Raw genomic sequence first — 57,097 nt, 5'->3', positions numbered from 1 at the left:
CTGAGCACTGCGGCCGAACGGCTCAGCACCATGCGCAGGGCACCGTCATTACCACTGGCGCTGGTTCGCGCCGGCAAACTCTCCCGGACATTACTGGTGGCAGTGGCGCGGGACAGCGGACGAATAGTGCAGGGGAATGGCAGGCCGCTACGACAGGAATTACGGGACGATCTTGAGCGGCTAGCCGGGCAAAGTAACGCTATTGCTCTTAGTCGCCGTGGCCATCAAATCGTAGGGCCACAGCTATTCAACTATCGAGGCCGGCAATTCGCTTTGTATTCGGTCACGGCGCAGCCGCCACCTGCGCCGGGCCGTATGCTGACAGGGTTAATTGCCATCGCAGTGGTGATGACGGTGCTGCTGTCGTATCTGTTTGCCCGTCATCTGGTCAGGCCCGTGCTGCAGGTGCAACGGGCGGCCCGGGACCTGGCGGAAGGTCACTGGGACGTCAGGGTGTCGGGTGCCGACAGCCGTCAGGACGAAATAGGGCAACTGGCCAGAGACTTCAACCTCATGGCGGCGCAGTTACAAAAAATGTGGGCCGGGCAGCAGCGGTTGCTGGCCGACATCTCTCATGAGCTGCGTTCACCCCTTGCCCGGTTGCAGATGGCGCTGGGACTAGCCTGGCAACAACAGGAAGACAGCGAAACGCTGCAACGGGTGGAGCGGGAAAGCAACCGTATGGAAGCGCTCATCGGCCAGCTACTGGCGCTGTCCCGGGCAGAAAGCAATCGCGGTGAACGCGAGTCTGTCGCCATCAGTGCATTACTGGAAAACGTCATCGCCGATGCTGGCTATGAAGCTCAAAACCTTAACAAGTCGCTGGACGTGGCGCCCTTGCCCGACCAACCGGTCACAGTAGACCGGGAGATGGTATGCCGGGCAGTAGAAAATATTCTGCGTAATGCCCTGCACTACAGTGCCCATGAGGTGAAGGTGAAAATCGAAACCAGTCCGGATAGCTGGGCGGTAATAGTGGCAGATGATGGCCCGGGGCTGCCGGCCAGCGAACGTGAGCAAATATTTGCACCGTTTTACCGCACCTCCACGGCCCGTGACCGGCAGTCGGGCGGTGTCGGGCTGGGACTGGCAATTGCAAAGGCGGCAGTTCAAATGCATGATGGGCACATAGTGGCAGACCCGTCTAGCACAGGGGGGCTGCAAGTTACCTTAACATTTCCCCGCAGCGGATAGGCAGTATGGACTGGACACTCACACCGGAAACAGCCCTGGCAGACCGAAATGCCACCACCATTAATCCATTCTGGAAGAGTCAGGTCACCACCGGCGAGTTTACCGGTCTGGGAGGCGTCACGGTACACTATGCCTGGTGTTGCCCGGCGAACGCCCACACCACTGTGGTCATCAGCTCAGGTCGGATAGAGTCATTACTCAAATATAAAGAGCTTATTTACGACCTGTGGCACAACGGGTTCGCGGTGTTTATTCCTGATCACCGTGGCCAGGGGCTGTCCGGCCGAATGACGTCCGATCCGCAACACGGCTTTGTGCATAAGTTTGATGATTACGTAGACGATCTGCTGCAATTTATTGATGACATTGTCATGCCCCACGCACCCGCGCCGCTCACCCTGTTGTGTCATTCTATGGGCGGTGCGATTGGTACGCTGACAATGCTACGTGAACCCGAGCGGTTTGAGCGGGCCGTGCTGGCCTCACCGATGTTCGGTGTGCGCCCCGCACTGCCGGACTGGGTCGCCAAAGGTTTGATTAACGCGGGCCTGACACTTAACCGGTTGCGGCGCAAGGATGCTGGCTACTTTTTCGGTCAGACCCCTTACGTCGCGTATCCCTATGCGCTCAATAAGCTCACTCACAGTGAAGTGCGTTACCGGCTCTTTCGTGAGCTATACGATGAAGATAAACGCATTCAGCTTGGTGGCGTCACCACCGAATGGCTCAGCGCGGCACAGCAGGCGATGGACACCATCGAAGCGCAGGCGGAAAAAATGACGACCCCCACCCTGTTATTCAGCGCCGACGATGACAAGATAATCGATAATGACCGCCAGCGCAGTGTGGCGAAGCGTATGCCCAACCTGCATCTGGAGGTGGTTGCCGAGGCTTATCATGAGCTGTTTACCGAGGCCGATGAATACCGTACACCGGTGCTGAATAAGACCTTGTCATTCTTACAGGGTGGGTCAATACTTAAGTAACGCGGCGCGGCCAGGGATAGTTAATGGCTTGCCGCCACCATTCGGCTAACTGGCTGAATGGCGGCCACAATTTTCAGTTACGCCTGGTGCCCCCGCCCATACGCATGTCATGCAGGTATGCGATATGCATTGATGAAAGGGAGTTCACGCGCTCCGGCAGGAGACCAAAAACCAGGAAGTGCTATGAAAATGACGAATTTGGACACATCACGCAACACCACCGAGCCCGCAATGCAACGTGCCGCCGCGCCGTCGCAAGCCAATCGCACCGGACAACAGGTGCCACAGCAGAAAGCCAAAACCCGGCCGACGACCCATTTCGCCTCGCCGACCGGCGCTGCCCGCTAGGATTAACTGACGCCATTTACAGACACTGCCATCCACCGATGGCAGTGCTTGCCCTCGCTGCAGCGAGCCACTATGCTTGGCGCCACGCAATTTCTAGTGGAACCCTGCATGCTGGACATCATTTTATATCAGCCCGAAATCCCGCCGAATACCGGCAACATTATTCGCCTGTGCGCCAATACAGGTTTTGCTCTGCACTTAATAGAACCGTTAGGGTTTGAGTGGGACGACAAGCGGGTACGCCGCGCCGGACTGGACTATCATGAGTTCGCCCACGTCAAACGGCATGCGTCACTGGATGCCTATCTGGACAGCGAACAGCCGACCCGGTTATTTGCCTGCACCACAAAGGGGAAAGCGTTCCATTCAGACGTGCAATATCAAAAGGGTGATGCCTTATTGTTTGGTCCCGAAACCCGCGGGTTACCCGATGAAGTAATAGACGCGCTGCCGCCAGGTCAGCGGGTGCGTATTCCGATGTTGCCAGATAGCCGAAGTATGAACCTCTCGAATGCCGTGTCGGTGTTTGTGTATGAAAGCTGGCGCCAGCTTGGTTACGACGGCGCCCGTTAACCCCGGATAAAAGTGGCATAAATAGTCGTAATCGTGGCATTCTGCCATTCTGGTACGTGTATATACTGACTGCTAAATATGCAACGTATGGACAGAATGATGAAAACGACAACACAATACTGGTTACGCAGACTCACCGTATGCACGATGCTGATGATGACTACCGGGGTGGCTGCAAAGCCGCCAATTACTGTGGCCATTTTATTATTTGATGATGTACAGATCATCGACTTTGCCGCCCCTTATGAAGTATTCGGGCACGCCGGCTATGACATATTCACGGTATCGCCGGATGGTCAGCCTGTAGTGACAGCAATGGGGCTCCACGTTAGCCCTGACTACGGGTTTGCCGATATGCCCGCGGCTGAGGCCGTACTTATTCCCGGCGGCGATGTCAGAAAGGTAAAGCAGCAGTCCGCCGTGAAGCAGTGGCTGGCGCGAATGCAAACAGGGGCCGAGCATATTGTGTCGGTGTGCACTGGCGCCCATATACTGGCAGAAGCAGGCTTGTTGAATGGCCAGCGCGCGACCACGTTTAAGGGCGCGCTGGACAACTTTGCCACCGATTATCCCAACGTCACCCTGGCTCCCCATGAGCGCTTTGTGGATAACGGCCAGATTATCACCTCTGCGGGCCTGTCTTCGGGGATCGATGCCGCGCTGCATCTGGTGCAAAAGGTCAGCGGACTGGCCACTGCCCGCACAGTCGCGTTGCATATCGAATATGACTGGGATCCAGACGGGGGTTTTGTGCGAGCGCTGATGGCCGACAGGTACTATCCGGATAACCAGTATGACTGGCCGCAGCCCATTGCATTTGATCGCGAATACTCTTATGGCGACAAAACCACATGGACAAAAGCTTTCCACGTGAAGAGTCCAGCCGCCGCCACCGCACTCCTGGCCAGTTACCGTAAAGCCATGGCAGTGCATGAAGACTGGCAGGCGGTGACAACCGAGGCCGAGGACCAGTTACGCTGGCATAGTGTCAGGGACGGTAATACTGTGCGCCACGATGTTACAGTGACCCGGGCTGGGCAGGCCGGTCAGTACCGGCTGACACTAGACATTGCGGTGGTATCTGCCACATCAGGAGACGCCTCGTCATGATTCGTCGCACCGTGGGGTTTCTGCTTTTTGAGGGCGTGAACAGTCAGGATGTAGCGGGCCCGCTGGAAGCTTTTCATAGTGTAAGCAGTGTGGCGACCTCGCCGTATGATTTTGCCTTCATTGGCGAGTCGCGGGAGCCGGTTTGCAGTGAGTCTGGTTTACCGCTGGTGGCAACGCACACGCTGCAGGACATTCCCCCACTCGATATGCTGGTGGTGCCGGGTGGCGCCGGCGCGCGATCAGCGCATAATCTTCAGGTGCTGTGTCCCTGGCTACAACACGTGGCACCAGTAACCAAAAGGGTTGTCAGCGTGTGTACCGGCGCGTTTTTGCTGGCTCACGCCGGCTTACTGAAGGGACTGACGGTGACCACACACTGGCAGTATGCCGACCAGTTGGCGCAGGAATTTCCTGATTTGCAGGTACAGGCACAGCGTTTATTTGTTGATCACGGCCACATTGCCACCTCGGCGGGGATCACAGCCGGTATTGATCTGACGCTGGCGCTGATTGAACAGGAGTTAGGGGCCGATACTGCCGCGGCAGTGGCCCGTCACCTGGTGGTGCACTTCCGCCGGGCCGGCGATCAGGCACAGTTTTCAGCGCCGCTGGCGTTTCAGCAGCGTGCAGACCAGCGCTTTGCTTCTCTGACAGGTTATGTACTTGAAAACCTTGGGCGGTCACTGGGGGTAGCTGATTTGGCCGACTACTGCGGCATGAGTGAGCGCAGCTTTTATCGTCAGTTCACTCGGAGCATGGGGCAGACTCCGGCGCGCTACGTGGCGGAACTACGGCTGGATTATGCCCGTCAGTTGCTGGTTTCCCGGCAATGGTCGCTGGACCGCATTGCACAAGCGTGCGGCTATGACAGCCCGGACGTATTCCGGCGTGCTTTTATGCGTTCCTTTTCGGTTTCGCCAGCAGAATACCGACACCGTTTTGCAGGACAGGATATAACTCGCGGGCACAACGTGCCCGCAGTTAATTAATTAGCGGTCTCGCTTTTCAGGTCACGGCCCAGCAATGCCAGCGCCGCTTCTTTCGGGGACTTGCCGTTATAAAGTACTTCGTAGATTTGCTCGCAAATAGGCATTTCTACCTGCATACGTGCTGCCAGAATGTGTACTTCATCGGTATTCCGATAGCCTTCCACCACCTGACCGATTTCTTCAATAGCAGTATCCACCCCTTTGCCCTGACCAAGCGCCAGACCAAAACGGCGGTTACGAGACTGATTGTCCGTACAGGTGAGTACCAGGTCGCCGAGCCCGGCCATGCCCATAAAGGTTTCTGGCTGAGCGCCCAGGGCCACACCCAGACGGCGCATCTCAGCCAGACCCCGGGTGATCAGGGCTGTTCGCGCATTGGCACCAAAGCCGAGACCGTCTGCCAGACCCGCGCCAATAGCAATGACATTTTTCACCGCACCGCCTAGCTGCACGCCGATAATGTCGGGGTTGGTATACACCCGAAAAGAGCGGGCACAGTGGAGTTTCGCCGCAAACTCATTGTTCAGCGCATCGTCTGCCGAGGACAGCGAAATGGCGGTGGGTAGTCCGGCGACCATTTCTTTGGCAAAAGTCGGGCCTGATAACACGGCGAGCGGGTAATCGTCACCCAGAACATCCACCGCCACTTCGCGGAGCAGCCGCCCGGTGCCGGGTTCCAGCCCTTTGGTGGCCCAGATCAATCGCTGCCCTGGCTGTAGAAACGGTTTAATCGTTTCCAGCGTCAGCCGAAACGCATGGCTGGGCACTACGACCAGAATGTCACGACTGGCTGCCACGGCAGTATCAAGATTAGCCTCTATGCGCAACGCTTCGGGAAGCGTTGCGCCTGGCAAGTAGCGACGGTTCTCACGGTGTTCAGCCAGGTCGGCCATGTGCGCCCGATCGCGCCCCCACAACAAGGTGGGTGTATTATTTCTGGCCAGACAAAAAGCAAGGGCGGTGCCATACGACCCCGCCCCCAATACTGAAACCGATGACGGATCCATAGCCACGGGTGCTATGCGTCCATTTTCGGCGCTTCGCCGCCGTCTTGTGCCTGTTGTGCACGTTTTTGCATATAGGCTGCAAAAATAGCGTCGAAGTTTACCGGTGCCAGGTTCAGTGGTGGGAAGGTGCCACGGTTGACCAGGTTAGAAATCGCTTCACGGGCATACGGGAACAGCATGTTCGGGCAGAACGAGCCCAGTGTGTGTGCTTTGTTCTGGTCTGGCATATCGCCAATTGCGAAGATGCCGGCTTGCTGTACTTCGCACAGGAACGCAGTTTCTTCGCCAAGAGTGGCGGTAACGGTGACTGACAGCACTACCTCATAGGCGTTTTCGTCCAGCTTGTTGGTCGCTGTGTCTAAGTCCAGTTTAATTTCTGGCTTCCACTCTTTAGTGAAAATTTTGGGGGCATTTGGCGACTCAAAAGAAATGTCTTTGGTGTAAATGCGTTGAATATTAAATTGAGGAGCCTGGGCTTGCTGGTCCGCAGCGGCGCCATTATTTGTTTGATTTTCGTCAGCCATGTTACTTCCTAATCTGTTGTTGTGTAGCGTTAAAGGCGCCGGAAGGGCGGCTTAATTCGCCAGCATTGCATCAAGTTCTTGTTGTTGCTCCAGCGCAAGCAAATCATCACAACCGCCAACATGTTGGTCGGCAATAAAAATCTGCGGGACAGTCCACCCGCCATTCGCTCGCTGAATCATTTCATCGCGCAGTTCAGGTTGTACGTCTATGGCGTATTCCTGAAATTCGACGCCTTTTTTGGTCAACAGCGCCTTGGCGTGATGACAATAAGGGCAGTGCCCTTTGGTATAAATTTCGACTTTGCTCATCGGGACACCCCTTACTTCGAAACCGGCAGGCTCGCACTTTGCCAGGCGTTCATGCCGCCCTTCAGCACGTAAACATCTTCAAAACCTGCTTTTTTCATAGACGACGCCACGGAACGTGACGAATTGCCCATTGCACAGACAACAATAATGGGTTTGTCCTTATTTTTTTCAAGCTTGCTGAAATTTTTCTCTCGGATCTCTTCCGGCTTGATTTGGCGGGCACTCAATATATGACCGGCTTTAAACTCTTTTACCGCGCGGATATCCAGTACCATCGCATCCTGTTTATTGATAAGCAGGGTGGCTTCGTGTGTGTTGACTTCTTTTACCGGCGATGTCCATGCAGACACATAGCTGAATATCAGCATTGCAACCAATGCTACCCAGATACCGGCCAGCAGCATGTTATTGCCTGCAAACTCTATAAGCTGATCCATTTACCTCTAACCTTTGCCTTTCAGACCACAAAAAAGAGTGCAAAGTATATAGAAAACTGGCTCAGAAACCAGCCTGCATTGCGTTGCTGCATGCAGATTACTGGCATCGTGTTATGCGCTGGCACTGACAGTAATAGCTAAGTGGTCACTGCGACTAACCGGTACCCTTAGTCTGCGGTGTTGGAATTTTGCACTGGGCAAGCCGTAAGCGCTTCGCTACACTGGCATGACAACAATAACAGGGAACGCAGAAATGGAATTATCACAACAAGAACTGGACGCCAAACAACACGCACAAATTGCCTATGTGCTCATGCTGCTGGGGTTATTTACCGGCCTGCTGTGGTTTGTGGGCGCCATCTGGGCCATGCTCAAAATTGGTGATGCCCGGGGGACCCGCTTCGAGGATCATTATTCCAATATTATTCGGGTATTTATAATTGGCATAATCCTGACCGTGGTAGGCGGCATTCTTACCATTGTACTGGTGGGCTGGTTTATCTTGCTCGGGGTGTTTATCTGGTCGGTATTCAAGCTGGTTAAAGGCTTGTTGCGGGTATCAGAAAATCAGTCTTACAAAGCCATTGTGGGATAAGTTGTATAACCTGGTAAAACCTGCTGAAATGCCGTGAAACAAGAACGGGTTGTAGTAGGTTCATGAATCAGCAGTTTACCAGGTGGCCGCGGCTCGGCGCGATAATTGTCTGCGCCGGGCTACTGATAGCCGGTGGCGCCAGCGCGCAGGAAAAAGAAAAAGCCCAGTTGGCAGAACTGCAAGCCGAACTGAAGGCGCGTCAGCAAAAGCTGGCGGCCAGTCAGGCCAGTGCCGAAGAATTGCAGGCGGTACTGAAAGAGTCTGAAGTGCAGATTGGTCGGGTGGCCAGTAAGTTAAACCGTACCGAAGAGCAGCTCAGTACCAATCGCGCCGAACAAAAGTCACTGCAAGCAGAGCAGGCCACCCTGCGCGAAGCCATCCTTAAACAGCAGTCGCTGTTGTCTAAACAACTTCGCAGTGCGTTTATGGCGGGTCACTATGATTATGCCAAAATGATGTTCTATCAGGATGATGCCCGGACCTTCGAGCGGGTGCTCACCTATTACCAGTATGTAAGTAAAGCCCGGCAACAAGCCATTACCGAGTTCCGCAGTAATGTCGACAGGCTGGAAGCGGTCACCGCCCAGTTAGCGGAGAAAGCCAGTGCTCTGGAGCAGTTGCTGGCCGAGCAACGTCAGCAACGTGCCGCGCTGGTCGCCCGTCAGGACGATCGTAAACAAACTCTTGCCAGATTAAATGCCACTATTCGTTCTGAAGCCGCGCGGGTTGAAGAATTGCAGGCTAGCGAACAATCACTTATGGCCGCTATCGAAGAAGCCCAGCGCCGTGCCGAGCAGGCCACGGCCACCATGGATGGCCTGTCAGGTCGGCAGGGCAAGCTGTTACTCCCGGCGGAAGGCAGAGTGCGCAAGTTGTTCGGTAACCGGCGGCAGGGCCAGGTACGGTGGAAAGGCATTGTGATAGAAGGCGACGAAGGCAGCGCGGTAAAAGCGGTGTCAGGCGGGCGTATTCTCTACGCAGACTGGTTAAAAGGCTTCGGGCTGGTCACCATTATCGATCATGGTAAGGGCTATATGAGTGTGTACGGACACAATCAGGCATTGCTGCGGCAGGCTGGCGATACCGTTGGCGCAGGCGACACCATTGCGCTGGTGGGCCAGAGCGGGGGCCAGAGCTACCCCAACTTGTATTTTGAAATTCGCCATAAGGGTAAAGCACTGAACCCCAGCCGCTGGTTAAATTTGTAAGGCTAGCTTTACCCCGTTAGCATCTCTTTTAATATGTCGGTGGCTATATTGCGACCGCATAGCACCACGGCCACATTTTTACCGGCCAGTTGTTCTTCACACTGTGCCAGCGCGGCTAATGGCACCGCAGCGGCGCCTTCAATAATCATGCGTTCTTCTATCAGCGTGTCGTGCAGGGCATGGGCGATTGCCGCTTCGCTCACCCGTACCTGGTGGTCAATAACCGCCTGACAAACATCGAAGGTGATTGCGCCCGGCTCTACGCCGCCGGCGGTGCCGTCTGACAACGTAGGCTGCTCATCCACTTCAATCACGCTCCCGGCTTTCAGGCATTCGGCCATCGCCGGCGCGTTTTCTGGCCAGCAGCCAAAGATTTCTATGTGCGGATGATGTGCTTTCAGCCACGCGCCTGTACCGCCTATCAGTCCGCCACCGCCGACCGCAATAAATACCGCGTCCAGGGACGGTAACTGATTAAACATCTCCAGCCCAACGGTACCTTGCCCGGCCATAACCATATGGTCGTTGTACGGTGAAATATAAGTCTGGCCTTCGGTATTTGCCATATCGGCAGCAGTGAGTTCCGCCACCAGACAATCGCCGGGGGCGTGGCGCACTTCAGCGCCCAGCGCACGAATTTTTTTAACTTTTAACGGCGAGGCGTTTTCGGGCACAAATACGGTCAGCGGGACCTGACTTTCCCGGGCAGCCATCGCACAGGCCATGCCGTGATTACCCGAACTGGCCGTGACCACGCCACGCTCGCGGCTATTGGGATCGAGAGATAAAATGCGGTTCAGTGCACCGCGGTACTTGAACGACCCGGTATGCTGCATATGCTCGTGCTTCAGGTATACATTCATGCCATGCTGCTCTGACAACCGCAGGTTGTATTCCAGCGCGGTAGTGTAGGGGGGCGTCGCAGCTGTAGTCAGTTGCTGGTGAGCCTGGTCCACCCGGTTGGCGGCCTGATGGATAAGCGCTGATGCAGAGCTATTCATGGTTGTATCCTTGCTGATTGGTACCTGATTGCTGGCAGCCAGCACGTTGAAAGATCGCTGCGGCATGGGCAACCGGTTTTATCGTATGTTGCTTTATACACAAAGCGGGCGCGAAACTTTTCCCGCCGTCGCCGGACTGCTATTCTAAGTGCCAGTTGCTACCTGGCCGTGGCAAATACAATAACAATTATTGCGGGAAAGCGCTTGCGTAGTCTTTGGGTACTTATTTCTGAATTAGCAACAAAACGGCATCGTCGCCTGACAGCACTGATGACGTTGTGGCTTTGTTGTGTCCTGTTAATCCCTGCGCCAGCCATAGCGAAGTCGCAGGTGCTGATTATCATTGACGATGTGGGCTACCGCCCATCCGACACACAAACGCTGACGTTACCTACCCCAGTTACCTTGTCGATTCTGCCAGACACGCCGCTGGCCTCTGCGGTGGCCGCCCAGGCTGCCAGGCAGGGACGGGATGTGATGTTGCATTTGCCAATGGAAGCCGACAGTGGTTACAAATTAGGGCCGCTGGCGCTGACGGCGGACATGTATCCCCACACCATTGCCGACACCCTGCGTCAGGCGCTGCGCAGCGTACCCAATGCCAGGGGGATCAACAACCATATGGGCAGCCGTCTTACCCGAGAACGTTTACCTATGCAGGCCCTCATGCAGGCAGTGAAAAAAGAAGGGCTGTTTTTTATTGACAGTCGCACTACACCTGACTCGGTTGCCGCCACTATTGCCGAGAATACCGGCATTCCCACCGCTATCCGCGATGTGTTTCTGGATCATGAACACAGTGAAGCCTTTTTGCAGCAGCAAATGGCATTGCTGGTAAGGATCGCTAAAAAACATGGACTGGGTATTGGCATTGCTCACCCGCACCCGCTCTCTGTGGACTTTTTACGCCGCACCTTGCCGCAGTTAAAGCACCAGGGGGTGGAGCTCATCTCTGTTTCGGACCTGTTTGCACCGGCAACACCATCCCGTTGGGAGCCCGAACCTAAACGTCGTCTGACGCTCGCGCCCCAATAAATACATTAAATTTAATCCAGTCGTTTTGCATTTGAGTATTGATGTTATATTATAACGTTCTGAATTCAACATCGTGCGAGACGCAATGAAAGATATCGAGAACAATCCGGCTACACTCGACCGACTGGGCATATGGATGTCCGGGTTGTGTGCGCTGCATTGTCTGGCATTGCCGGTACTCATTCCGCTGCTGCCAGTAATTAGCTCGGCATTTTTCGCGCAGGTGTGGTTTGAGCGTCTGATCCTCAGCGCTTCATTGCTAATGGGCGCTATCGCGCTATTTTACGGTGCCAGTCGTTATCACGGCCGCTTCTACCCTATGGGACTGTTGGCTCTGGGTGGTGTGATTTACTGGTTCAAGGACATTTTCGGCCATCATTACGAACCGTTCACCATTGCCGTAGGCGCCTTTCTGATTATTGCCGGGCACTGGGTTAATATGCGGCTGTGCCGGCGTTGTAAATGTTGCAGCAGCACGGTGCTGGCCACGCACATTCCGGTGGGCTCAAGCGAGTAGGGCAGTCAGATATATTCACCCAGTGTGGCCCGGGCGATGGCCGGCACATTGGTAAAGATCCCGTCTACGCCCCAGCTTTTCAGCATTAACATGTCTTCGGGCATATCCACGGTATAGACCATCACTTTCAGCCCGGCCTGATGGGCTTCCCTGACATACTCTTCTTCAATCATATCCAGTGTCACATGCAGTGAATAGGCACCCAGTTCGACGGCAAACTGTGGGCCACTAAGCGCATAGTTTGCGGTCAGCGCGCCAATACGCATGGCTGGACGTTGTTGTTTTATCTCGTGCAGCCAACGGTGATTAAACGATGAAATAATAATGTCATCGGTAGTCAGCACACTGTGATGCAGACCTTCGTCGAATTCGCCGAGCCAGCTGGGGACATCATGCAGGTGCTTAATTTCGATATTCATTACGCTGCGGGCGGGAGCCATGGCCAGCACATCACGCAAAAACGGGATGCGCTCGCCCCAGCCTGCGTCCAGGGTACGTAACATTGCCACGGTCTGGTCAGCGACCCGGCCGGTGCCATTCGTGGTGCGGTGCAGCCAGCGATCGTGGAACACCATGATGTCGCGGGCCACCTGATAGGTATCCAGCTCCAGCCCGTGTGCATGTTGGGCAAACGCTTCGTTAAAAGCGCGCAGGGTATTTTCCGGGGCGTCTCTACTCGCTCCGCGGTGCGCCAGAATCAACATCTTCCGCGTCCTTTTTATGCAGTTTTTGGGTATTCATGGTTTCGTAAATCGATGCCGAGGTGACCAGTATGCCGCCGAGCAACGTGCGCCACCCGGGTTGTTCACCCAATAATAGCACTGCCAGCACAACACCGTAGAAAGGTTGCATACAGGCAATCAGTGAAAACGTTTTTGCCCGCAGGTGGGTGAGACAAGCGGCAATCAGGGCGTGGGGTAGCGCGGTAAAGATGCTGCCCAGCAATAACAGCAGCCACCAGGCACTGGGCGGCGCTGATACTAACGCCTCGCTAGCCAGCGGTAACACACAGATACACACAACCAGAATCTGCCAGGCCATGGCTTTGGCACCGGAGTAGTGAGAAAAGTGCTGACGATGTAGGAGGTTACGAAAGGCATACAGGATGGCCGAGATGATGCCGATTATCACGCCCAGGGTAACGTCGTTCGCCAGTGACACTTCCGGCACAATGAAGTAAATGCCCACTAACACCGCGATGGCCGACAGGAAGTCTTGCCACACCAGCCGGATGCGCTCAAAAAACGGCTCGATGAGCACCGTGATCACCGGAAAGGTGAATAGCGCAATCATGCCTACCGACACGCCGGCATACTGCATTGCAGCAAAGTAGGTGACCCAGTGCGCCGCCATCAACACACCCAGCGTAACAGCAATTTTATAGTCGCGGGCCGAGTTCAGCCGCAGTGATGTGCGACTGACGCCCAGAAACAGCAATAACGCTAACAACGCAAACACCGACCGACCCAGCGTGATATCAGTCGCGTTTAACGGAATTATTCTGGAAAATAAGGCCGTTCCGCCCAGCAGAACGACCGTCAGATGGAGCGAAATCAGGCTGCGTTTGACAGGATCCATTTAGGCCTGGTCAGCGCCTGACTTCAGGGTTGCCATGGGCGTGCCCAGGCGGGTCACCTGACCTGGCTCCAGCGGACCAAAGTCCATTAGGTCTTTCTCAAAGCACACTACAATGGTGGAGCCCAGCTTAAAGCGGCCCATTTCTTCGCCTTTCGCCAGCGACACACTGGCTTCGCTGTCTTTTTCATAGCTCCAGTGCTGCACGTTTTTCCCTGCCGGCGGTGTCACCGTGCCAGACCACACGGTTTCGATGCTGGCGACGATTGTCGCACCCACCAATACCATCGCCATACGGCCAACCGGAGTGTCGAAGAACGCCACCACCCGTTCGTTGCGGGCAAACAAACCGGGCACATTTGCGGCGGTTAGCGGATTTACTGAAAACAATTCGCCGGGCACATACACCATGTCCGTCAGAGTGCCGTCTATCGGCATATGAATACGGTGGTAGTCGCGGGGGGCCAGATACACGGTGGCAAAGCGCCCGTCTTTGAAGGGTGCAGCCATTTCAGGTTTGCCGCCCAGCAGGGTGGTCAGGCTGTAGTCGTGGCCTTTAGCCTGAAAAATACTGTCGTGACGAATATCGCCAAACTGGCTCACAGCGCCGTCCACCGCATGCACCAGCACAGACTCATCACTGTCCACTGGTCGCGCTTCGGGCTTCAGGGGGCGGGTAAAAAACTCATTGAACGTGCGGTAGTGTCCCGGATCGGGATACAAGGCTTCATCCATGTTCACATTGTAGTGATGAATAAACCGCTTAATTAGCCAGGTGGTGAAGCTGCCCATTTCTGCCGCAGCCAGCTTTCCAGCCAGACGTGAAATCAAATGCTTGGGTAAAATATATTGTAGGTTTATCTTTAACCAATCCAGCACAAACTATCTCCATTAATCAGACCGGTGAATTGTAACCTATCTCTGACCTTATCCTAGGATTTTCCCATTATGATCAAGCAGAGAATGGCATAAGTGGAATTTGTACGGCTACTGGCGGCGATGCGATTGATCGCCACCTTGTCGTAGACTCAGGGGTGCGGTTGCGCGTGACTGGGACGTTGCTCGTCCATGGCGGCCAGTATTTTGTGGTAACTGGCAAAGCGGGCCGCGCTGATTTTTCCTTCCTCTACCGCTTCACGTAGCAGGCAGCCGGGATCATTAAGGTGTTTACAGTCGCGGAATTTGCAGCCGCCCAGGTAGTCCCGGAATTCGATGAACCCCCAGGTAATGCGTTCGGTGGGCAAATGCCAGAGGGCAAATTCGCGCACCCCCGGCGAGTCAATTAAGTCACCGCCCGCGGGTAAGTGCAGCAATTTTGCCGCCGTTGTGGTGTGCTGACCCAGCCCGGAATTATTGGAAATATCACCAACCTGTTCGTTGGCTTCCGGTAGCACCTGATTAATCAGACTGGACTTGCCTACCCCTGACTGGCCTACAAATACGCTGACTTTGTCATTCAGCTGCGCATTTAAGTCGTCCAGGCCAGTGGCGGTTTTACAGCTGGTGTACAGCACCGTGTAGCCAAGCTTGCGGTAAATGGCCAGCTGCTGGTCCGTGGTGGCCCATTCTTCTGCTGACAATAACTCCACTTTGTTCAGCACAATAATGGGCTGAATGTCGATATCTTCGCAGGCAACCAGATAGCGGTCGATAATATCGAGTGACAGCGCCGGCAACACAGAACTGACAATGATAATCTGGTCGATATTGGCAGCAATGGGTTTTACCCCGTCGTAGAAATCGGGACGGGTCAGCACTGACCGGCGATCGTTTACCACTTCAATAACCCCTGACACGCCGGATTCAGTGTCCTCTCCCCGGCTAAAGAGCACGTCATCGCCACACACTACCGAGTCGATAGTGCGCCGGATATGACAGCGGAAGACCTGCTGATTGTCATCTTCTACATCGGCATGTTTGCCAAAGCGACCGGTTACCCGGCCAGACTCCAGGGCCGACAGGTCAGGGCCCGCGTTAGTCTGGTCCCGCTGCTTTAACCGTTTACTCCGGTTGGCAGCAACCTGGCGCTTCTGGCGGTGGGTTAATTTTGGTTTTTTGGCCACGATTCTCACGAACTTTCACGTATACTGGCGCCATGATACCGTTTGTCAGGCATGCATGCCATGCCTCAATGTGAGGAAGCCCTATGACGAAACACGATTCAAACCTGGTCTGGATAGATATGGAGATGACCGGCCTCGATCCTGAAACCTGTAAAGTGCTGGAAATTGCCACCATAGTGACCGATGCACAGCTCAACGTACTGGCCGAAGGCCCGGTGATTGCCGTACATCAGCCCGATGCCATTCTGGACGGTATGGATGAGTGGTGCACCCGGGTACACGGAGAAAGTGGTCTGACTGCCCGCTGTCGTGAAAGCAACATTGATGAAGCGGAAGCAGCCCGGCTAACCATGGCGTTTCTGGAAAACTACGTGGACGCCGGCAAGTCACCACTGTGCGGCAATACCATCGGCCAGGATCGCCGGTTTATGGTGAAGTACATGCCCGAACTGGAAGCCTACTTCCACTATAGAAGTATTGATGTCAGCACCGTTAAAGAGTTGGTAAAACGCTGGAAGCCCGAAGTTCTGGACGGCTTTACCAAGCAAGGCGTCCATCTTGCCCTGGATGACATCCGGGAATCCATAGCCGAAATGCGCTTCTATCGTGAGAAGGTGTTCACGATTTAGTCGGTCAGGCCAGCATTCATAAAAAAACAGCCGGAAGTGGTTGCGTTACGCCAAGATTTTTGTAAAATGCGCACCACTTCACACGAAGTGCCTTTTTTGCGGGAATAGCTCAGCTGGTAGTGTGCATACCTCGTCACGAAGTGATTGCCAATTTGGCAAGGGTGACGAAAAGCATAACAACCACTGGTGTGAAACCAATAAATTACGCGGGAATAGCTCAGCTGGTAGAGCACAACCTTGCCAAGGTTGGGGTCGCGAGTTCGAATCTCGTTTCCCGCTCCAAATTCTTTTTTGCTTGTTGAAGTATAACAAGTGAAAACAAGGCGAAAGCCTCTCTTCTTATGCGGGAATAGCTCAGCTGGTAGAGCACAACCTTGCCAAGGTTGGGGTCGCGAGTTCGAATCTCGTTTCCCGCTCCAAATTCTCTTTTGTTCGTTGAATAGCAAAAAATGAAAGCATGGCGAAAGCCTCTTTTCTTATGCGTGAATAGCTCAGCTGTTAGTGCACATACCTCGTCACGAAGTGCTGGGTAAGGTTAGACTTCAACCCTTACCCTATGCAGACACTCGCTAGAACAGCAGGGCTTTTAATTCCTGTGCGCCAAACATCACAATTTCGATAGCGATCAGCCATATGATGATCCACTCCAGAAATGAGGAGTGCTTGTGTTTAAGCTCATCAGCAAGCATGTCGAACAGTTCGTGGATCACATTGAGCTTATTCGACAGCAACTCTACCCGTGAACGCATATCCAAATACTTCGCGGTGGCGTTGTAAGCGGACTCAAATTTCGGGTATTCCCAGAAAAACTCCGGCGTATCCAGCAGACCATAATGTAGAAAGATATCACTCTTGGTGCTGAACAAATGGCCACGGATACTGGCAATCTGGCTACGGCGCAAATCAATTTTACCACTGGCTGCCAGCGCTTTTGGTAAATAGGCATACATGGCGATAGTGTCCTGCGCCCGTTGCTCGTAGTCGTTCAGCTTAACCGACTGCGCCAGCGCATGACTGACAGCCAGCCGCTGCAGGCTGGAATTACTCCCGATATCAATCATATCGGTGTGCAAGGTCAGTTCTTTGGCCTCACAGGAAAACCGAAAATGCTCCTGGTGCTGATCTGCAAGGATCGCAGCATTAAGTGTCAGGCGATGTAGCAACGCCAACCGTTCATCTTCATCCACACCCCAGAATACCAGTACACCGTAATCGAACACCCAAGCCTCACCGCCCGGGCAGGGAATGAGCAGGGCATCACGGTAGCGCGTCGCCGTATCGACTGACAGTTGACTATAACTGTCAGACTCTGGCAGAGAGTAGGCCGACAAGCGATTGTTCGAAAATTCCATGGGGGTTCCAGATAAAGAGATCGCGCAGAGTATGCGCTCAGGAATGCAAACCGACTATTGTTTTCAGCGCGAAATAAATTGCTCGTAATGACAATAAAAGCTGATGTATGACAGCCCTCCACACCTGTTTAAACCTAGCCCCGGGGAGAGCTCCGGCGCACTATTTTAGTGCTACTGAACTGCATTGGTTGCAACAACAATGGACGTTTGCTGTCTTCGCAAGCGCGTTAGCAGAGCTGTGAAGGTGGTGGCTTGATGCTGGACAAGACTGAAGTGTGGCGGGTTAAGTGACGGATTACCGTTGAGTTTATTTCAAGCCAGACTATAAACTTACTCTAAAGTCGAATGCGCATGCGGCACAGAAAGTGCTGTACTAGGAAATGCTGACGCGTCACGACTTTACACCGTCTACGCCCTTTAAGCTCGTGCAGCGGTATAATGGCCATGGGGATAGCAGCGAGCCCAACACCAATTACGTAGTCACTGCTCAGAGCGAGGAATACTTTGTCATCGACGTCATATCAGGCAAAGCAATGAGACGCTATCAGGCTTATGCAATATGTATCAGCTAAAGGTTAGTCTGCTGAAGACTAGCTGTTAACACTGTATATTGACAACATACCAGGAATGGAAACGTCAGCATGAAATCAAGGGAAGATTTGCTTACACAAGCCAGGCAGGCCATCAACCAGCGTAACTTTATTGGTGCTCACAAAGCCTGCGTCATGCTCATTCAACACTACGGTGACGATGCTCACGCGTATTTTTTGCTGGGCATTGTGCACATCGAACTGGGCCATATTAACAAAGCTATCCGGCTGCTACAGAAATCCATTAGCCTTGCGCGACGACCCCGAACCTTTGTCTACCTGGCTAAATCCTACGCGCTGAAGGGCGATATGCTGTCTGTGCTGGAGGCGGCTGGCGAGGCACCAGTTGAGCAACTGGATCGCAGTCTCGACCTGGATACCCTGGGGGGAGCATTGAGTCGCGTAGGCGATCACACCCGGGCGCGACCCTATCTCGAAAAAGCCCTTGGCCTGTCTGCGGATAACCCCGCATTTTATTATAACTATGCAGTGTCTTGTAAGTGTGCCGGTGATTTCGAGGCAGCCCGACGCAGTTTTGAGCGGGCCATTGCTCTGAAACCAGACTACTATCAGGCGCACTTTGCGCTGTCAGACCTTGCCGCAGGCCAGTGCGGCGATGCCCGTATTGCCCAGCTTTGCGCGCTGCAAGATACCTTACGCGATCACGTCGAGGCGGGGCTTCACCTTGGACATGCACTGGCGAAAGAATATGAAGCACAAGGCGACTACGGGGCCGCATTCGCTGCCCTTGAACAGGCGAAAGCTCGTAAGCGTAAGCAATTTGCCGGAGCGGGGGCACGTTTCCAGGCGCTCTTTGATTATCTTGAGAAGCCCGCTGCCCCGCGACATTTCAACAGAACAGGCGTAACCAGTGACCGGCCTATATTTGTAGTGGGTATGCCCCGTTCGGGTACTACGCTGGTAGAGCGGATCCTCAGTAGCCACAGCGAGGTGGGATCGGCCGGTGAAATTGAGGATTTTGGCGTGGCCGTGAAAGAGCTGTGTAAAACGTCCTCAAATCAGGTGCTGGATTTAGCAACGCTCACCGCTGCCGAAGCAATCAACCCTGCGCACCTGGGGGAGCGTTATCTGGAACGTACCAGCTACCTGTGCCCGAACAATGCACGGGTGGTCGATAAACTGCCCTTCAATTTTTTCTATATCGGCCTTATTCGTCAGGCATTCCCCAACGCCCGTATTGTATGCATGATGCGTCATCCCATGGATACCTGCATGGGTAACTACCGGCAGCTCTTTTCAGTGAACAGCCCCTATTATGCCTATGCTTACGATCTACGGGAGATTGGTTTGTTCTATCAACGGTTTGCTGGTTTGATGCAAGCCTTGGCGGCACAACATTCTGACCATGTTCGTCTGCAATCATACGAAGCACTGGTCACTCAGCCTGAAAGCGAAGTGCAGGACTTGCTGAATTTCTGCAATCTGAGCTGGCAGCCTCAGTGTTTGCAGGTGGAGAAGAATCCTGCACCTGTGTCTACCGCCAGTAAGGTGCAGGTGAGAGAGCCGATTAACACCCGCTCAATAGGTCGCTGGAAGCACTATGCGCCTTACACACCCGACCTTCAACAGCTGTTGACCAGTGACGAATAAAACTTGCATCGATGCGCGAGCCGCCGTAGGCTAACTGGTCAAACCAGATAGTGGAGTTATTATGTCAACCGCCAACCCGCTGCGCCAGTTCGCACAAAAAGCGCTCTCGTACCCCGACTGGCTAAGCAGCAAATTACTTACCTGGATGTTTCGCTGGAAAGTGAAACTGACGCGTACCGTGGGCCTGGAAATTCTGCATACCGACCTGAAATCGGTGACCTTCCGGCAGAAAAACTATACCCGGGTGCAAAATCATATTGGCAGTGTACATGCAGCAGGTATGGCACTGATGGCTGAATCGGCGACCGGCTTTGTGGTGGGAGTAAATTTGCCTGGCGACAAGTTGCCGTTGATAAAAAGTATGAACCTGCAATATGTTAAGCGGGCTCAGGGAGATATGCAGGCCCATGCCTGGCTGACTGATGAGCAAATTGCCATGATGCAGCAGCAGGACAAAGGCGAGGTTATCGTGCCAGTGACTGTAACAGATGCCCAGCAAATTGAACCTGTGGTATGTGAGATGGTGTGGGCCTGGGTGCCGAAAAAACGGCGCACGTGAGCCGCAAGGCTTACCCACAGCACTCAAAAAGAAGGCCATAGACTGGTCAGGAGTGAAAATAGATCATGAAAACGCGGCCTGATGGCCGTGTTTTTGTTTGACAGATTTTTTAACAGCAACTAAACCCTTTTTGTACGCTCCCGTTTTGGTAGGGAGAGGGTTGTCTGGCGACGTTAATTCCCACCGTCACGGGCAATGGCAAACAAGGAGATACTGTAATGAGTAAGCTCACCCGTGACAGCCTGGTAACCCGGCAATTCAGCGATCCCAAACATTACCCTTATGGCTTTTCGCGCTCTGGCGATTTTTCGATTTCAGAAAGTAAATTGTTACAGCAGTACGGTAGTCTGATTGCTGCTCTGGTAGATGGCAAACTGGCTCCCGAAACCGAGGACGACCATGGCTATCTGGCGGCGGCATTTGGTCAACGGGAACCCCGGAACCCTGTGGAGCGAGTCTGGGTAAAATATCAGCATCGTATTAACCGGCCCAAGATGGCCAGTATTCACGGTTTTAGTAAACCGATAACAACGGAGGATGATGACGTCGAGATGCAAGAGACCGGCGTTGAGATCGATATTGATACCGATTAAGTGTTAATGGCGTGTAAATGAATTTTACGTTTTAAGGTGCTGACTGCCTCAAAATGATATCGCCATCCTAATATTTCAATATATTGGGATATATATCTCACTTTTCTAAGATTTGCTGTTTTATCTTCCTATTTCCTTCGATATAGTCCGATTAAGGTTAAGAGCCGCCAATCCCCCTCAGAAACAGGAGATTTGACTGTGAAGATGATGTCAGGCGCCGCCATGGTGGTTGAGGCGTTGAAAGATGTAGGAGTGACCCATGTGTTCGGCTACCCGGGTGGTGCCGTACTGGACATTTATGATGCGTTGTTTGCGCAGGATGATGTCAAGCATGTCCTCGTACGTCACGAACAGGCGGCTGCACACATGGCAGACGGGTACGCACGTTCAACTGGCAAAACCGGCACAGTACTTGTTACCTCGGGCCCGGGTGCGACCAACACCATTACTGGCATTGCCACAGCTTACATGGATTCAATCCCGATGGTGGTGCTCTCCGGGCAGGTGCCGTCGATGCACATTGGCGAAGATGCGTTTCAGGAAACCGATATGGTGGGGTGCTCGCGGCCCATCGTAAAACACAGCTTTCTGGTTAAGCGCGCGGTAGACATTCCGGAAGCCATTGCTAAAGCCTATTATATCGCCAATACCGGCCGGCCAGGCCCGGTGGTGGTCGACTTGCCTAAAGACTTAGTCAATGTGGCTGACGAACATCCGTATGTGTTCCCGGCGGATGTTACTATGCGCTCTTACAACCCCACTCAGAAAGGGCACCCCAAGCAAATCAAAAAAGCCGTGGATGCGCTGATGCGTGCCGAACGGCCGGTATTGTATGTCGGCGGGGGAGCCATTGCCTGTGATGCTTCAGCGAAAGTCATCGAACTGGCCGAAGCCTTGTTTTCGCCAGTGACCTGCACGCTGATGGGGCTGGGGGCGTTCCCGGGCACCCATGACCAGTTTGTCGGCATGCTGGGCATGCACGGCACCCTGGAAGCCAACAAAACCATGCATAACGCCGACTGTATTCTGGCGTTGGGCGCCCGTTTTGATGATCGGGTGACCAATAATGTAGATAAATTCTGTCCTCACGCGGACATTATTCATGTGGATATCGATCCTGCCTCCATTTCGAAAACCGTCAACGCGCATATTCCGGTGGTAGGCTCGGTGGATAAAGTGCTGGACCAGCTGCTGGGACAGGTGAAGAAGCACGATCTCAGTCGGCAGCAGCAGAAGTTAGACGACTGGTGGCAGCAAATTGGTCAGTGGCGGGCGGTGAAATGTCTCAACTATGAACAGGGCGATACAGTAATTAAGCCCCAGCGGGTAATTCAGGCGCTGTACCAACACACCCGCGGTGAGGCCTTTGTCAGCTCAGATGTGGGGCAGCACCAGATGTTTGCCGCCTTGTATTATCCGTATGCTAAGCCTCGCCAATGGATCAATTCCGGTGGCCTGGGTACTATGGGTTTCGGCTTACCTGCGGCAATGGGCGTGCAGGTGGCCCATCCTGAGGCCACCTCGGTAGTAGTAACCGGTGATGGCAGTATTCAAATGAATATTCAGGAGTTGTCCACCTGCCTGCAATACAACTTGCCGGTGAAAATTATTTCTCTGAATAACCGCGCGCTGGGCATGGTTCGCCAGTGGCAGGATATGATCTACAAAGGCCGTCACTCCCACTCCTATATGGAATCGATGCCCGACTTCGTTAAACTGGCCGAGGCCTACGGTCACATTGGCATACGTGTCGACTCCCTCGACCAGCTGGATGACGCCATGGCGGAATGCTTTAGCCACAAAGACCGGCTGGTATTTATGGATGTCCGCATCGACCAGAACGAACATGTTTACCCTATGCAAATTAAATACGGTGCCATGGACGACATGCGCCTGAGTAAGACGGAGCGAACCTGATGAAACGTATTATTTCAGTATTGATGGAAAACGCCCCCGGTGCCCTGTCTCGCATAGTAGGCGTATTCTCCCAGCGCGGCTATAACGTCGACTCGTTGTGCGTGGCTCCCACGGATGATCCCAGCCTGTCACGGCTTACCATTATTACTCACGGTAACGACAAAATTATTGAGCAAATCACCAAGCAGGTAAATAAGCTCATAGATGTACTGAAAATCGTGGATTTAACGGAAGGGGCGCATGTTGAGCGTGAACTGATGTTGATTAAAGTGGCGACCCGCAGTGAAGCCATCCGCTCTGAAGTAAAGCGCAATTCGGACATCTTTCGGGCGCGGATCGTGGATGTGAATGCGGCCAATTATACCATTGAAATCACCGGCACCTCCGACAAACTCGACGCCTTTGCCACCACTATGGCGCAGTGCGCGGAAATTATTGAGTCATCCCGGACCGGCGTATGTGGTCTGGCACGTGGTGAGCGGGCGTTACGCCCCTGATACACGCACAGGGGCGGGCTCCCGCCCCTTTATTTTGTCATCGCGGTAACCTTCGCGACGGCGCTAGCCGGGCATGCTAAGTATGTTTTTCCCCAACTGAGTATCCATGTACGTAGCAGTGACAAAGATCAAAAGTACGATCAGGTATTGTCACCATAGAAAGCTTCTACCCGCAGCGCCACGCCATAAGAGGGCTTAAAGCCTTCATCGCGTAGCCACAGTACGAAGGGCTCTACTTCGAAATACAGCCAGTCGCGGGTGGGGTTGGTGCGCCAGCGCATGCTGGTGTATACCTCTTCGACACGATAATTAGGTTGGCTATAACCTTCTACCAGCACGCTGTACACCAGCGCATTATGGGTATCAATGGGCTGCAGTTGCTGTAACTCGTGGCGCCACAACCAGTCGTTACTTTCATCACGAAAGTAAAACCTGTGGTTAAACCGCATGACGTGGTCCTCAGGGCTAATATACTGCAGCGAGGAACCCAGTTCGGCGCCGAGTCTGTCCCGGGTGTAGTAATACAGCTCGGTGTCGTAGCGCAACGCCCACCGCGAACTGATCCCCCACACGTTTTCATACTGGCTTTTTACGTACAATTGGTCGCGGCGACCAGCACCTATGCGGTGGGAAAAGTGAGAGTCGATATCCCGTCGGAAACGTAACGACAGAGTGGTCGAATCGCCACCCCGAAAAGCCGGGTCACGGGCCGCTTTAATATTGTTGTCCCGTTGATAGTCTTCGTTATCGCTCAGCATAAGGTCTACACGGTTTTTAAGCGACGGCAGCTTAACCCGAATCCGGAAGCGCAGGTCGGTATCTGCGATGTCACGGCTGCGGGGTTCCCAGCTTAACCGGATACGGCCTTCGGCCCTGGCATCCTCATACATAGTGCTGTTATCCAGCGCAAAAAAACTGTCCAATTGCTGGACGGTATAGTCCATAGAGTCGGTGAGATTATCCTGCCAGCGATCAAGCCAGTGGCCCTTGGGTTGGGTAGATTCCACAGGCGGGCGAACCACAGCATGCAGCGGCGAGTCTGAGGGACTGAGGAATGGCGAGTGAGGCGCCATCAAGCCCGTACAAAAAACCAGATACAGACACGACATAATGTAGTGTTACCACCTATCCTTGTTCGCTGATTTCGCGTGCGTCATCCAAGCTGGCGACACGCCCTTGTAAGAATGGCATTACCATAGCATGGCGGCACAGACTTGCCACACTAATCTGCCAAGCAAGATGTTTGCCGCCTTGTGTCCCGCAGCCCACGGTTGCTACGTTTGCCAGGGCGTCACGTTTATACACAGATTATGGCAATATCTACAATATTGTGGTGAAAGCTGTCAGTCGCGGTGGCATACTGGGGCTATTGAAGTAAGGGAGAGTTTTTATGGGTGGCATAAGCATTTGGCAGCTGCTGATTATTTTGGTTATTGTAGTTTTGCTGTTCGGCACCAAGCGCCTGAAAAGTATTGGTTCTGACTTAGGTGGCGCAGTAAAAGGCTTTAAGAAAGCCGTGACTGACGAAGAACAGGATGCTGATTTCAAAGACCCTAAAAAGGTAGAAGAAAAGCAAACTGCTGAGCCCGTCAACGCTGACACCAAGAGCGAAACAAAAGATAAATCCTGATGTTTGACATTGGCTTCTGGGAGCTACTGGTCATCGGCGTGCTGGCACTGTTAATTCTGGGGCCGGAGCGCCTGCCTGGTGCAATGCGCTCCACAATCAAAACCATTCGCAGCGTGCGCAACACGGCGTCCGGCTTCAAGCAGGAAATGGAACACCAGCTGCGTGTTCACGAGTTGCATGAAAACCTGAAAAAAGCTGAGCAGCAGGGGCTGACGGATCTGTCACCCGAGCTTAAAGAGAGCGTAGACGAGCTCAAGGATGCCGCCAAATCTGTTCAGCAACCCTATAAAAAAGATTAAATGTCCGATCCAAACAGCCTGATATCTCATCTGATAGAACTTCGTAGCCGCATCCTCAAGGCGCTGGCCAGTGTGCTGGTGGTGTTTGCTTGCCTGGCGTATTTCGCTAACGACCTGTACCAGCTTCTGGCGATGCCGTTACTGCGTTCGTTGCCCGAGAATGCCACCATGATCGCCACGGATGTGGCGTCGCCGTTTTTCGCACCGTTTAAACTCACGTTAGTGTTGTCGTTCTTCCTTGCCATCCCTTATGTGCTGTACCAGGTGTGGGGTTTTATTGCCCCGGGCTTATACCGCAATGAGAAAAAGCTGGTGGCGCCGTTACTGTTATCCAGCACACTGTTATTTTATGCCGGCATGGCCTTCGCTTACTTTGTGGTATTCCCTATAGCCTTTGCATTTTTCAATAGTGTGGCGCCGGAAGGGGTGACGGTGAGCACCGATATCTCCAGTTACCTGAACTTTGTACTGAAACTGTTTTTTGCTTTTGGTGTCTCATTTGAAATCCCGATTGCCATCATTCTGTTGTGCTGGACCGGGGTGACCGACGCTAAAACGCTGCGCCAGAAACGTCCCTATGTGGTGGTGGGCGCGTTTGTGGTGGGAATGTTACTTACGCCGCCAGATGTGATTTCGCAAACTCTGTTAGCGATCCCCATGTGGCTGTTATTTGAAGTAGGCGTCATCGTGGGCGGCTTGTATGCCGGTACCCGGGATGAAGACCTGGATGAAGACGAGCCAGAGCCGTCTTCGCCCGGCTCCACGCCTGATAAGAAATAAAAAAGGACAATTCATGAAGTACCGTGTTGCTATTCTGTGTGCCGGAATGATGGGGCTGGCCGCACTGCCGGCGCAAGCTGAAACCCTGGCCGGTGCGTTAAAGAAATGCAAGGCCGAGGACAACAGTCTCCAACGCCTGGTATGTTACGACCGCGTAGTCAAAAACATGCAACAATACAGCGGCCTGGATGAGGCGGTTAAGCAAGGTTACACCGTTCCTTCGGCCAGCAGTAACGCCACGACGGCGTCAAAGGCTGCGCCGGTGCCGGCGAAGCCTGCACAGAACGCGTCAGCGCCAAAGGACACCGAATTTGGTCTGGAACATAAAGAAAACCAAGAAGCTTTGCCGCAAACAATGACTGCCAGCGTCAGCAAAGCGGAGAAAACCGCCCGTGGTCAGTACCTCATCACATTGGATAACGGCACGGTATGGCGGCAAACGGATAATGAGCGCTACCGCATTAAAACCGGTGAAACGGTCACCATTGAGCGCGGTATGCTGGGCGCGTTTTATCTGTCCAAAGCAGAGGCTAACCGCCGTATCAAGGTAAGGCGTGTGGATTAAATGCAGTGGTTCGACGCCGGTGTAAACCTGCTGGACAGGCGCTTTGACGCCGACGCAGTGCTTGCCGAAGCTCGCGAAGCGGGCGTGAAGCGGATTTGCATGATCACCACACATCCGGACGAGTGGGAAGCGGCAGCGAGCTTGTATGCTGCACACCCGCAGCAGCTTTGCTATACCGTGGGGGTTCATCCGCATAATGCCAAAGACGTCCGGCCCGAACACTATACACAGCTGCGCAGCGTTGCTGCTGCCCCCGGGGTGGTGGCCATTGGCGAATGCGGGCTCGACTTTAACCGCAATTTCTCGCCGCCCAATGTTCAGCGCGAGGTATTTCGGGAACAACTGAAGCTGGCGGTGGCGCTGGGATTGCCTGTGTACCTGCATGAACGTGATGCATTTGCTGACCAGCAGACGATACTGAATGAATTTGCAGCCGACCTTTCCGGCGGCCTTGCCCATTGTTTTACCGGTGACCAGGCTACTATGCAAGCCTACCTTGATATGGGCCTGCACATCGGGATCACGGGCTGGGTATGCGATCCCAAGCGCGGTGAGTCGTTACGTGAAGCGGTGAAAGCCCTGCCACTAGACCGATTAATTCTGGAAACCGATGCCCCTTACCTGTTTCCCAAGAGCTTGCGCCCCCGTAAACGCAACAATACCCCGGCTACGTTGCCACACATTGCTACGCAACTTGCTGAATTACTCGAAAGTTCCACTGCAGAACTCAGTAACACCAGTTATGCTAATAGCTGTGACTTATTCGGATTGAAGCGATAGAGACTGCATGCAGTTACACTCCCACACGGTGCGTCGGTATGACATTTGGCTGGTAGCCTCCACTTGCCTGGCTGTGGCGTTCTTTCTGGCAGTAACCTTCCGGATGGCGCCAGTGACCACCCCGATGGACCGTATCGGAGAAATTTCGTATTTCAGCGACCTTAACGAATCGGTCACTTACGACACCTGGCAGGATGTATCTGCAGATAAGTGGCAAAGGGTGACCAACCCGGTGAACTTTGGCATGCAGCACATGCCTTTCTGGTTTCGCTTTACCTTACCGCCACCCCCCGGCAACGCAGATGAACGTCTGCTGGAAGTGCGTTACCCGCTGTTAGATAACATTGCTATAGCCTATTATCTGCCCGGCAGTAGCGAACCGCTGGTAAGCTACACCGGCGGGGATATCAAAGCATTTGCCACCCGGCCAGTATCCCATGAGTCATTGCTTTTTCCAGTTCCTGCCAGTGAGCAGACACTGACTGCGGTAGTGCGTGTGAAAACCTCCGGGACAGTACGGTTACCACTGCGACTCTGGCAGGAAAAAGAGTTTATTGAATACACCTCTAAGCAGAATTTGTTTATGGGGGTATTTTTTGGCTTCCTGCTGGCCATGGGTATCAGTAACTTGTTCTTGTTTATAACTACCCGCAACCGCACGTTTTTGATGTATTCAGGCTATGTCTTTTCACTGACCCTGACGCTGGGCTCGTTGCATGGTTTTGCCTACGCTCATCTGTGGCCTGAATTGGTGTGGTTCCAGGGGCGTGCGGTCGCCATTTTCGCTAACGCGACCATCATGTTTGCACTTATTTTCTCCCGCATGCTGCTGCGCATAGCCAATTATAGTCGCCGGGCAGACTTGCTGGTGAAAGTGCTCAGCATTCTGTTCGCCGTCAATATTCTTGTCAGCTTACTGCTGCCATATGCGTATTTGATTAAGATATTCCTGGTACTCCTGAGTTTGGTCGTGCTGATTACACTGGCGGTGGGGGTCTGGCTGGCGCTGCGTGGCGTGGTCGTAGCGCGATACTACTCCATTGCCTGGGCATTTTTGTTAGTCAGTGGCTTTACCGCCAGTCTGGATAACCTCAATTTACTGCCTTTCGAGGTGCCGTCGAATTACCTGCTCATGCTCGGGGCAGTGGTTGAAACCTTAATCCTCGCGCTGGTGCTCGCCATAAGCTATAGCCATAACCGTGAAGAAATGTTCGATGCCAAAGAAAAGGCGTTGGCGCAGGAAAAAGCGGCACTGACTGCCAGGCAGGATCTGTTCGATGTGCAAACCCGTTACCAGGAAGATCTGGAATACCAGGTTCAAGAACGCACGTTGGAAGTGGAAATCGCTCTGCGGGAACTTTCTGAAGCAAACCGGGAACTGGAAAAGCTCAATTCCATCGATTCGCTCACCGGCATCCACAACCGCAGACATTTCGATAAACGGCTATTAGCCGAGGGGCGGCGCAGCAGACGCGAACAAACGCCACTGAGCCTGGCGATGATTGATGTCGATTATTTCAAACGAATCAATGATGAATACGGCCACGCTGGTGGCGATGCATGTATTCAGCACGTGGCGACGTTGTTACAGTCATTGCTGCGCCGTCCCACCGATGATGTTTGCCGCTATGGTGGCGAGGAGTTTGCCATCATTTTGCCTAATACCGACCTTCAGGGCGCCCGCCGGGTGATTGAGACTATGCGTCAGCAGGTGGCGGCGAATCCGGTACAGGTAGACGATAGAACCATTAATATGACCATCAGCGCAGGCATTGCAACCACGGTGGTGACGTACGAAGAACACGAACTGGCATTACTTAAACATGCCGACAAACAATTATATGCCGCCAAAGAGGCTGGCAGAAACCAAGTAATTGCAGAACATTTACCGGACTAAACTATGACAAATTCTCGTTTTCCCGCCCGTCGCATGCGCCGGTTGCGGGCCCAGGATGCTTTGCGCGACATGGTGCGTGAAAATCAGCTTACTGTTAAAGATCTTATTTATCCGGTGTTTGTGCTACCGGGCGAAGGGCAACGGGAAACCGTGCCTTCCATGCCAGGCGTCGAGCGTCTTTCCATTGATGAGCTGATTAAAGATGCCGCTGAGTGGGTGGCACTCGGGATCCCGGCGCTGGCCCTGTTCCCGGTGACGCCGATGGAACTAAAAACCGAATGTGCCAGCGAAGCGTTTAATGCCGACGGCCTGGCACAGCGCGCCATGCGTGCGGTCAAAGAAGCCTTTCCCGACTTACTGTTGATGTCAGATGTAGCGCTGGACCCTTTTACCTCTCATGGGCAGGATGGTCTGGTAAACGACGCCGGCTATGTCATGAACGATGAAACGGTGACGGTGCTGGTTAAGCAGGCGCTGTCTCATGCAGAGGCAGGTGCCGATATTGTTGCGCCTTCCGACATGATGGATGGTCGTATCGGCGCTATTCGCAACGCGCTGGAAGAGGCCGGGCACACGAATACCTGTATTATGGCGTATTCCGCCAAATACGCGTCCAGCTACTATGGGCCCTTCAGAGATGCAGTCGGGTCGGCGGCTAACATCAAAGGGGGTAACAAAAATACCTACCAGATGGATCCGGCCAACAGCGATGAAGCATTGCACGAAATTGCTCTGGACCTGGAAGAAGGTGCCGACATGGTGATGGTGAAGCCGGGGATGCCCTACCTGGATATCGTCAGACGCTGTAAGCAGGAACTGGAAGTGCCTACTTTCGCCTACCAGGTGAGTGGCGAATACGCTATGCATCAGGCCGCATTTGCCAATGGCTGGCTGGCCGCTGACAGTGTGATTCTGGAGTCGTTACTGGCGTTTAAGCGGGCCGGTGCGGATGGCATTCTGACTTATTTTGCGCCGCAGGCAGCCCGCTTGCTGAATAAATAATAATAATAAGCCGCGCGCACCGGCGGGTGCGCGCGGCTATGGTGCGGTTATTTGCCCAGGGTAAAGCGGGTATCGGCATCCCGTAATAGGTACAGTGCGAAACAAGCGCCCCACATTGGCCATGCGGCAAAGAACAGCAAATTATTGAATGCATCAATGTATTGCGGGAACGAAGAGAGCGTAGACAGACCATGCAGGATGAACACCAGTCCGTATGTCCAGCGCTTAGCCAGTCCGGCGACAAATGCCAATACCAGTACCATTTGCAGGGCGCCGACAATATACAGCGCCGTTTCCGGCACACCGCCAATTCCGTAAAAAGCATCCAGCACTTTGGCGCCGTGAGCGGGATTAACGAATTTATCCAGGGTCCACACGAACATAACGATAAAAATGGTCAGACGCAGTGCCAGTAATGACCAGCTAAGACGGGACCCAAGGTCGGCTTGAGTGGCCTGAGTGTGAGATTGCATATCAGCTCCTATAGTTGTTGTAGTCAGTATAGAACAGGGAAAAAGGATTTATATTTCAATAATTACCCTACTAACAGCAAAGTTTGCAGCTGACGGCGTAATAATAAAAAATTGAAATATCCTCCACTAAGTCAGGGTCTTATCCTGCAATACAAAGAGTAGGCGAACATAATCATGAAAAATACCTTGGCGCTGGCCCTGGGCACACTTACCTATACCGTCTCGTGCGCGGGCTTTTCACAGGAGCTTGCCGATATTGAGGTAGTGGAAGTGATGGGCGATGAGCAGGCTGCCGCTACCCTTAACCCTGGTGACAATACCCTGTCCGGACTGTTCGGCGACGGGCTGTCGGCCGCTGAAACGCCCCGTGCCGTCACGTCCCTGTCCGCAGAATTGATGGCGGCGCTGAATATTGATGACCTGCATGACATCGTCAAAGCGGCACCAAATGCTTACGCCTCCAGTGGTTTTGGTACCCCCAGTCTGCCCAGCATCCGTGGCCAGCTAGGGGAATTATTTCAGGATGGCCTTCGCCGCCAGGCCGGTAATAATGGCTTCGGCCTGCCGCTGTCGTTCAACAGTGTCAGCCAGATTGACGTGGTAAAAGGGCCCTCGCCGGTCATGTTCGGCAGCACGCAGCGCAACGGCGGGTTTGTTAATTTGCAAACCAAGCGCGCTACCACCCAGGGCAGTCGCGGCAACATCACGCTGCGTGCGGGGCGCTGGGGTCAGTATTCCGCGCAGCTGGATTACACCACCGCCATTGAACCGGGCAAGCAAGGTGTGCAGGTAAGTGCGGAGTGGCTGGAGCATGGCAGTTTCTACGACTATGCTGAACGCCAGAGTGAAAACCTGTTTGTTGCCTATCGTGCAACACCCTCCGAGGACATTACCTGGGATGTGAGCGGTGAATATTACAACGCCGAATACCCGGATATTGCCGGCATTAACCGGCCCACACAAAACCTTATCGACCACGGCCTGTACATTACCGGTCAGGGCGTCCAGCCCAGTGGCAGTCTTGTGCCGGGGGCTGGGGCGATCATCTCGCCCACCGGCGAGGTGCGCATTCCCCGCAACCGGGTGTTTACCCACCCGGATGATATTAATGGTGCGCAAACGACCGTGTTGCGAAGCCGTTACGAGCAACGCCTTTCACATAGCCTGGTGTTACGCAACCATACCTATTACCAGCACCTTACCCGGGAAGAAATCGCCGCAAACAGCTTTGTGGAAATCATCGATGATGCAAATACCGTGGAGAATCGCACCGAGCTGGACATACATACCAGCGATGCGCAGCTAACCACTCTGGGCGTCGCCCTGCGTTACAATGCGGTATTGGGCTACAGTCAGTTCACCACCGAGGCCGATAATCCGGTGGATCTTACCGGCCCCTTACGCAACCGGGAAATTCCGCTTACCAACAGCCAGCGCGCCCGGTTGATTGAATTGCGGTCTGGCGTATTCGTGTCGCCAGGCGCGCAGTATGACGTGGACGGGGATGGCAATGGTGATTACAACCTGTCTGACACCACCGACTCCACCAGCTGGCAGACCGGGGTCATCGTACAGCAGCGCTCGCAATGGAATGACCGGCTCTCCACCATTGCCGGGGTACGCTGGGATTATTACGATGTCGATGCCCGTGATCCGCTGGCCCCAGCGGGTCAGCAGGCAGCATCCGACAGCCATTCAGACACGCTCGCCAGTTATCAGCTCAGCGCCACCTATAAGCTAACCGGTGACATCAACCTGTACGCCGTGTTTGCCGACAACGACGCCACGTCCAACAGCATGGGCGGCGGCACTACGCTTGGTGCCGATGGCACCATTAATCCGCTGAACTTTGCCACTGAAAACCAGCTGTACGAAGTTGGCGTGAAATACGCTCCTGATGACTACTGGTATGCCGAAGCCGCGGTGTTCGACCAGACCCGTAGCCTGCGTAACCGGGATGGCAGTAACAGTGGGGTGGCTACCCGCGGCGCGGAAGTGCAGGTATTTTATGAAGGCAGCGGTTACTGGCTGAATGCCAGCTACAGTTATCTGGATGCCCGGTTCGATAATTCAGCGGCATTTCAGGACACCGCGCAGGTGAGTGATGCCTTCGACGACAGCCGGCCGGATATTATTAACGGGACCGGCGTAGGTTCGCCTTCATTTACGGCATTCGCACCCTCAGATAATCGCGTGCAGGGTATTCCGCCGCAAATCGTCACCCTTAATGGCGGCTGGTTCATCACTGATGCACTTCAGCTGGGCGCCTCGGTGGTATATACCAAGTCTTTCCCGCTGGACTTCCTGTCCACCGTGAAAATTCGCGACCAGGTGTCAGTAGACGTGAGTGCGGATTATCGTGTTACCGACAGCCTCACTGCCCGGCTGGACATCATAAACGCGACCGACGAAGAAAACTGGCAACCGGTTTTTGAAGGCGGCTATTTCGGCGCCACACTGGCAATGCCAAACACCCCACGCCATGCTCAGGTGAGCCTGCGTTATGCGTTTTAGGCGCAGGAAGGAGTTACTATCATGGTAAAAAAAGTCGCATTACTGGCGGTTATCGTCGCAGCGATATTCAGTTTTTTCTTCTTCGATCTTAATTCGTACCTGACGTTATCAGGGCTGAAGGCGGAGCTGGATGCGTTCAAAGCTACTATTAATGCTCAGCCCTGGTTGAGTGGGGCCATTTTCTTTGCACTGTATGTAGTAGTCACTGCGCTGTCGTTGCCCGGTGCCGCCATTCTGACTCTGGCCGCAGGGGCGTTATTCGGACTGGTGACGGGTCTGCTCATCGTCTCATTCGCCTCATCAATAGGCGCCACCCTGGCCTTTCTGGTGGCACGCTTTATTCTGCGCGACACCGTGCGCAGCCGGTTTAAAGACAAGTTTAACAAAATTGATGCCGGGGTAGAGAAGCAAGGGGCGTTTTATCTGTTCACCCTGCGACTGGTGCCGGTCTTCCCGTTTTTCCTCATCAACCTGCTGATGGGTCTCACCAGTATTCGGACCTGGACCTTCTACTGGGTAAGTCAGGTGGGGATGCTGGCAGGCACCATTGTTTACGTGAACGCTGGTACCCAGCTTGCGCAGCTGGACAGTGTTTCGGGAATATTGTCCGCCGAACTGATTATCTCGTTTGTCTTGTTAGGGATTTTCCCGTGGATAGCTAAGGCGATCGTTGCCATCGTGAACCGGCGCCGGGTGTACAAAGGCTACACCAAGCCTAAGTCCTTTGACCGCAATCTCGTTGTGATTGGGGCCGGCGCCGGCGGCCTGGTGACCAGCTATATCGCAGCGGCGGTAAAAGCGCGGGTGACGCTCGTTGAAGCCGGCGAAATGGGCGGCGATTGCCTGAATTACGGGTGTGTTCCCAGCAAGGCGATTATCAAGACTGCCAAAGTGGCGAACCAGATGCGCCAGGCCCACAATTATGGGCTCGAAGATGTCACCCCCGTTGTGCCATTTAGTCAGGTGATGCAACGGGTACATAACATCATCGCGGCCATTGCGCCAAACGACAGCGTAGAGCGTTACACTAAGCTGGGTGTGGACGTGGTGAAGGGCTATGCCCGGCTACGAGACCCGTGGACGGTAGAGATCACCAAAGACAATGGTGAGGTGCAGACCCTGACCACCCGCAGTATCGTGATTGCCACCGGTGCAGCGCCGTTTGTACCTCAGCTACCTGGCATCGAAGACAGCGGATATGTGACTTCAGATACGCTGTGGACGAAGTTTGCTCAGCGCGAGACCGTGCCCTCCCGGCTTATTGTGCTCGGTGGCGGACCCATAGGCTGTGAACTGGCTCAGGCGTTTGCGCGGCTGGGGAGCGAGGTTACTCAGGTGGAGCGGGAACAGCAAATTATGGGGCGTGAGGATGCCGATGTGGCGAACTATGCCCGTGAAGTACTGACTGACAGTGGCGTCACTGTGCTGACCGAACACGATGCCCTGCGCTTCGAGCACCATGCTGACGATCGTCAGTTGGTGGTTAGCCACAACGGCGAAGAAAAAGCCTTAGCCTACGACGAAATCATTGTTGCGGTTGGCCGAAAGGCCCGGCTGGAAGGGTTTGGTTTAGACGAACTGGGGATCCGGTACGAGCGCACTCTGGACACCGATGGCTACCTGCAAACCCGGTTTCCGAATATCCTCGCCGCCGGTGATGTTGCCGGGCCGTACCAGTTTACGCATGTGGCCGCGCATCAGGCCTGGTACGCGGCGGTTAACGGGCTGTTTGGCACCTTTAAAAAATTTAAGGTGGACTACCGTGTCATCCCCTGGACAACCTTTCTGGACCCCGAAATTGCCCGGGTGGGATTAAGCGAAGCTGACGCCAAAGACCAGGACATAGATGTTGAGGTAACCCGGTATGAGTTTGCTGAACTGGACCGTGCGGTAACCGAAAGTGCTACCAAAGGCTTTATAAAAGTGCTGACCCCGCCCGGCAAAGACACCATTCTTGGGGTGACCATAGTGGCCGAGCATGCTGGCGACCTGATGGCAGAGTTTGTGCTGGCGATGAAGCACGGATTAGGGCTGAATAAAATTCTTGGCACCATTCACGCGTACCCCACCTGGGCGGAAGGCGCTAAATATACTGCGGGGAACTGGAAGCGGGCGAATGCACCAGAAAAACTGTTGCACTGGGTGGAGAAATACCATGACTGGCGTCGCTAACCGGCAGTGTGCTGCCAAGCGATATAAACCAGCAAGGTTTACCGCTGTGCTTTGGCTGCTGGTTGGCAGTCTGGTAAGTGCAGCAGTAAGCGCAGAGGGCACGCTGCATGACGACTGGACCCGGTTATTACAGGCGCACGTCGTGGCTACACCAAACGGTCACAGCACTCAGGTGGACTACGCAGGCATGGCTGCCGAAAGTGCCCGCCTGGCCGCTTATCTTAAGCAACTGGCCGCGGTGACGCCGAGTCAGTATCAGCAGTGGAATGAGTCCCGTCAGCTGGCATTTTTAATTAATGCCTATAACGCGCATACGGTGGCGCTGGTGTTGCAACACTACCCGGATATTGACTCGATTCGGGATATTGGCGGCTGGTTTTCCTCGCCCTGGTCGCAGGGAATTGCCCCCTTGCTGGGCGCTACCCGCAGTCTTGATGAAATAGAACATAAGATGATTCGTGGTGAGAAGGGATTCGGCGAGCCGCGCATTCATTTTGCAGTCAACTGTGCCAGTATCGGGTGTCCGGCGTTACGCCGGGAAGCTTATACCGGGGCCGGGCTGGACATCCAGCTCGAGGACCAGACGCAGCGGTTTCTGGCCGACAGCAGTCGCAACCGGTTTACCGACGGCACGCTGCAGGTCTCGGAAATATTCAAATGGTACCGGCAAGACTTCACGCAGGGCTGGCGTGGCTTGAATTCGTTAGCTGCATTCCTGGCCCATTACGCCGAAGCATTGTCGCTCACCCCAGAACAGACCCAACAGTTGCAGAATAGGGCGGTGAAAATTGAGTATCTGGACTATAACTGGACCCTCAATGACACGCAGTAAGGTGGCAGGCTGGCTGTTGATTGTCGCGGGAATGCTGGGGGGGATGCCAGCCACAGCTGTCACCCTGCAGTTTCATGCCTGGGGTGGCAGTGCGCAGGTGAACGATTATCTGCAATGGGTAGCCGGCCAGGTTGAAGCCCGTCACGGCATTACCCTCAAACATGTGAAGCTGGCCGATACCAGTGATGCGGTAGCCCGGGTACTGGCAGAGAAAGCAGCCGGTAATCATGATCAGGGCGCCGTAGACCTCATCTGGATCAACGGGGAAAATTTCGCTGCCATGCAGCGTAACAATCTGTTGCTGAAAAACTGGGTAAGCGACTTGCCTAACTTCAAGCTCACCAACCCGGCGCAAAACCCGGCCATGACCACTGATTTCGGGTTGCCTACGCGGGGTCAGGAAGCCCCGTGGGGCAAAGCAGCGCTGGTATTCTACTACAACCAGCGTTACCTGAGCGCCCCCCCTCAGAACGTGCAGGCGTTGCTGAGCTTTGCCCACACTAATCCCGGCCGCTTTACCTATCCGCTACCCAATGATTACCTGGGCATTAGTTTTCTGAAATATGTCCTGCTGGCATTGAACGCGGACAACCCCGACCTGCTTTATGCACCGGTGAACGCCGACAGTTTTGCTCAGGTTACCCGGCCGTTATGGGCCTATCTGGATAAGCTGCACCCGGTAATGTGGCGGCAGGGTGACTACATGGTGCGGCAGGCTTCGCATTTGCAACAGCTCATGGGCAGTGGCGAGTTGCTGCTGGCGTTTTCGTTCACGGCCGCCGAAATTCCCGGCGCCGTCACCCGCTACGACTTACCTGAGACAGTGCGGACCTATGCCATGCAGGAGGGCAGTCTGGCTAACGTGCACTTCGTGGGAATTAGCTACAACACCGCCCATCCGGACGCCGCCAGGCAGGTCGTGAATTTCCTGCTGTCGCCCGAGGCACAGGCCAGAAAGCAGCAACTTGCCGTGTGGGGGGACGAAACCGTCCTCGATTTATCGTTATTACCCAAGGCCGCTCGCCAGCGTTTTGTCAGCCAGAGTTCTCATCCTGCTGCGTTACCCGCAGGCGCAATCAACCGGCTACTGCCAGAACCTCACAGCAGCTGGACTGATGCCCTGCGCGAAGCCTGGTTTGAACGCTATGGAGCGCGCTGGTAATGCTCCGGTTTCCGGTAATAGCCCTAGCGGTACGCTGGATATTTATCAGTGTATTAAGCCTGCCGATCATCGCCGGGGTGGTGGGGGTAATGTTGCCGGCATTCGGGTATTTCCCCGCGCTGGGCCAAGATACGTTCAGTCTGAGCGTGTTTGCTGAGCTGTGGCAGGTAGAAGGGATAGGACGGATGGCGTGGCTCTCTTTCTTTACTGGGGTGACGGCTACAGGCCTGGCTGCCTTGCTGGCAATAGCCCTGCTAGCCACATTTTATCAACACAGCGGGCTGCACACATTACAACGCTTATTAAGCCCATTGCTGGTATTACCCCACGCCGCCGCGGCCATTGCGCTGTTATTTATTCTTGCCCCGTCCGGCTGGGCGGCGCGCATCGGAGCGATGATCACCGGCGACGTCCTGACTCCTCAGTGGGCGCTGCCTTACGATCCCCACGGTGTGGCGGTGATACTCGCTCTGGCGCTTAAAGAGCTGCCGTTTATTTTCCTGATGGCGCTGAGTGTGCTAACACAGCCACAACTGCAAACCCGTCTGCACAAACATATAAAGTGTGCGCAGGCCATGGGCTATGCGACGGTTACCGCCTTCATCAAAGTGGCACTACCCATAATTTATCCTCACCTGCGCCTGCCGGTGCTGGCGGTACTGGCATACGCGACCGCCAACGTGGAAATTCCGCTGTTGCTGGGGCCGAATAACCCACCGACGCTGGCGGTGGTGGTGCTGCAATGGTTTAACCATGTTGATTTAAGCATGCGCTTTCAGGCCTCCGCCGCGGCTGTATTGCAGTTACTGGTGACTTTAGCCGCTCTCGCAAGCTGGTGGCTAGCCGAACAAATCGTTGCAAGCTGGGCCAAGCGAATGCGTCTGAGCGGCCAGCGCAACCAGTTGAGCAGTGTTATCCAGGTCTTTGCCTGGACGGGCGCGCTGCTGTTTGTTATCACCGGTGTCCTGATGCTGACCAGTCTGGTGGTGTGGTCTGTGGCCACGTACTGGACGTTTCCCGCCCTGTTACCCGAGGGCGTAACCCTGTTACACTGGCAAACCGCACTGACGGCATTAACGCAACCGCTTATTACTACTCTGGTATTAGGAATTGCCGTCAGTCTGGTGGCGGTGACAGTGGCCTTGCTGGCGCTGGAAGCCGAGGCCGGATTTATGTCTAAGCGCACTGCTCGCTGGCAACAGTGGGACAAAATAGCGGTTAATATTACCCTGTATCTGCCACTGTTAGTGCCGGGCGTAGCGTTTCTGTTTGGGTTGGTGTGGTTTCAGCAACGCTGGTTGGCTGGCAGTGTAATCACCCACGTTTTTGTCAGCCATTTAATCTACGTGCTGCCTTATGTGTTCATTTCGCTGGCGGTAGCCTATCGTCGCCTTGATCCTCGCTATATGAAGGTCGCCTCCGGACTGAGTAAATCACCTTGGCAGGTATTTTGGCAGGTGAAGTTACCCATGTTGTTCGGGCCTGTTTTGATTGCAATGGCATTGGGGATGGCGATCAGCTTCAGTCAGTATTTACCCACCCTTCTTAGTGGCGGGGGCAGAATAACCACCGTGACCACCGAAGCCGTGGCAGTAGCCGCGGGGAGCAGTCAGCGTCTCAGCGCCGTATACGTGCTGGTGCAGGTAATGTTACCGCTCAGTGGGTTTGCACTGGCCTGGTACCTGCCGGGGCGTTTTTTCAACCCTGCCGCACGGGCAAAGCGGCGGCAAAAAAGGATAGCAGCGAATGACACTGGCACTTAATAATCTGACCATCTACCGTCACGGTGAGCCTCTGCTGAGCATTGATGTCACTGTACCGCCCGGGCAGGTAGTCGCAGTCATGGGGCCGTCGGGGGCTGGCAAATCGACGCTGCTGGATGCCATTTGCGGGCAACTCAGTGACCCGTTCAGCTACAGCGGTGATATTATTCTTAACGATCAGCGTATGAATACGGTCGCGGCACACCGGCGCAATATGGGCATTCTGTACCAGGATGCGCTGCTGTTTGAGCACATGACTGTGGGGGAAAACATTGCTTTTGCGCTGCCCAGGCACGTGCATGCTAAAACCACTGCGGCAGAACGTCATGAACAGATTGCTGAACAACTCAGTAGTGTGGGTCTGGCTGACTTGCAGGACCGCGCGGTACAAACCTTGTCTGGCGGCCAACAGGCCCGGGTGGCGCTGCTGCGCACATTGGCAGCCCAGCCAGCTGCGGTATTACTGGATGAACCGTTTGCGAGACTGGACGCCGCGCGTAAAGATCAATTGCGTCATTGGGTGTTCGACACTATTGTCCAACGCGGTTTACCGGCCCTCATGGTCACTCATGATCCCAATGATGCGCAGGCCGCCGGCGGCCCTGTCATAGAGGTATAGTATGTTAGACGCAAAACTGACCCCCTTAATTAAGCCCCTGTTGCGGCCTTTGGTTGTGCGGCTGGACAAGCGGGGAGTGACGCCCAACCAGGTCACCTTAGCCGGGTTTGCAGTGGGATTGCTGGCCGTGCCCATGATCATTGTGCAGTGGTGGGCGATGGCGCTGGTGTTTATTGCCTGCAACCGTATTGCCGATGGCATCGACGGTGAGCTGGCACGTTATCAGAAAAGCAGTTCCAGTGCGGGGGGATATCTGGATATTTGCCTGGATTTTCTGTTTTACGCGGCTATTCCACTGGCCTTTGGCATTGCCAATCCTCTGGAGTGGGGGATCCCGGCCATGGTGCTGTTAACCGCGTTTATCGGCACCGGCAGCAGCTTCCTGGCATTTGCGGTGGCGGCTGAAAAATACTCTATTGCCCGTCCGCAGTTCAGCCACAAGAGCTTTTATTATATGCAAGGTCTCACCGAGGGCACTGAAACAATTTTGGCGTTCGTGGCATTTTGCATCTGGCCTTACTGGTTTCCGGAACTGGCCTACACCTTTGCGCTGGCATGTGCGATTACTATTGTGACGCGTATCGCAGGTGGCTTTAATACGCTACAAAGAGTGACCTGATGGACGCAAACTTTGTCAGATTGCCGGTTTTTCTGGCCGTATTCGCCATTATGGCGCTGCTGGAAGCCTGGTTGCCGGCACGGCAGGCACCGTTAAACCGCTGGCTACGCTGGCGGGGCAACCTGTTGTTACTGGTGACCGGCGCTCTGGCGGGCCGACTGGTACTACCGGCCACGTTAATTGGCGTAGCCTTATGGGCACAGGATGCCGGTATCGGGCTGTTCCACTTGTTTGATGTGCCCGGGTGGGTTGTCATGGCTGTGAGCATTCTGTTGTTGGATTTAGCCATTTACTGGCAGCACCGTCTGTTTCACCGTATCCCCTGGCTATGGCGGCTACACCAGGTGCACCATGCTGACAGCCATGTGGATACCACCACCGGATTGCGGTTTCATCCCTTTGAAATTGTGGTGAGCCTGTTTATTAAAGGCAGTGTTATTGTCCTGCTGGGCGCGCCAGTGCTGGCCGTGGTCATTTTTGAAGTGGCCTTGAATGCATTCTCGTTGTTTAACCATACCAATATCCGCTTACCCCAAAAGTGGGATGACCGGCTGGCATATCTGTTCATAACCCAGCGCCTCCATCGCATCCACCATTCCCAGTATGCCCGCGAAACCAATACCAACTTTGGTTTCAGCGTGAGCTGGTGGGACAGGCTATTTAACAGTTACCGGTCCCGCGCCCAGCAAACCGACGAAACGCTGGATATCGGGCAACGTGAGTACCCACCCACTGCTGATAATGCCAGTGTATTCAGATTATTAGCTATGCCCTTTACACGGGCCCACGCCAAACACCGCTAGCATAAGTCATCTATATTGGTGCAGTTTCGTACAAACTGTCACCACGGACAGCCGCCAGTTGGGCTGTCAGGCTATCAACCTTCCAACCAAGGAGTGACGGCATGAATGTACAGGGAGACGCCAATGTGCGCCCGGATTACGACGATGTAATTCAGGATATCGCCGACTACGTTATTAACTATGAGATTGACTCTGCAGAGGCACTGGATACTGCCCGTAACTGTTTGATGGACACGCTTGGCTGTGGCCTGTTTGCGTTGCGCTTTCCGGAGTGTACCAAACATCTGGGGCCACTGGTGGCAGGCACGCAGGTTCCGCAGGGGGCGCGGGTGCCGGGCACCCAGTTTGTGCTCGACCCGGTCAAGGCGGCCTGGGATATTGGCTGCATCATTCGCTGGCTGGATTATAACGACACCTGGCTGGCCGCGGAGTGGGGGCACCCCTCTGATAATCTGGGGGCGATACTGGCGGTAGCCGACCACCTCTCACAAGTCCGTGAAGCACACAACGAGCCACCCCTGACGATGAAAGACGTGCTGCATGCAATGATAAAAGCGCACGAAATACAGGGCGTTATTGCACTGGAGAACAGCTTTAACCGGGTGGGCCTGTGTCATGTCTTGCTGGTAAGGGTCGCCAGTGCGGCGGTGGCCACCCATATGCTGGGCGGCACCCGCGAGCAAATCATGGCCAGTATTTCACAGGCCTGGGTAGACGGTTCTGCTTTACGTACCTATCGTCATGCCCCCAATGCCGGATCCAGAAAATCATGGGCGGCCGGTGATGCCACCTCGCGTGCGGTGCGGCTGGCGGATATGTCCATGCGCGGCGAAATGGGGATCCCCGGCGCACTCACCGCCCCCCAGTGGGGCTTTTACGATGTGTCGTTCAGCCACACTAACAAAGACTTGGCGAAGAAGCCGGATGAGGCCCGGCAACTGCAGTTTAGTCAGGACTATGGCACCTATGTCATGGAAAATATTCTGTTTAAGCTGAACTTCCCGGCGGAGTTTCATGCGCAGACCGCCTGCGAGGCAGCGGTACTGCTGCATCCCGAGGTGGTCAATCGCATTGCTGAAATAGACAAAATAGTGATCACTACCCATGAGTCAGCCATTCGAATAATTTCCAAGCACGGGGCGTTGGCGAACCCGGCCGACCGTGATCACTGTCTGCAATACATGACAGCCGTCCCCTTGTTGCTGGGTGAGCTGAACGCCGAACATTACGAAGACAGTTTCCATGCAGAACACCCGGAAATTGACCAGCTGCGGGAAAAAATGGAAGTGGTGGAAGATCCGGCCTACAGTCAGGACTACCTTGACCCGTCCCAACGTTCTATTGCTAATGCCGTGCAGGTGTTTTTCAGTGACGGCAGCGCCACTGAAAAAGTAGAAGTAGCGTATCCTATTGGTCATCGTCGCCGCCGTAAAGAGGGGATCCCGGTTCTTGAAAGCAAATTTCGCAGGCATCTGGCCAGTCGCTTTCCGGCCGGTCGCTGTGAGAAAATCTTCGCCCTGTGCAAAGATCAGGCTGCCCTGGAAGCCACGCCGGTCAACCGGTTTATGGATTTACTGGTGATATAACCGCAAGCCTGACATTACCCAGCGTGTCGGATCCGGTTGCGGCGCGCTGTGTTAGTGTTTACTCTTTAAAATTCAAATTGTTAATGAGAGCGTAGTAATGAAAATACTTGTTGCCCTGTTAAGTGTTATTAGTTTCCTGATGGTGGTGTTGCCGGGGCTGCTATATCAGTTCGCCGGGCTTAGCCTGGGGCTGGCGTTTACCTCAATCCGCTATGGCTTGTATGTGGGCGCGGCGGCGCTGGTGCTGATAATTGTGCAAGTACTGATTGCCCGCAAGTCAGTGCAGTGGGGCAGCACAGTAGCCTTTGCGGTACTGGCTTTAATTGCGGTGGCTATGCCTCTGCGTATGATGAGTCAGGCGTCCTCGGTACCGCCTATTCATGACATCAGCACCGATGTGACTAATCCGCCGGAGTTTGTGGCCATTGCCCCGTTACGCAAAGACGCACCGAATCCGGTGACTTATGAAGGGGGCGAAGTTACCCGTCAGCAACTGGATGCCTATCCGCACATTAAAACCCAGCTGTTTCCACAGCCCATTGAGCAGGTCTATACCGCCGCTGAAGCGACTGTAGAGCAGCTGGGCTGGAAGCGCACGAACGAAAATGCGGCAGAGAATACTATAGAGGCAACAGACACTACCCTGTGGTGGGGCTTCAAAGACGATGTGGTTATCCGACTGACCGCCAAAGGTGACGATACGCTGGTAGACGTGCGCAGCAAATCCAGGGTGGGCAAAAGTGATTTAGGCAAAAATGCCGAACGTATTAACAGCTTCTACAGTGCATTGCGGGAACAGTTGGCGGCACAGGCCACCAACTAGATTAGCCACATAACGGGGTCAGTCTGCCGGCAGTATGCGGCAGGCTATCCCGCTAATCACAAATCAGTTCCCAGCCTGCACGATGCTGCAGCCAGACTTCATTGGCCATTTCAGCATTAATCAGGGGGTGGGCTTTCAGCCAGCCAGCAGGGAAAGTAAGTGTCCACTTACTGTTGTCCACGGTGAGTTTCACTTCGGGGATGTGTTTGTTCTGCCTGCGTAAACACAGCACCACGGCAATCCGCAGAATTCGCAGCAGCCCTTCCAGCATGGGTTTCACATCATCGTGATAATTATCAAAGCAACCGGGCTCGATAGTTAACCGGTGCAGGCCAACCAGATCACGGATCGCCGTGCGTTGCAGGCGGGTGAAGCCGGGCAGGTCGATGTGCGATAGAATATAAGCACCATGGTCGTGGTACTTTTTGTATTCGATGTGCAGACCGATCTCATGCAGCATAGCTGCCGCACCCAATACCGCCTCGGTGTCCAGATGACAGATATTCTGCTGGGCACACAACTGATGACACAATGAAATTGCCAGCCCGCGCACCGCTTCGGCGTGGGGCTTGTCGATATGATACCGGCTGACCGTCTGATTCAGGGTCTGCTTTCGGCGGTCATTTTCCTGCAGATTATCCAGCATGCCATAAATTAACCCTTCCCGCAGCGCACCACCGGAAATGTTCATATGGCGGATATGTAACCGCTCAAACAGGCTGATAAGAATCGCTAATCCACTGGGAAAGATAGGCTTGCGGTTTGCTTCCAGGCCGGTAATGTCGAGGGCGCTTACGTTTCCACAAGCAATGCACTGGGCTTCAAGGTCGTGCAGGTAATCCAGTCGGATGGCATCACTGATCCCCTGGGCTACCAGGATCTCGGTGATGGCCTGCGGCGTGCCGGAGGCACCCAAACAGTTATGCCAGTCGAAACATAAAAAAGTTTCAGCCACTTCATCCAGCATTTCACGCGCCGCCTGTTTGGCCTGCGCAAAATTTTGCTGGGTAATAGTCCCGCCGGGGAAGTAACGTTCCATAAAGGTCACACAGCCCATATCCAGACTTTTCAGGTGAATGGGCTGCATGTCGTTACCAATAATAATTTCGGTGCTGGCACCACCAATATCAATCACCAGAGTATTGCCCTGGTTGGCCGACGTATAGGCTACCCCAAGGTAAATTTGCCGGGCTTCTTCTTCACCACTGATGACATCCAGCTTATGTTGCAGGATTTCCTCAGCGCGCTGAATAAAAACATGTGCATTGGTAGCCAGCCGCAAGGTTGCAGTAGCCACCACCTTGATATTAGAAGGGGGGATATCCTGTAGTCGCTCTGAAAACGTCTGTAGGCACTGCCAGCCTCGTTCCATGCTGACATCATCCAGCGCCATGGTGTCGTCGAGACCGGCGGCAAGACGCACCTTTTGCTTAACCTTGCCGATAATCTGCACGCTACCATTGACGACATGCACCACCACCATGTGGAAGCTGTTGGAACCTAAATCTACGGCGGCGTAATACTCGCCGTAGGTTTGGGTGTCATGCATAATTTCAGGCTGCATAGGCTTAACTGTTGCGATTAGACGGCTTGCCCCGGCCACGTCCGCGACGTTGCGAGTTGCGGTTGTTTGGTGGGCGACGGCGACGGGGTTTGGGCGGCTTGATGTCGTCAAGCAGTGCCGTCTTATCGTAGTCGGTAACCGGTATCGCGTGCTGAATATACTGTTCGATATCCGGCAGATTCAGCGCATACTTTTCGCATGCGAAGCTGATGGCGTGACCGCTGCGACCGGCACGGCCGGTTCGGCCAATACGGTGTACGTAGTCTTCCGCATCGTCCGGCAGATCAAAGTTAAATACATGAGTTACCTGGTCGATGTGCAGCCCACGTGCGGCCACATCGGTGGCTACCAACACATCAAGGGTGCCTTTGGTGAAGTCATCCAGAATAGCCAGACGCTTCTTCTGAGGGACATCGCCGCTTAGCATTCCCACCCGGTGACCATCGGCGGCCAACCAGTCGTTAACCCGTTCACATCCGGACTTGGTATTGGCAAAAACAATGGCTTTATCCGGCCATTCTTCTTCCATCAGGGTCAGTAATAAGGCCATTTTGTCATCATCTGACGGGTAGAAAAGTTCTTCTACTACCCGACTGGCCGTTTTCTGTTCAGGCTCTACCTGAACATGGGTGGGGTTGTTCATATGCTCGTACGCCAGCTCCTGGACACGGTAGCTCAGCGTCGCCGAGAACAGCATGCTCAACCGCTCAGATGCAGGGGGCATACGACGTAATAAATACCGGATATCTTTTATAAAGCCTAAATCGAACATGCGATCGGCTTCGTCCAGTACCGCCACCTGGATGTGTTCCAGTGTGAAAATATTCTGTTTATAATAGTCCAGAATGCGGCCTGTCGTACCGATGATGATGTCCACCCCTTCTTCCAGCGTTTCCCGTTGACTTTGGTAGCCTTCGCCCCCATAAATCAACCCAAGCGATATGCCGGTGTGCTGACTGAGTAGTTTTGCATCATTGTATATTTGCACGGCAAGCTCGCGGGTCGGCGCCATAATGATAGCGCGGGGCCCTTTTGGTTTGCCGCCATCATTATTTTCTGCTTTGCTTAGCAGGTAATGGAAAGTGGCCACCAAAAATGCGATGGTTTTGCCTGTGCCCGTTTGTGCCTGCCCTGCGATATCCAGGCCATCCAACAGAGGCGGCAAAGACAGCGCCTGAATGGGCGTGCAATGAGTGAAGTTAGCTGCCTTTAGGGCATCGAGAACCTTCGGGTTTACCGGCAGGTCGGAAAAGTGAGTATCAGTTAAATGAGTTGTTTGCATAGCTTATAGCTTATCAGTGCTTGCATTAAAAAACAGTTTCTATATAACACTTATGGTAAAGCTGAGACAAATCAGCGACAGACCAATTATGGAGAAAAGAATGAGCGACAAAATTATCCAGTTAACTGACGATAAGTTCGAAGCAGATGTTATCAATGCCGACGGTCCTGTGCTGGTTGACTTCTGGGCTGAGTGGTGCGGCCCGTGTAAAATGATCGCGCCAATTCTCGAAGAAATTGCCAGCGAATATGAAGGCAAGTTAACAGTTGGTAAGTTGAATGTCGATGAAAATAACGAGACGCCGCCTAAATACGGTATCCGCGGCATTCCTACGCTGCTGCTGTTTAAAGGCGGTAACGTGGCAGCCACAAAAGTTGGCGCACTTTCCAAAACTCAGCTGACTGAGTTCCTGAACGAAAACCTGTAATTCAGGCGTTCTTCAAAAAAACCCGGTGACACTAGGTGAACCGGGTTTTTTTATATCCGTACAACGGAAAAAGCCCCCGGCGACAGCGTTGGCTGTCACATTTAAGTTTTTTTAACATATTGACTTAAAAGGCTGGACGAGACTGGGTTATGGTGCTAACGTTCTGGTAGCTCTCATCTGAGCAGCGTTCTGCTTAGCCCACATCCGGGCATATTTTAACTCTATTCTAATGACAACGTCGTGACTAATAGTCCTGTAAGCGAAGTTCAAGCACAAAGACCCACCAGTATGAATTTAACCGAACTCAAGAACAAACCAATCAGTGAATTGGTCAACCTGGCCGAGGAAATGGGCCTGGAAAACATGGCGCGAGCCAGAAAACAAGACATCATTTTCTCGATTCTGAAAGCTCACGCTAAAAGCGGTGAAGATATTTTCGGAGACGGGGTACTGGAGATCCTTCAGGATGGTTTTGGCTTTCTTCGCTCAGCTGACTCGTCTTATCTGGCCGGCCCTGACGATATTTACGTCTCGCCCAGCCAAATCCGACGTTTCAACTTGCGCACCGGTGATACCATTGCCGGCAAGATCCGCCCGCCGAAAGACAGTGAGCGCTATTTCGCATTGCTGAAAATCCGCGAAGTAAACTTCGATAAGCCGGAAAACTCCCGTAACAAAATCCTGTTCGAAAACCTGACACCGCTACATGCACAGTCTCGTTTGCGGATGGAGCGGGGCAATGGCTCTACCGAAGACATCACTGCTCGCGTACTTGATTTGGCCTCGCCAATCGGCCGTGGACAGCGTGGCCTCATCGTGGCACCGCCGAAAGCGGGTAAAACGCTGTTGCTGCAAAACATTGCCCAGTCAATTGCAGCCAACCACCCGGAGTGTGAACTGATGGTGTTGTTGATTGACGAGCGACCGGAAGAAGTGACCGAAATGCACCGTCTGGTGCAAGGTGAAGTAGTTGCGTCCACGTTCGACGAGCCTGCCAGCCGTCACGTGCAGGTCGCTGAAATGGTAATTGAAAAAGCCAAGCGCCTGGTTGAACACAAGAAAGACGTGGTTATCCTGCTGGATTCTATCACCCGTCTGGCCCGTGCCTATAATACGGTTATCCCGTCGTCAGGTAAGGTACTTACCGGTGGTGTGGATGCCAACGCCCTGCACAAGCCTAAGCGTTTCTTCGGTGCGGCGCGAAATGTTGAAGAAGGCGGCAGCCTGACCATCATCGCCACGGCACTGGTTGATACCGGCTCGAAAATGGACGAAGTCATTTACGAAGAGTTCAAGGGCACCGGTAACATGGAATTACACCTGCATCGTAAGATCGCAGAAAAACGTGTATTCCCGGCTATCGACTTCAATCGCTCAGGGACTCGCCGTGAAGAACTGCTGACTAATCAGGAAGAGCTCCAGAAGATGTGGATCCTGCGCAAAATTGTGCATGAGATGTCAGAAATTGACGCCATAGAGTTCCTCATCAACAAGCTGTCTATGACCAAAACGAATGACGAATTCTTCGACGCCATGAAGCGTCAGAAAAGCTAGCCACCGGTTATGGTAACAGACATAAAAAACGCGCTTTTGGCGCGTTTTTTTGTATCTGCGATGAGGCTACCGACAGTGACTGGTTTAGTTCGCGCGCGACAAAACCGGTACCCGCCTCGCAAAGCCACTTTTCAATCACCCGGGATTAGGCTAGGGTAAAAGTCTGACCGTGCCAATTCCGGCGCGACCTCCAATGACCTGGCGCTACGCAAAATGTGTCGTGTGCCAGCCTGCAGTTTTGAAAGGATGAACTATGTATCGAATGCTCGCCTGTGCCGCGCTTGGCTTATGGACCACGCTTTCTGCCGCTCAGACCAGGGTCGATGAAATGGCCGATGCGGTGGAAAATGACGTGATTGAATGGCGCCACCACCTGCATGAATTCCCCGAGCTCTCCAACCGTGAATACGATACTGCCAAGTATGTCGCTGAACACCTCCGTGGACTCGGACTGGAAGTAACTACGGGCGTAGCGAAAACCGGCGTGGTGGCGATTTTGGATAGTGGCAAACCAGGTCCAACCGTCGCGCTGCGAGCTGACATGGATGGCTTGCCAGTCAAAGAACAAAACGATTTGCCCTATAAGTCGACGCAGACCGGCGAATTCAATGGCCAGACCGTCCCGGTGATGCATGCCTGTGGGCATGATACGCACATGGCCATGCTGATGGGCGCGGCAAAAATTCTGACCGACATGAAATCCGAGCTGAACGGTAAAGTGAAGTTTATTTTTCAGCCTGCCGAAGAAGGCGCCCCAGCCGGTGAGAAAGGCGGTGCTGAAGTCATGGTAAAAGAAGGCGTGCTGAAAAATCCCGATGTGGATGTGATTTTCGGATTACATATCAGTGCCAATTCTGATGTCGGCACGGTGAGTTATAACCCCGGCGGCACGATGGCCGCGGTCGACCCGTTCAAAATTGTCGTGAAAGGCAAACAGGCTCACGGCGCATACCCCTGGAAGAGCGTGGATCCGGTCGTTACCGCGGCGCAGATTGTCATGGGTCTGCAAACCATAGTAAGCCGTGAAATAAAACTTATCGACAGTGCGGCGGTGGTCTCCGTGGGTTCTATTCATGGTGGCAACCGTTCGAACATCATCCCTGAGGAAGTTGAGATGGTGGGCACCATTCGTACCCTCAGTAAAGAAGCCCGTGAACATATTTACGAGTCGCTGCCCAGAAAAGTCAAAGGCATTGCTGAGAGCATGGGCGCCGAGGCAGAACTGACCCTGCCACTGGATTATTATTACCCTATTACCTATAACGATCCTGAGCTGACTGCAGCCATGTTACCCACGTTAAAACGCACCGCCGGTGAAAAGAACACCATTTTGGCTAAACCGGTCACTGGCGCGGAAGACTTCTCATTCTATCAGGAGAAAATCCCCGGTCTGTACATGTGGGTAGGCGGCAAACCTGTGGATGTGCCGGAAGAAGAGTCTCCGGCTCACCACACCCCTGAATTTTATGTCGATGATGCAGGTATGAAACTTGGCGTGAAGTTACTGACTAATCTGACACTGGATTATATGCAGCAAAATCGTTAAGCAGAAATACCATGACCTTGTCTGCCACCCCGCCCCGGCTATTCGGGATCCGGCCTGTACTGTGGCTGTTGTTGCTGACCGCCTTGGGCGCAGCACTCAATAGTCTGCCTGCCGGGTTTGAGTCGCAAGGGCTGGTGGCCTTCGGCTTTGCCCCCGCGGTGTGCATTGCCCTGGCCGGACGCTTGCGCTATTTGTTGCCGGCTTTGGTCATTATCAGCTTGCCATTGGTTTGGCGTGCTGCGCCGCTGTTGGATGTACTGGGGCTAATTGGTCTGCCCATCCTGGTCTCCCTTTTTTGTTTCCGCAAGCCTGTCTTCAGCCAGCTACGCACAGGCATGGGGTTGTGGTCGCTGTTACTCATCCCCATGCTGCTGGTACAGTATTATCTGCAGTTTCCGGGGCAGCCGGTGACAATGGTCACTGCTATTATGGTGACCTGGTTGAGCGGGGCGTTTGCCTTCCTGCTCGGCCACTTTCTTTATATTGGCTTTCATTTATACCTGCCTCACGAGCCGTCTGAGCGCCTGCCAGGTATACGTACTCAAACGCTGTTCAGCTATTTTTTTGCCGGCACCTTCTTCATGACCCTGCTCCTGGTCATCTATTTTTATGTGGGTGCGTTTCAGGCACAGTTAATGGGCCGTCTCACGCAATATATGGATCAGCGTACGTTGGTACTGTCCCAGCAACTGGACACCTTTCTCTCGGCTCATCATGATGCCATTGTTGCCACAGCAGCGAATTTAAGCACCGCCTACCAGTTAGGTGAACCGCTGGCAGGGCCATTCAGTCAACAGGCGCTGGCCTCACTGGCGAATAACAAGCCTCAGTATCTGACCTTTTTAGTTGCAGAGGAAAACGGGGCAATTGTGCTTGCTTATCCTCAGAAATTGCTCGAAAAGGCCCGCCAGGCGGGTGTGGTGAATGTGTCAGGCCGAGGATACTTTCAGCAGCCCATGGCTACCGGCATGCCCTTTGTGTCTGACGCCTTTATGGGGCAGGGGTTTGGGAACGACCCAATTGTCGCGCAGTCCGCGCCTATCCTCGATAGTACCGGCAAGCCGGTGGGAATAGTAGAAGGCTCTTTATCTATGGACGCTTTTGCCGACTTCAATGAGCAGAATATGCCGGGCTTCTACCTGTTAATAGAAGACTCGCAGCAGAATGTGGTGTTCGCCGCCAGCGCGCTCAACCTGGCCCTGCTAAGCCGTCACAATCCTGCGCCCTGCGGTAAGGGGTGTGCGCAGCGTGTCATAGTGAGTAACAAAGAGTGGGTCGCCCGGCGCGCTGAGATAGAGAGCGTGCCCTGGAAAGTCAGTCTGTATTATGACTATGCCCGCTTTGAGGGAATAATCAGCAATTATTTGCTCATTGCCCTTGGCGTACTCATGTTGCTGGCGCTGGTCGGTGTGGCCGTAGGCACGATGGTGGCGAAACTGGTGGACACGCCGTTAAGGCGGCTTATTCGCGACATTGCAGCCTTTCATCCGGGACAGCCTGTGGCTGCAGCGCAAGAAAAAGTGCACGCCGTGCAGCTGAGTGAAATCGCTGCCCTGGAAGAAGAGTTTAAGGGCCTGCAGCTGCGTCTTAACCAGGCCTTTCAGGCGCTTGATGATGCCGGTCAGGAGCAGCAGCGCCTGAACACCCAGCTAGGGGTGTTGAACGAGTCTCTGGAAGCGCGAATAGAAGAGAAAACCCACTCCCTCCAAGCCGCCCTGCGCAGCGCAGAAGATGCGAGTGTGGCCAAAACCCAGTTTCTCGCCACCATGTCCCATGAAATTCGTACCCCCATGAACGGCATTATCGGTACCTGTGAAAACCTGCTGAGTGAGCAACTTGATCAGCCGGTAGCCTACCGGGTCGGGGTCATTGCCCAGTCGGCGAATAACCTGTTACTGATCCTCAACAGCATACTCGACTGGTCGAAAATAGAAGCAGGCAAAATGACTGTGGAGCAGCAAACATTGTCGCCGCGCACGGTGATAGAAGCCTGTTGCCAGTTACACCGGCAATCGGCCACTCGTAAGGGGCTGCACTTTGAGTTGCAACTGGACGACAGTTTGCCTGTTGGCATCGTCAGCGATGGCGGCAAAATCAGTCAGATAGTCAATAACTTACTCAGTAATGCTATCAAGTTCACCGACAGTGGCAGCATCAGCCTGACAGCATCCTATGAAAGTGAAGTGCTGCGCATATCTGTGACAGACACCGGTATTGGCATACCTCAGACCAAACAACAGGCGGTGTTTGGTCACTTTGAGCAGGCCGACGCCTCTACTACCCGATTATATGGCGGTACCGGTCTCGGGCTGGCCATTACCCGCGGGCTCGTAGAGTTAATGCACGGTGCCGTGCACCTGCAAAGCGAAGAAGGAAGGGGAACCACGTTTACCGTAACGCTGCCTTGCAAAGAAGCTGAATTAACTATGTCCGGCGACGCCGATAAGCACTCGGTGTTACCTGAGGGCACGACAGTGCTGGTGGTGGAAGACAATGACATTAATGCCGAGATTGTGCTGGATATGCTGCGCTCAGAAGACGTACGTTGCGTGCGCACCAGTAACGGCCAGCAGGCTCTGGACGCGCTGGAACGAAATCATTTCGACGTTATTCTGATGGATTGTCAGATGCCGGTGATGGATGGGTTTGCCGCCGCGCAAGCCATCCGTCAGCGCGGAGATACACGTGCCGGCGTACCGATTATTGCATTGACCGCCAACGCGTTCAGCGAGGATCAGCAAGCGTGTCTGGCTGCCGGAATGAACTCGCACCTCAGTAAACCTGTTACCAAGGTGCGGTTATTCAATACAATTGCCCGCTTTATTAATGGCAATACCGATGTGTAGTTAGTCGTTACTGCCCGGCGCCGGACCGGTTTCCACCTGTTCTTCCTGGATGGTTTTCTGTGGTTTTCCTACCCAGTAAAGCACCCCGTACCCCAGCAATGCCGAGACCAGTGAGCCGGCCAGGATCCCCACCCGTTCATCAAATATCTGATTGATACCGGTTTCCTGAAACGCCAGACCACCAATAAACAAACTCATGGTAAAGCCGACGCCACACAGCAAAGAACAGCCGTATATATGACGCAATTTGAGGTCTCGGGGCAGCGAGGCCAGTTTAAGCTTGAGTATCAGGTAACAGAAGCCAAATACACCAATTTGTTTACCCACCACCAGGCCCAGGAATATTCCAAACGTTACCGGATGGAATATGCCCTCAGGACTAATATTGCCAAAACTGATGCCAGCGTTAGCGAAGGCGAATAGCGGTAAAATAACAAAACTGACGGAAGGGTTTAGCCCATGTTCCAGGCGTGTGACCGGCGAATAGCTGCTGTCCCGGCGATCCCGCATAGGAATAAACGCAGCCAGCACCACCCCGGCTAAGGTGGCGTGCACCCCGGACTTGAGCATCGCTACCCACAGGACGATACCTACTAACACGTAGGACGGAATATCCACCACATTTCGACGGTTCATGCGCCATAAAATGAACAGGCACACTGCTGCAATCACTAACGCGGTTTCAGTAATATTGTTGGTGTAGAACAGCGCAATGATCACGATGGCGCCGATGTCGTCAATAATTGCCAGCGTTACCAGAAATACCTTCAGGCTGGCAGGTACACGGCTACCGAGTAAGGCCAGGATCCCCAGCGCAAACGCAATGTCGGTGGCCGCCGGTATTGCCCAGCCCGCCATCGCCAAAGGGTTGCCCCAGTTAATGAAAACATAGATCAGCGCGGGTATGGCCATCCCGCCAACGGCACCGCCGGCCGGTAAGATAATGTCTTTCGGGTTGGACAGTTCCCCTTCACAAACTTCCCGTTTGAGTTCCAGCCCCACATGAAAGAAGAACACCGCCATCAGGCCATCGTTTATCCATAACAGTAAGGGTTTATCAATCGCCCAGGTACCGGCGGAAATCTGGACCGGAATGGCAACCAGCTGATCGTAAAATTTATCCAGTGGCGAATTGGCGACAATCAGTGCCAGGACAGTGGCTGCCATCAATAATATGCCAGGTGCGGCCTCACGCCGCAGGAAGTCGGTTACGACATCAGTTACTTCTTCCAGAACATGATGTTCTTCCTGGTTATTGGACATTCATACCTCCTGTGATAGTGGCCGGACCGGGCGTGAGTTGATCCAGAAACGCCCTGGTGGCCAGACTCATGGGCCGAGACTTTACGGTGACAGCCTGCCATTGGTTTCGCAAGGGAAAATCGTTAACGTTGAGTACCTTCACCTGTTCATCAGGGCCGTGGGCCAGTGTATGCTCAGATAATATCGCTAAGCCGAGACCGGAGGCCACCGCCAGCCGAATAGCTTCATTGCTTTCCACTATCATTGTCCGTGACAGTTCAATGTCGTGTTTCACACAGTACTCCTCGATGGCACGTCGGGTGCCACTACCGGCTTCTCTTAATAAAAACTTACAAGACGCCAACGCCGCCAGTGAACAGTGCTCCGGCCCGGTATAATCCGGTGGCGCAATCACCTGTAGCCGGTTCTGCGCGATGGGCAGGCACTGCAGCTCATCACTGGCCGGCGGATAACTGAAAATATACAAGTCATCCTTATTGTGGCGCAAGCGGTTCGCAATACGATCGCGGTTACCCACGGTAAAATGGATATCAATATTGGGGTGAGCCTGACAATACGGTGTTAAAAGAGGCGGGATGATGTACTTGGCAGAGGTGACCACTGCCAGTTTTAAGGTGCCAACTTCCAACCCCTGGATAGCATGAACCTGACTGTTCAGCTTACGCTGGGAAGACAGCACTTCCTGCGCACAGCAGTATACCGCCTCGCCGGCCGTGGTCATCGTTGCCTTGCCATGGACATACTCCAGCAGTGGCATGCCAACGATCTTGCTAAGCTTTTTCAGCTGCAAAGACACTGTTGGTTGTGACAGCGATAACGCATTGGATGCCGCCGTTACCGAACCGGCATCGACCACGTGCTGGAACACTTCCAACAGCCGAAACGTAATCGTGTTCATGCCGTAATTGTAGTATTTACCCCAGTAAATTCAATTTTGTACTGTTTTATTTTAATAAAAGTTCAGCGCCATAGTGCCGGGGTAAGCCACGGCCAGACTATAGGCTTTGCACGGATTTTGCGCTACAATCGCCGGCTTTCCAAAGTACCGCTGCCAGCAACGGGTCACAGGCTTGCTGACAGGCGGAGATACAACATATTAATCGTTGAGGATATGCAGATGGCGAAAGTTGCGATTGTCATGGGATCTACCTCTGACTGGCCGACCATGCAAGAGGCAGCCAAGATGCTGAAGGCATTGGGAGTGGAATTTGACGCTCGGGTGGTGTCTGCTCACCGCACCCCCAACTTGCTGGTTGAATTTGCCGAGAGCGCTGCTGAAAACGGCTTTAGTGCCATCATCGCCGGCGCCGGCGGCGCTGCGCATTTGCCTGGCATGATCGCCGCACATACTCACCTGCCTGTATTCGGTTGTCCGGTCAAATCCCGGGCACTGAACGGTCTGGACTCGCTGCTCTCCATTGTGCAAATGCCAAAAGGCGTTGCCGTGGGCACCCTGGCAATCGGTGAAGCCGGCGCTGCCAACGCCGGGTTATTAGCGGCCCAGGTCGTGGCATTACAGGATGAGCAGGTACGTGACGCCGTGATTGCTTTCCGTCAGCAACAAACCGATACCGTGCTGGCCAACGACCAGCTGGAGCTGGACTAATGCAGGTACTGGTGTATGGCGCCGGACAGCTGGCGCAAATGATGTACCTGGCCGGTGTGCCGTTGGGTATTGATGTACAGGCCGTGGATGTGGGGTCAGAGACCGTCGTTCATCCAGTGAGCAAACAACCACTGGATATGTCGCTGATGCAGGCTATCGAGGCCGCCGACGCCCTGACCGTAGAGTTTGAGCATGTGCCTGAGCACCTGCTTGAGGAGGCGGCGAAAAGCGGTAAGCTCATGCCCGGTATTGAAACCATCCTGGTGGGCGCCGACCGGGTGCGTGAAAAGCATTTGCTGGATACTCTCAAAGTGGCGAATTGCCCGCACCAGGTAGTGACCGACCTGGCGCAACTGGATGACTGCGTAGCTACCTTGGGCGAACGTCTGATCATCAAAGCCAGCCGTGATGGCTATGACGGCTACGGACAATGGCGTTTAACCGATGCCAGCGCACTGGAAGCGCTGAAAGCGCAGTTGAGTTCGTTAGATCTCACAGCCGTGCCGCTGGTGGTGGAGCAGATGCTGGACTTCGATCGGGAACTGTCCATTATTGGCATTCGCAGTAAGTCGGGTGAAATCAAAGTCTATCCACTGGCTGAAAACCTGCATCATCAGGGTCAGCTGCACGTTTCCGTGGCGCCGGCTACCGATATCAGCGATGAATTGACTGAGCAGGCTCAGCAAATTTTTACGACCCTGGCAGAAGGCATGGACTATGTCGGCGTACTGGCAGTGGAACTGTTCCAGTGCGGCGATAAACTGCTCGTGAATGAGCTGGCTCCCCGGGTACACAATTCAGGGCACTGGACCCTTACCGGCGCTATTACCAGTCAGTTTGATAATCACCTGCGGGCAGTATGTGGCTTACCACTGGGGGATACTGTAGAACTGGGTCCCAGCGCCATGGTAAATGTAATTGGTTGCACCGGCTTCTCCCGGGACCTGCTGAGCATACCAGGCTGCCATTTGCACTGGTACGGTAAAACTGTGCGCGGGAAACGCAAGATGGGGCACATCAACGTGACCGCAGACAGTTATCAGGAGCTGGGTAACAAGCTGGCGGAGCTGGCGCAGACCCTACCGGAAGAGGCGTTTCCCAAGCTGGCGAAAGAAGCCAAGCGTTTACAACGCGTATAATCCTTGACAAGCCAGCCGCGCTGGCTACAATACGCCGCGATTACGTAGCTGCACACGGCCGTAATCGCGCGTTTCTTGTGTGCCGACTTAGCTCAGTTGGTAGAGCAACTGACTTGTAATCAGTAGGTCGCCAGTTCGATTCCGGCAGTCGGCACCATTTTCCCCTATGTTTGTAAGCTAACCTTCTCCACTTTTTTCAGTGTTCCCACGAACTGCAACCTACTGATAAATCAGTAGCTACATAGCAGAGCAGGCAGTTCGATTCCGGCAGTCGGCACCATTTTCCCCTATGTTTGTAAGCTAACCTTCTCCACTTTTTTCAGTGTTCCCAC

At 53.9% G+C, this 57,097-nt stretch carries 55 protein-coding genes and 3 tRNA genes (1 of these 58 only partly in view); 42 read left to right on the top strand and 16 right to left on the bottom strand.

Annotation, left to right across the window (positions count from 1 at the left end):
• The 6 genes from OCL06_RS01650 to OCL06_RS01625 all read left to right on the top strand — a co-directional run.
• Positions 1-1,194, top strand: partial view of an ATP-binding protein gene (locus OCL06_RS01650; RefSeq protein WP_262992001.1) — the 3' portion only. The gene continues 165 nt to the left of window position 1, outside the view; only the last 1,194 of its 1,359 coding nucleotides appear in the window; the start codon falls outside the window, past its left edge; it ends in the stop codon at positions 1,192-1,194.
• 5 nt (positions 1,195-1,199) lie between these two features.
• Entirely contained in the window at positions 1,200-2,180 is a 981-nt protein-coding gene (locus OCL06_RS01645) for an alpha/beta fold hydrolase (RefSeq protein ID WP_262992000.1), read from the top strand.
• Positions 2,181-2,363: 183 nt separating this feature from the next.
• Positions 2,364-2,528, top strand: coding sequence for a hypothetical protein (locus tag OCL06_RS01640; RefSeq protein ID WP_262991999.1), 165 nt, complete (start codon positions 2,364-2,366; stop codon positions 2,526-2,528).
• A gap of 108 nt (positions 2,529-2,636) precedes the next feature.
• A complete protein-coding gene (gene trmL / locus OCL06_RS01635; protein WP_262991998.1) occupies positions 2,637-3,101 on the top strand; it encodes a tRNA (uridine(34)/cytosine(34)/5-carboxymethylaminomethyluridine(34)-2'-O)-methyltransferase TrmL in 465 nt (154 codons plus the stop codon).
• Positions 3,102-3,200: 99 nt separating this feature from the next.
• Positions 3,201-4,211, top strand: a complete 1,011-nt coding sequence (locus OCL06_RS01630; protein WP_262991997.1) for a DJ-1/PfpI family protein — start codon at positions 3,201-3,203, stop codon at positions 4,209-4,211.
• A complete protein-coding gene (locus OCL06_RS01625; protein WP_262991996.1) occupies positions 4,208-5,200 on the top strand; it encodes a GlxA family transcriptional regulator in 993 nt (330 codons plus the stop codon). Before OCL06_RS01630 ends, OCL06_RS01625 begins: the two co-directional genes overlap by 4 nt.
• On the opposite strand, the gene gpsA is transcribed toward OCL06_RS01625, so the two are convergent.
• Genes gpsA through OCL06_RS01605 form a run of 4 tightly spaced genes read right to left on the bottom strand, consistent with a single transcriptional unit; the run spans position 5,197 to position 7,477 of the window.
• A complete protein-coding gene (gene gpsA, locus OCL06_RS01620; protein WP_262991995.1) occupies positions 5,197-6,207 on the bottom strand; it encodes an NAD(P)H-dependent glycerol-3-phosphate dehydrogenase in 1,011 nt (336 codons plus the stop codon). The genes OCL06_RS01625 and gpsA overlap by 4 nt on opposite strands.
• Positions 6,208-6,218: 11 nt before the next feature.
• The gene (gene secB, locus OCL06_RS01615) at positions 6,219-6,731 is read right to left on the bottom strand and encodes a protein-export chaperone SecB (RefSeq protein ID WP_262991994.1); all 513 of its coding nucleotides are present in this window, start codon (positions 6,729-6,731) and stop codon (positions 6,219-6,221) included.
• A gap of 51 nt (positions 6,732-6,782) precedes the next feature.
• Complete coding sequence (grxC, locus tag OCL06_RS01610; RefSeq protein WP_262991993.1) at positions 6,783-7,040, bottom strand: glutaredoxin 3; 258 nt, start codon at positions 7,038-7,040, stop codon at positions 6,783-6,785.
• An 11-nt stretch (positions 7,041-7,051) separates the two neighbouring features.
• Complete coding sequence (locus OCL06_RS01605) at positions 7,052-7,477, bottom strand: rhodanese-like domain-containing protein (protein WP_262991992.1); 426 nt, start codon at positions 7,475-7,477, stop codon at positions 7,052-7,054.
• Positions 7,478-7,730: 253 nt separating this feature from the next.
• Here OCL06_RS01605 and OCL06_RS01600 point away from each other — a divergent pair, with 253 nt between their 5' ends.
• Entirely contained in the window at positions 7,731-8,072 is a 342-nt protein-coding gene (locus OCL06_RS01600) for a DUF4870 family protein (protein ID WP_262991991.1), read from the top strand.
• 62 nt (positions 8,073-8,134) lie between these two features.
• Positions 8,135-9,280, top strand: coding sequence for a murein hydrolase activator EnvC family protein (locus OCL06_RS01595; protein ID WP_262991990.1), 1,146 nt, complete (start codon positions 8,135-8,137; stop codon positions 9,278-9,280).
• Positions 9,281-9,288: 8 nt separating this feature from the next.
• On the opposite strand, the gene OCL06_RS01590 is transcribed toward OCL06_RS01595, so the two are convergent.
• Entirely contained in the window at positions 9,289-10,281 is a 993-nt protein-coding gene (locus OCL06_RS01590; protein WP_262991989.1) for a threonine/serine dehydratase, read from the bottom strand.
• Between the two features lie 204 nt (positions 10,282-10,485).
• On the opposite strand from OCL06_RS01590, the gene OCL06_RS01585 reads away from it, so the two are divergent.
• Positions 10,486-11,316: a divergent polysaccharide deacetylase family protein gene (locus OCL06_RS01585; protein ID WP_262991988.1), complete on the top strand. Its 831-nt coding sequence runs from the start codon at positions 10,486-10,488 to the stop codon at positions 11,314-11,316.
• 85 nt (positions 11,317-11,401) lie between these two features.
• Positions 11,402-11,833: a MerC domain-containing protein gene (locus OCL06_RS01580; RefSeq protein ID WP_262991987.1), complete on the top strand. Its 432-nt coding sequence runs from the start codon at positions 11,402-11,404 to the stop codon at positions 11,831-11,833.
• A 5-nt stretch (positions 11,834-11,838) separates the two neighbouring features.
• On the opposite strand, the gene OCL06_RS01575 is transcribed toward OCL06_RS01580, so the two are convergent.
• The 4 genes from OCL06_RS01575 to rsgA form a co-directional block, all read right to left on the bottom strand.
• Positions 11,839-12,537, bottom strand: a complete 699-nt coding sequence (locus OCL06_RS01575; RefSeq protein WP_262991986.1) for a glycerophosphodiester phosphodiesterase — start codon at positions 12,535-12,537, stop codon at positions 11,839-11,841.
• A complete protein-coding gene (locus OCL06_RS01570) occupies positions 12,506-13,411 on the bottom strand; it encodes a DMT family transporter (RefSeq protein ID WP_262991985.1) in 906 nt (301 codons plus the stop codon). Before OCL06_RS01570 ends, OCL06_RS01575 begins: the two co-directional genes overlap by 32 nt.
• Positions 13,412-14,287 carry an archaetidylserine decarboxylase gene (asd, locus tag OCL06_RS01565; RefSeq protein ID WP_262991984.1) on the bottom strand — a complete coding sequence of 292 codons (876 nt, stop codon included), beginning with the start codon at positions 14,285-14,287 and terminating at the stop codon, positions 13,412-13,414.
• Between the two features lie 149 nt (positions 14,288-14,436).
• Complete coding sequence (gene rsgA, locus OCL06_RS01560) at positions 14,437-15,471, bottom strand: small ribosomal subunit biogenesis GTPase RsgA (RefSeq protein ID WP_262991983.1); 1,035 nt, start codon at positions 15,469-15,471, stop codon at positions 14,437-14,439.
• Between the two features lie 83 nt (positions 15,472-15,554).
• On the opposite strand from rsgA, the gene orn reads away from it, so the two are divergent.
• The 3 genes from orn (at position 15,555) to OCL06_RS01545 (ending at position 16,519) form a co-directional block, all read left to right on the top strand.
• Complete coding sequence (gene orn, locus OCL06_RS01555; RefSeq protein ID WP_262991982.1) at positions 15,555-16,100, top strand: oligoribonuclease; 546 nt, start codon at positions 15,555-15,557, stop codon at positions 16,098-16,100.
• A gap of 206 nt (positions 16,101-16,306) precedes the next feature.
• Positions 16,307-16,382: transfer RNA gene (locus OCL06_RS01550), tRNA-Gly, on the top strand.
• A gap of 61 nt (positions 16,383-16,443) precedes the next feature.
• Positions 16,444-16,519 (top strand) — tRNA-Gly (locus OCL06_RS01545).
• Between the two features lie 150 nt (positions 16,520-16,669).
• Here OCL06_RS01545 and OCL06_RS01540 read toward each other — a convergent pair.
• Positions 16,670-17,452: an RMD1 family protein gene (locus OCL06_RS01540; RefSeq protein ID WP_262991981.1), complete on the bottom strand. Its 783-nt coding sequence runs from the start codon at positions 17,450-17,452 to the stop codon at positions 16,670-16,672.
• Positions 17,453-18,093: 641 nt separating this feature from the next.
• Between OCL06_RS01540 and OCL06_RS01535 the strand changes: the two genes are divergently transcribed.
• The 5 genes from OCL06_RS01535 (at position 18,094) to ilvN (ending at position 23,219) form a co-directional block, all read left to right on the top strand.
• The gene (locus tag OCL06_RS01535) at positions 18,094-19,653 is read left to right on the top strand and encodes a tetratricopeptide repeat-containing sulfotransferase family protein (RefSeq protein WP_262991980.1); all 1,560 of its coding nucleotides are present in this window, start codon (positions 18,094-18,096) and stop codon (positions 19,651-19,653) included.
• A 61-nt stretch (positions 19,654-19,714) separates the two neighbouring features.
• Positions 19,715-20,212: a DUF4442 domain-containing protein gene (locus OCL06_RS01530; protein WP_262991979.1), complete on the top strand. Its 498-nt coding sequence runs from the start codon at positions 19,715-19,717 to the stop codon at positions 20,210-20,212.
• Between the two features lie 218 nt (positions 20,213-20,430).
• On the top strand, positions 20,431-20,805 hold the full coding sequence (locus tag OCL06_RS01525) for a MaoP family protein (RefSeq protein ID WP_262991978.1): 375 nt from the start codon (positions 20,431-20,433) through the stop codon (positions 20,803-20,805).
• 198 nt (positions 20,806-21,003) lie between these two features.
• Positions 21,004-22,722: an acetolactate synthase 3 large subunit gene (locus tag OCL06_RS01520; protein ID WP_262991977.1), complete on the top strand. Its 1,719-nt coding sequence runs from the start codon at positions 21,004-21,006 to the stop codon at positions 22,720-22,722.
• The gene (gene ilvN, locus OCL06_RS01515; protein WP_262991976.1) at positions 22,722-23,219 is read left to right on the top strand and encodes an acetolactate synthase small subunit; all 498 of its coding nucleotides are present in this window, start codon (positions 22,722-22,724) and stop codon (positions 23,217-23,219) included. Before OCL06_RS01520 ends, ilvN begins: the two co-directional genes overlap by 1 nt.
• Before the next feature lie 140 nt (positions 23,220-23,359).
• Here the strand turns inward: ilvN and OCL06_RS01510 are convergent, their stop codons facing one another.
• Positions 23,360-24,328 (bottom strand): hypothetical protein, encoded by a 969-nt coding sequence (locus tag OCL06_RS01510; RefSeq protein WP_262991975.1) that lies wholly within the window; start codon positions 24,326-24,328, stop codon positions 23,360-23,362.
• A gap of 281 nt (positions 24,329-24,609) precedes the next feature.
• Here OCL06_RS01510 and tatA point away from each other — a divergent pair, with 281 nt between their 5' ends.
• Genes tatA through hemB form a run of 7 tightly spaced genes read left to right on the top strand, consistent with a single transcriptional unit; the run spans position 24,610 to position 30,172 of the window.
• Positions 24,610-24,849, top strand: a complete 240-nt coding sequence (tatA, locus tag OCL06_RS01505) for a Sec-independent protein translocase subunit TatA (protein ID WP_262991974.1) — start codon at positions 24,610-24,612, stop codon at positions 24,847-24,849.
• Positions 24,849-25,148, top strand: coding sequence for a Sec-independent protein translocase protein TatB (gene tatB / locus OCL06_RS01500; protein ID WP_262991973.1), 300 nt, complete (start codon positions 24,849-24,851; stop codon positions 25,146-25,148). Before tatA ends, tatB begins: the two co-directional genes overlap by 1 nt.
• The gene (tatC, locus tag OCL06_RS01495; RefSeq protein ID WP_262991972.1) at positions 25,149-25,928 is read left to right on the top strand and encodes a twin-arginine translocase subunit TatC; all 780 of its coding nucleotides are present in this window, start codon (positions 25,149-25,151) and stop codon (positions 25,926-25,928) included.
• A gap of 13 nt (positions 25,929-25,941) precedes the next feature.
• A complete protein-coding gene (locus OCL06_RS01490; protein WP_262991971.1) occupies positions 25,942-26,493 on the top strand; it encodes a hypothetical protein in 552 nt (183 codons plus the stop codon).
• Complete coding sequence (locus OCL06_RS01485) at positions 26,494-27,273, top strand: TatD family hydrolase (RefSeq protein WP_262991970.1); 780 nt, start codon at positions 26,494-26,496, stop codon at positions 27,271-27,273.
• A 7-nt stretch (positions 27,274-27,280) separates the two neighbouring features.
• Positions 27,281-29,170: a sensor domain-containing diguanylate cyclase gene (locus OCL06_RS01480; RefSeq protein WP_262991969.1), complete on the top strand. Its 1,890-nt coding sequence runs from the start codon at positions 27,281-27,283 to the stop codon at positions 29,168-29,170.
• A 3-nt stretch (positions 29,171-29,173) separates the two neighbouring features.
• Complete coding sequence (gene hemB, locus OCL06_RS01475; RefSeq protein ID WP_262991968.1) at positions 29,174-30,172, top strand: porphobilinogen synthase; 999 nt, start codon at positions 29,174-29,176, stop codon at positions 30,170-30,172.
• A gap of 47 nt (positions 30,173-30,219) precedes the next feature.
• Here hemB and OCL06_RS01470 read toward each other — a convergent pair whose 3' ends face one another.
• Positions 30,220-30,645 carry a hypothetical protein gene (locus tag OCL06_RS01470; RefSeq protein WP_262991967.1) on the bottom strand — a complete coding sequence of 142 codons (426 nt, stop codon included), beginning with the start codon at positions 30,643-30,645 and terminating at the stop codon, positions 30,220-30,222.
• Positions 30,646-30,819: 174 nt separating this feature from the next.
• On the opposite strand from OCL06_RS01470, the gene OCL06_RS01465 reads away from it, so the two are divergent.
• From OCL06_RS01465 to OCL06_RS01420, 10 genes are all read left to right on the top strand, one after another.
• Positions 30,820-33,159, top strand: coding sequence for a TonB-dependent receptor (locus OCL06_RS01465; protein ID WP_262991966.1), 2,340 nt, complete (start codon positions 30,820-30,822; stop codon positions 33,157-33,159).
• A gap of 21 nt (positions 33,160-33,180) precedes the next feature.
• Positions 33,181-35,331 carry a dihydrolipoyl dehydrogenase family protein gene (locus tag OCL06_RS01460; protein ID WP_262991965.1) on the top strand — a complete coding sequence of 717 codons (2,151 nt, stop codon included), beginning with the start codon at positions 33,181-33,183 and terminating at the stop codon, positions 35,329-35,331.
• Positions 35,315-36,163, top strand: coding sequence for a DUF547 domain-containing protein (locus OCL06_RS01455; protein ID WP_262991964.1), 849 nt, complete (start codon positions 35,315-35,317; stop codon positions 36,161-36,163). The genes OCL06_RS01460 and OCL06_RS01455 overlap by 17 nt, the downstream gene beginning before the upstream one ends.
• On the top strand, positions 36,150-37,325 hold the full coding sequence (locus tag OCL06_RS01450; protein ID WP_262991963.1) for an ABC transporter substrate-binding protein: 1,176 nt from the start codon (positions 36,150-36,152) through the stop codon (positions 37,323-37,325). The genes OCL06_RS01455 and OCL06_RS01450 overlap by 14 nt, the downstream gene beginning before the upstream one ends.
• A complete protein-coding gene (locus OCL06_RS01445) occupies positions 37,325-39,088 on the top strand; it encodes an ABC transporter permease (RefSeq protein WP_262991962.1) in 1,764 nt (587 codons plus the stop codon). Before OCL06_RS01450 ends, OCL06_RS01445 begins: the two co-directional genes overlap by 1 nt.
• Complete coding sequence (locus tag OCL06_RS01440; RefSeq protein ID WP_262991961.1) at positions 39,072-39,707, top strand: ATP-binding cassette domain-containing protein; 636 nt, start codon at positions 39,072-39,074, stop codon at positions 39,705-39,707. Before OCL06_RS01445 ends, OCL06_RS01440 begins: the two co-directional genes overlap by 17 nt.
• A 1-nt stretch (position 39,708) precedes the next feature.
• Positions 39,709-40,326: a CDP-alcohol phosphatidyltransferase family protein gene (locus OCL06_RS01435; RefSeq protein WP_262991960.1), complete on the top strand. Its 618-nt coding sequence runs from the start codon at positions 39,709-39,711 to the stop codon at positions 40,324-40,326.
• Positions 40,326-41,129, top strand: coding sequence for a sterol desaturase family protein (locus OCL06_RS01430; RefSeq protein ID WP_262991959.1), 804 nt, complete (start codon positions 40,326-40,328; stop codon positions 41,127-41,129). The genes OCL06_RS01435 and OCL06_RS01430 overlap by 1 nt, the downstream gene beginning before the upstream one ends.
• A gap of 101 nt (positions 41,130-41,230) precedes the next feature.
• Entirely contained in the window at positions 41,231-42,715 is a 1,485-nt protein-coding gene (locus OCL06_RS01425; RefSeq protein WP_262991958.1) for a bifunctional 2-methylcitrate dehydratase/aconitate hydratase, read from the top strand.
• 97 nt (positions 42,716-42,812) lie between these two features.
• The gene (locus tag OCL06_RS01420; RefSeq protein ID WP_262991957.1) at positions 42,813-43,538 is read left to right on the top strand and encodes a DUF1499 domain-containing protein; all 726 of its coding nucleotides are present in this window, start codon (positions 42,813-42,815) and stop codon (positions 43,536-43,538) included.
• A gap of 52 nt (positions 43,539-43,590) precedes the next feature.
• On the opposite strand, the gene OCL06_RS01415 is transcribed toward OCL06_RS01420, so the two are convergent.
• Together OCL06_RS01415 and rhlB are read right to left on the bottom strand one after the other, a co-directional pair.
• Complete coding sequence (locus tag OCL06_RS01415) at positions 43,591-45,102, bottom strand: Ppx/GppA phosphatase family protein (protein ID WP_262991956.1); 1,512 nt, start codon at positions 45,100-45,102, stop codon at positions 43,591-43,593.
• A gap of 4 nt (positions 45,103-45,106) precedes the next feature.
• On the bottom strand, positions 45,107-46,384 hold the full coding sequence (gene rhlB, locus OCL06_RS01410; RefSeq protein WP_262991955.1) for an ATP-dependent RNA helicase RhlB: 1,278 nt from the start codon (positions 46,382-46,384) through the stop codon (positions 45,107-45,109).
• 100 nt (positions 46,385-46,484) lie between these two features.
• Here rhlB and trxA point away from each other — a divergent pair, with 100 nt between their 5' ends.
• From trxA to OCL06_RS01390, 4 genes are all read left to right on the top strand, one after another.
• Entirely contained in the window at positions 46,485-46,811 is a 327-nt protein-coding gene (gene trxA, locus OCL06_RS01405) for a thioredoxin TrxA (protein WP_262991954.1), read from the top strand.
• Positions 46,812-47,099: 288 nt separating this feature from the next.
• Positions 47,100-48,365: a transcription termination factor Rho gene (gene rho, locus OCL06_RS01400; protein ID WP_262991953.1), complete on the top strand. Its 1,266-nt coding sequence runs from the start codon at positions 47,100-47,102 to the stop codon at positions 48,363-48,365.
• Between the two features lie 262 nt (positions 48,366-48,627).
• Positions 48,628-49,911 carry an amidohydrolase gene (locus tag OCL06_RS01395; protein WP_373318433.1) on the top strand — a complete coding sequence of 428 codons (1,284 nt, stop codon included), beginning with the start codon at positions 48,628-48,630 and terminating at the stop codon, positions 49,909-49,911.
• 11 nt (positions 49,912-49,922) lie between these two features.
• Positions 49,923-52,757: an ATP-binding protein gene (locus tag OCL06_RS01390; protein WP_262991951.1), complete on the top strand. Its 2,835-nt coding sequence runs from the start codon at positions 49,923-49,925 to the stop codon at positions 52,755-52,757.
• Here OCL06_RS01390 and nhaA read toward each other — a convergent pair whose 3' ends face one another.
• Positions 52,758-54,020, bottom strand: coding sequence for a Na+/H+ antiporter NhaA (gene nhaA, locus OCL06_RS01385; RefSeq protein ID WP_262991950.1), 1,263 nt, complete (start codon positions 54,018-54,020; stop codon positions 52,758-52,760).
• Positions 54,010-54,918, bottom strand: a complete 909-nt coding sequence (locus tag OCL06_RS01380; RefSeq protein ID WP_262991949.1) for a LysR family transcriptional regulator — start codon at positions 54,916-54,918, stop codon at positions 54,010-54,012. The genes nhaA and OCL06_RS01380 overlap by 11 nt, the downstream gene beginning before the upstream one ends.
• A 219-nt stretch (positions 54,919-55,137) precedes the next feature.
• Here OCL06_RS01380 and purE point away from each other — a divergent pair, with 219 nt between their 5' ends.
• From purE to OCL06_RS01365, 3 genes are all read left to right on the top strand, one after another.
• The gene (gene purE / locus OCL06_RS01375) at positions 55,138-55,626 is read left to right on the top strand and encodes a 5-(carboxyamino)imidazole ribonucleotide mutase (protein WP_262991948.1); all 489 of its coding nucleotides are present in this window, start codon (positions 55,138-55,140) and stop codon (positions 55,624-55,626) included.
• A complete protein-coding gene (locus tag OCL06_RS01370; RefSeq protein WP_262991947.1) occupies positions 55,626-56,765 on the top strand; it encodes a 5-(carboxyamino)imidazole ribonucleotide synthase in 1,140 nt (379 codons plus the stop codon). The genes purE and OCL06_RS01370 overlap by 1 nt, the downstream gene beginning before the upstream one ends.
• An 81-nt stretch (positions 56,766-56,846) precedes the next feature.
• Positions 56,847-56,922: transfer RNA gene (locus OCL06_RS01365), tRNA-Thr, on the top strand.
• Positions 56,923-57,097: the final 175 nt, after the last annotated feature.

This window comes from Alteromonas salexigens (genome assembly GCF_025628895.1).
GTDB classification, from domain to species: domain Bacteria; phylum Pseudomonadota; class Gammaproteobacteria; order Enterobacterales; family Alteromonadaceae; genus Alteromonas; species Alteromonas salexigens.
The sequence above is the reverse complement of the archived record's forward strand: the minus strand, read 5'-3'. Positions and strand labels throughout refer to the sequence as shown.

Excerpts from the sequence above, each read along its gene's own strand:
- OCL06_RS01645 (WP_262992000.1), top strand. The coding sequence starts at position 1,200 with ATGGACTGGACACTCACACCGGAAACAGCCCTGGCAGACCGAAATGCC.
- OCL06_RS01640 (WP_262991999.1), top strand. The coding sequence starts at position 2,364 with ATGAAAATGACGAATTTGGACACATCACGCAACACCACCGAGCCCGCA.
- trmL (WP_262991998.1), top strand. The coding sequence starts at position 2,637 with ATGCTGGACATCATTTTATATCAGCCCGAAATCCCGCCGAATACCGGC.
- OCL06_RS01630 (WP_262991997.1), top strand. The coding sequence starts at position 3,201 with ATGAAAACGACAACACAATACTGGTTACGCAGACTCACCGTATGCACG.
- OCL06_RS01625 (WP_262991996.1), top strand. The coding sequence starts at position 4,208 with ATGATTCGTCGCACCGTGGGGTTTCTGCTTTTTGAGGGCGTGAACAGT.
- gpsA (WP_262991995.1), bottom strand. The coding sequence starts at position 6,207 with ATGGATCCGTCATCGGTTTCAGTATTGGGGGCGGGGTCGTATGGCACC.
- secB (WP_262991994.1), bottom strand. The coding sequence starts at position 6,731 with ATGGCTGACGAAAATCAAACAAATAATGGCGCCGCTGCGGACCAGCAA.
- grxC (WP_262991993.1), bottom strand. The coding sequence starts at position 7,040 with ATGAGCAAAGTCGAAATTTATACCAAAGGGCACTGCCCTTATTGTCAT.
- OCL06_RS01605 (WP_262991992.1), bottom strand. The coding sequence starts at position 7,477 with ATGGATCAGCTTATAGAGTTTGCAGGCAATAACATGCTGCTGGCCGGT.
- OCL06_RS01600 (WP_262991991.1), top strand. The coding sequence starts at position 7,731 with ATGGAATTATCACAACAAGAACTGGACGCCAAACAACACGCACAAATT.
- OCL06_RS01595 (WP_262991990.1), top strand. The coding sequence starts at position 8,135 with ATGAATCAGCAGTTTACCAGGTGGCCGCGGCTCGGCGCGATAATTGTC.
- OCL06_RS01590 (WP_262991989.1), bottom strand. The coding sequence starts at position 10,281 with ATGAATAGCTCTGCATCAGCGCTTATCCATCAGGCCGCCAACCGGGTG.
- OCL06_RS01580 (WP_262991987.1), top strand. The coding sequence starts at position 11,402 with ATGAAAGATATCGAGAACAATCCGGCTACACTCGACCGACTGGGCATA.
- OCL06_RS01575 (WP_262991986.1), bottom strand. The coding sequence starts at position 12,537 with ATGTTGATTCTGGCGCACCGCGGAGCGAGTAGAGACGCCCCGGAAAAT.
- OCL06_RS01570 (WP_262991985.1), bottom strand. The coding sequence starts at position 13,411 with ATGGATCCTGTCAAACGCAGCCTGATTTCGCTCCATCTGACGGTCGTT.
- orn (WP_262991982.1), top strand. The coding sequence starts at position 15,555 with ATGACGAAACACGATTCAAACCTGGTCTGGATAGATATGGAGATGACC.
- OCL06_RS01540 (WP_262991981.1), bottom strand. The coding sequence starts at position 17,452 with ATGGAATTTTCGAACAATCGCTTGTCGGCCTACTCTCTGCCAGAGTCT.
- OCL06_RS01535 (WP_262991980.1), top strand. The coding sequence starts at position 18,094 with ATGAAATCAAGGGAAGATTTGCTTACACAAGCCAGGCAGGCCATCAAC.
- OCL06_RS01530 (WP_262991979.1), top strand. The coding sequence starts at position 19,715 with ATGTCAACCGCCAACCCGCTGCGCCAGTTCGCACAAAAAGCGCTCTCG.
- OCL06_RS01525 (WP_262991978.1), top strand. The coding sequence starts at position 20,431 with ATGAGTAAGCTCACCCGTGACAGCCTGGTAACCCGGCAATTCAGCGAT.
- ilvN (WP_262991976.1), top strand. The coding sequence starts at position 22,722 with ATGAAACGTATTATTTCAGTATTGATGGAAAACGCCCCCGGTGCCCTG.
- OCL06_RS01510 (WP_262991975.1), bottom strand. The coding sequence starts at position 24,328 with ATGTCGTGTCTGTATCTGGTTTTTTGTACGGGCTTGATGGCGCCTCAC.
- tatA (WP_262991974.1), top strand. The coding sequence starts at position 24,610 with ATGGGTGGCATAAGCATTTGGCAGCTGCTGATTATTTTGGTTATTGTA.
- tatB (WP_262991973.1), top strand. The coding sequence starts at position 24,849 with ATGTTTGACATTGGCTTCTGGGAGCTACTGGTCATCGGCGTGCTGGCA.
- tatC (WP_262991972.1), top strand. The coding sequence starts at position 25,149 with ATGTCCGATCCAAACAGCCTGATATCTCATCTGATAGAACTTCGTAGC.
- OCL06_RS01490 (WP_262991971.1), top strand. The coding sequence starts at position 25,942 with ATGAAGTACCGTGTTGCTATTCTGTGTGCCGGAATGATGGGGCTGGCC.
- OCL06_RS01485 (WP_262991970.1), top strand. The coding sequence starts at position 26,494 with ATGCAGTGGTTCGACGCCGGTGTAAACCTGCTGGACAGGCGCTTTGAC.
- OCL06_RS01480 (WP_262991969.1), top strand. The coding sequence starts at position 27,281 with ATGCAGTTACACTCCCACACGGTGCGTCGGTATGACATTTGGCTGGTA.
- hemB (WP_262991968.1), top strand. The coding sequence starts at position 29,174 with ATGACAAATTCTCGTTTTCCCGCCCGTCGCATGCGCCGGTTGCGGGCC.
- OCL06_RS01470 (WP_262991967.1), bottom strand. The coding sequence starts at position 30,645 with ATGCAATCTCACACTCAGGCCACTCAAGCCGACCTTGGGTCCCGTCTT.
- OCL06_RS01465 (WP_262991966.1), top strand. The coding sequence starts at position 30,820 with ATGAAAAATACCTTGGCGCTGGCCCTGGGCACACTTACCTATACCGTC.
- OCL06_RS01460 (WP_262991965.1), top strand. The coding sequence starts at position 33,181 with ATGGTAAAAAAAGTCGCATTACTGGCGGTTATCGTCGCAGCGATATTC.
- OCL06_RS01455 (WP_262991964.1), top strand. The coding sequence starts at position 35,315 with ATGACTGGCGTCGCTAACCGGCAGTGTGCTGCCAAGCGATATAAACCA.
- OCL06_RS01450 (WP_262991963.1), top strand. The coding sequence starts at position 36,150 with ATGACACGCAGTAAGGTGGCAGGCTGGCTGTTGATTGTCGCGGGAATG.
- OCL06_RS01445 (WP_262991962.1), top strand. The coding sequence starts at position 37,325 with ATGCTCCGGTTTCCGGTAATAGCCCTAGCGGTACGCTGGATATTTATC.
- OCL06_RS01440 (WP_262991961.1), top strand. The coding sequence starts at position 39,072 with ATGACACTGGCACTTAATAATCTGACCATCTACCGTCACGGTGAGCCT.
- OCL06_RS01435 (WP_262991960.1), top strand. The coding sequence starts at position 39,709 with ATGTTAGACGCAAAACTGACCCCCTTAATTAAGCCCCTGTTGCGGCCT.
- OCL06_RS01430 (WP_262991959.1), top strand. The coding sequence starts at position 40,326 with ATGGACGCAAACTTTGTCAGATTGCCGGTTTTTCTGGCCGTATTCGCC.
- OCL06_RS01425 (WP_262991958.1), top strand. The coding sequence starts at position 41,231 with ATGAATGTACAGGGAGACGCCAATGTGCGCCCGGATTACGACGATGTA.
- OCL06_RS01420 (WP_262991957.1), top strand. The coding sequence starts at position 42,813 with ATGAAAATACTTGTTGCCCTGTTAAGTGTTATTAGTTTCCTGATGGTG.
- OCL06_RS01415 (WP_262991956.1), bottom strand. The coding sequence starts at position 45,102 with ATGCAGCCTGAAATTATGCATGACACCCAAACCTACGGCGAGTATTAC.
- rhlB (WP_262991955.1), bottom strand. The coding sequence starts at position 46,384 with ATGCAAACAACTCATTTAACTGATACTCACTTTTCCGACCTGCCGGTA.
- trxA (WP_262991954.1), top strand. The coding sequence starts at position 46,485 with ATGAGCGACAAAATTATCCAGTTAACTGACGATAAGTTCGAAGCAGAT.
- rho (WP_262991953.1), top strand. The coding sequence starts at position 47,100 with ATGAATTTAACCGAACTCAAGAACAAACCAATCAGTGAATTGGTCAAC.
- OCL06_RS01395 (WP_373318433.1), top strand. The coding sequence starts at position 48,628 with ATGCTCGCCTGTGCCGCGCTTGGCTTATGGACCACGCTTTCTGCCGCT.
- OCL06_RS01390 (WP_262991951.1), top strand. The coding sequence starts at position 49,923 with ATGACCTTGTCTGCCACCCCGCCCCGGCTATTCGGGATCCGGCCTGTA.
- nhaA (WP_262991950.1), bottom strand. The coding sequence starts at position 54,020 with ATGTCCAATAACCAGGAAGAACATCATGTTCTGGAAGAAGTAACTGAT.
- OCL06_RS01380 (WP_262991949.1), bottom strand. The coding sequence starts at position 54,918 with ATGAACACGATTACGTTTCGGCTGTTGGAAGTGTTCCAGCACGTGGTC.
- purE (WP_262991948.1), top strand. The coding sequence starts at position 55,138 with ATGGCGAAAGTTGCGATTGTCATGGGATCTACCTCTGACTGGCCGACC.
- OCL06_RS01370 (WP_262991947.1), top strand. The coding sequence starts at position 55,626 with ATGCAGGTACTGGTGTATGGCGCCGGACAGCTGGCGCAAATGATGTAC.